This is a genomic window from Blautia sp. HCP3S3_H10_2, from assembly GCF_052122375.1.
GTDB lineage: Bacteria > Bacillota > Clostridia > Lachnospirales > Lachnospiraceae > Blautia_A.
Map to the genome: position 1 here is coordinate 1 of NZ_JBQKCL010000011.1, position 57671 is coordinate 57671.

A 57671-nucleotide genomic window follows, 5' to 3' on the forward strand; every position below is an offset into this window, starting at 1 on the left:
TACATTGATCGTATACAATACAACGGATGCCTGGCCTGCTTCTACAACTACTGTCTCTGTCTTGGCAGCTGTTCCAGCCGGGGTTACATAGCCTGCCGGGGCTTCTGTTTCTACAAAGTAATAGCTTCCCGGTTCTACGTCATCAACTGTTATCTTTCCATCCTTGCCAGTCACATAAGAGCCACGCTTTTCATCCGGATTTCCAACCTTATACAGGTCGAATTTTGCTCCCTCAAGGGCTGCTCCTTCTGCTCCTGTCTTCAGCAGTTCCAGTTTTCCTTTACTTTCTTCCGTATTGCTCATTTCGAAAGTATAAGTCTTTACTTCTGTCTGGCCTGCTGCAACTTCCTTAACCCCTGTCTTTGCTGCATCTCCGCTTGGAGTTACATAACCTGCCGGCGCTTTTGTTTCTTTGAAATAATAGCTTCCCGGTTCTACGCCGTCAACTGTGATCTTTCCATCCTCTCCGGTTGTATAGGTTCCAATCAGGGTTTCCGGATTTCCTGTTTTATACAGTTCGAATTCTGCTCCTGCAAGCGCCATTTCACCGACGCCTTTTTTAATAAGAATCAGAATTCCTTTTTCTGGATAAGTATTTGTAATTTCCACAGAATGTCCATCACTAGCTGACGCTAACTTAAATTTAGCATTAGCAACATCCTTGCCATCTAACTTATACGATGTTTGATATACCACATTTGCACCATTCATTTCCTCTACCGTATAAGTTCCTGCTGGTAAATCTTTAATAGATACTGTACTATTGCCAGCAATAGAAAATTCTATTGTACTACCACTTATAGAAACACTATTTTCAACTACATTTGAAACAATCGCATTCTCAAGATTAATTCTCTCTGTATTTGTAACCTTTATTTTAAAGGATTCAGCATACTCTGAAGCATCTCCTCCTGTTACTATTTTACTAATAGTTAAATTTACCTTACGGTCTGTGACTGTTTTGGTAATGCCGCCTTTCGTGATCATTATCTCTGAAATATCTTCATTTGCTGCAACTATTTCACTTACTAACGCGGTTGCTGTATTTTTTGAAATGGTTGTATCATCATAACGTATAAAATAATGTTTTGATGGATCAGATATTTCATATCCTGCTGGCGGATTTGTCTCTACCCAATAGTAAATAACTCCAGCCTTTATATCAGTTACTTTTGCCTGTCCATTCTGATCAGTTATCACTTCACAATGCAAAGTCGGATCGCCAGTAATTTTCTTAGTGTCTTTATCATATGTCACACTATAAACTTTAAATGTAGCTCCTGAAAGTTTTTCAGAAAGATCACTGTTTGATTTTTCAAACATAAATTCATCGTTACTGCCACTGATAGTTGCACCATGAGAATTAACAGTAACATTCTTCTTATCTTCCGTTGACTTAGTTACTTTTCCTGACAAGGTAACTCTATTTATTAGTTCCTGATCTCCAAGTTCAGATACTCTTACTCTGTATTTTATTACAACATGCTTTTCATCAGGAATAGTAATTGTTAATTTTCTCCCTACAAGTTCATAAGATATATTTACAGGCTGGTTTTCTCCATCTGCTGCAAATATTGTTTTTCCTTCAATTCCATTAGGCATAAGCTCGACGCCTTCTGGTAATTCATCTATAAGTGTAAGTGTAGCCTCATCAGATAGCTTTAACCCTTCCTCATTTACCGTAATTGTATAGTCTAATTTATCATTCGCTTTTATGCCATCTGAACTCTTTGCAATATAAGTATGATTAATGGTGATAGAATCTTCAGTGCCAGTCAGTTCTTTCTCTCCCTCATCATATACTTTTACACAGTTTGTATATGTATGAGAATCATTTAAAAATTTAGAATCAACTACAGTTGTATAGGTAACTATATATTTGTTTCCGCTTAATCCACCTAACCTTGCACTAATAGTGTTATTCTCCACCGTAGGTACTATTGCAGTTTCTGCTCCATCATTGACTTTAACGTTAAAGCTACCTTCCTTGTAGGACATTCCATCTGGAATCGTATCTTTGAATGTAACATTTTTATCAGGTGTATATGTTTTAGCCAGGTCATTGATAACGACAGACCAAGTTACCTCACGTGTTTTTTTGTTATAATTTCCATGTGATTTCGTGACATCGTATGTAGATAAATATCTAGCTTTAGCGCTATCCTCTCCAATGTAAGTCCAATTATCTACATAAAGAGTACCTTTATTATAAAACCATTTTCCAGCACCAGTAATTGTAGCAAACCCTGCCTCATAAATAAATGGTATTTTTATAATAATATTATCAGATAAACTTCCAAATATAAAGCTACGGCTACTTGCATCATAAGTATAAGCTTCTACTGAAGAACCATCCTTTTCTTTTACAACTGTTACTTTTGATGCATCAATAGCATATCCATCTGTACTTTTAGGCCCCCCATCTTTATCACTATAGCCCATATCGTTTTCTTGTACTCTGACATTATTTAACGTTGTTCCTGTTGGAACTTTTACTGTAATAGTCCACCAGACATAGCTTCCATCGTTTGTGGGATCAAACTTTTCAAACTTTTTCTCTATTTCTGCCTTAGATTTACTTCCATAATCAACTGATTCATATGTTGAGTCTTTATTTCCATCATTTTCTCCTGGTGGCAATGTTTCAATATCATTTTTTACATTATGCCAACCCGATAGATCTGTTCCCTCCGTTGTTGTTTTATACGTAATCGTATATTTACTTGTTGTTGATTTACTAAACGTATAATTCAAAAAAGTATGCTGCTGATTATCATCACTTGAAAAATCAGTTGGCGGTATGGGTGTCAAACCAGGTAATTCAGGTGTCACACTAAATGACCCTTCTACATATTTCTGATTTTTTGACATTTTATCTATAAGTCTGTAACCATTTAAATCTGTTACACCATCGCCAACTGTAATTGTATACGTAAATACAGTATCTTTTGTCCCATCCTCTTTGGTTGTTTCAGATTTCGTTACTGTTTTTTGAGTCACATCTCTTTTTACAGTAATTTTTGTTTCATCTTCTGGAGTATTTTTTGTGCCCTCCCAGTTCCAAGAAGCTTTATTGGTAATCTCACTGTTCCAACCAGTGTTCTCTACTGTAGTCTGATAAGTAACTTTATAATAATCTCCAGCTTTTATTTCTTTTCCTAAAGCTGCTTTCACATCTACTGTAAAGACTCCATTTTTTACAGTTACTGGCACCTCAATATTATCATTAATTTTAATCTTGCCGCCAACAATTTCTTGTCCTGCTCCTAAAGTATCTGTAAGTACAAGCTTGTCAAGATCGGCATTTGCTTTAAATGTTATTTCATAATTAAGTTTTCCATCAGCAGACCATACAACTCTTCCATCATCAGCTTGTTGTCCTTGTACCTTCTTAGAAGTTTCTGTTTTTACTTCTTCAAATTTGACAACTGTTTTATCGGTTATACCCGGAAATTCTATTTCTTTTTCTGAATCAGTCTTAATTACAGAAGAATCGAAACTGCAATTAAGCAAAAATGTTCCTTTGACATCAGAGGTGTGATTTTGTATATAGCTTGAATCTATGTATAAATATACTTTTCCATTCTTAACTTTATAAGTTCCTGCATTTGTGTTTCCGTCATAAATTATGCCTACACTATCCTCAACAATAGAACTAAACACTCCACCTTCAGCAGAGCTTAAGAGGCTGCTTATATCGTAAACCCATGTAGGATTATTTTTTGCAGTATCCAGCTTATCATCATCAATTACATATGAGAAAGCAAACTCTAATGTACCTTTTCGATTCACGTTTTCAACACTTGATGTTGCTGATACTGTAAGACCTCCAGCTTTCACCAAATCTGTCAACTTAGCTTCTTTACCCGAATTATTTTCTTCTCCTGTTGATGGAGCCCCATAAGTCGTCACACCACCCACAATCGAAAAACTATCCTGAGTAAATCCCATAGAAGTGATCTCGCCGTCTGCGTTTGTGTTTATGTACTCGGTTACGACTTCTGCCTGACCTTCGTTGTCGAGATGGACAACGTCTTTATTTACGACGTCACCATCAACAGTGCTTTCCTGAATCTGTTTGAAGCTCATATCTACTTTTACGTTTCCGCTTTCTGGCTCAATCCGTTTTCCGTCGGCGGTCAGGAAATATACATCATAGAGTACATACTCTGCTGTAGTGTTTTTAGCGTTCAGTCCTAACTGGCTGCTCAGCTGGCTGTTGAATGCGGCTACAGCTGCATTGTAACGGTCGGTGCCAGGTGCAATGTAGTCAGCTTTGATTTCTGCATTCTGTGGAAGGTTTGCATCTTCCGGAGCAATTGCTGTGATCACTACACGACTGTCTTCGTATCTGAAAGAAGTCTTCGGTGCTTCTGTGGGAGTAGGTGTCGGTGTCTCGCTTGGCACTGCGCTTACTTCCGGAACAGGAGTTGCAGTTGCCTCTGCAGCCGGTGTATCGGTTACTTCCGGTGCTGCGGGAGCTTCGGTTACTTCTGTTGCTGGTGCCTCTGTCGGCTCTGCTGCAGGTGCTTCTGTAGGCTGCTCAGCTGGAGCTTCTGTAGGCTGCTCAGCTGGAGCTTCTGTCGGCTCCTGGGCAGGCTCTTCTGCAGGAGTTTCCGGTTCTTCCTGAGGTTCTTCTGGTTCCTCAGCAACCGGCTCTTCGGCTTCCGGTTCTGCTTCCTCCTCTGTATATTCTTCTGCTTCGCTTTCAGACGGGGTTGGTGTTGCAGTCACGTCCTCAGCGTAGGTATCGTCGGTTGCCAGAACAGTCAGACTGGACTGCTGGAATACCATAGATATCGCCAGAAGTATGGCAAAAAATGATTTCAGCCTCGATTTCTTTTTCATGGTTACGTCCTCCTTTTTAATGATCGAGTTTTCCTTTTTCATTAAGCTTTGAGTGTGGCTTTACAGGCAGAAGTGCCCAAAAACCCGTTTTCATCATCATATCACACAGTTTTTAAAGGGGCAATATTTGAGGTTGCTTAAAAAAATCCCTGTTTTCTGCTGTTTTACTAAGGAATCGGGCACTAACCGTCCCTTATTTTCGTGTTTTTATAGTGTGTATTTTAGTGTACTTGCTATTTTTTCGATTTTTTATTGAAAAAAGCACACATTTTCTCATTTTTTCTCCTTTCACCATACAAAAAACCACATTTTTACTTCATTTCTCTCCATCCAATTTTCAGCGTTTTGCACAATTTCAGTTCCTATTTTCTAAACTATATTCGCTCTGTTTTTCGTATTTTCTCATGGTGTATCTTGATGTACGGTTTTTCTCGTGGTATAATGAGTGCCAGAAAACCAATGTGCTTATGCAATTGACAAACAAAGAATAAGCAGCATCTTCATTTTCAAATGATAAAACCATACAGGAGGACACCCTATGTTTCTGAAAAAGACTCCTAAGGCAAAGGGAACTTACCTTGCCATCACCGAATCCTACTATGACAAAGAGAAGAAAGCCACCCGTCAGAAGACTATTATGGGGCTGGGGTATCTGGAAGATTTGAAGAAAGATTATCCGGATCCTATCAGCCATTTTGAGAAGGTGGTCTCGGATATGAACCAGGAGCGTGAAGATAAGAAGAACTCTGTGGTATATGTTGACCTTACTGCTACTCTCTCACCAGGAGAGCACTCTCTAAAAAATGTGGGTTATGGTGTTCTGAAGTATCTTTACAAGGAACTGCAGCTGGATATTTTCTGGCGTACCAAGACCTGGAATCTTTCTCTTACCTATAATATAGAAGAGATTTTTCGATATATTGTTATTTCCCGTATTCTTTACCCAAGCTGTACCTGGAATGAAGCGATTGAAAAAGGGCTCTATTTCGAAGAGCCAGGTAGCATCTCAGAAGAAGACCTGGATTCTGCTTTGAATATTATGGTAAGATTTCAAAAAGATCTGCAGAAGTGGATTTATGAGCATTCCAGCAGCATCCTTTCCAGAGATGCCGCTTCTACCTTTTTGGACCACACAGACTATAATTTTTCCATTCCAGGAAGCATGCCTTCTGATTCACAGCCTAATGCCAGACGTACAGATTCCACCCTTCACCTGGATCTTCTCACGGACAGGAACGGAATCCCCATTGCGTATGACTTGTCTACCAGTGGTATTATGTTGAACCAATCTGTTTTCAATGCTGTGAAGCGACTAAAGAGGGATAATCCTAAGACTCATTTTTACAATACTGCGCCTGCACGTCCGGAGGAGGAACCTTTCATTTGTAATGGGATTCCAGCAGATGGATATATTTATGGTCTGCCTGTACACACTTCCAATGCAGAATTCAAGGATTGGGTTCTGAAGGATGGGTATCAGGAAATGAAGGTTTTGAACGAAAAATATCAGACCATCCCACTTCTTTATAAAGAGAGGATTTTTGAAGAAAGGGAAAAACAATTCGTTTACTATCATGAGCTTCAGGCCAGACAGCAGCGCCTTGCCAGGGAGTCTTCCGGACGACGTACCGGGTTGAAGCTGGACGGATATACCGCTATCGCTACGAATAACCTGGAGGCGGATAATCTTACTCCTTACCGCCTTTTCAGCGGACTTCGCCACATGGAGAGGATTTTCCGGGATTCCAAAAGCCAGTACGACTCTACTGCTACTTTCACCTGGACGCCCGATAAGATCAACGCCCATTTCGTGATCGGGTTTGTTTCCTTTACCTTAATGCGAATGCTGCAGGCGAAGCTTGATTTCCAGTTTTCCATGGAGCAGATCAGTACTTCTTTGCAGAGGTATAATTGCGTGCAGATTGCAGGAAATATTTATCAGTTTACTTATTATGATGAGATCCTGGATGCCTGTGAAAAGGCTCTGAAACTGGAACTGCATAATAAATACCGCAGCCAGCTCCAGATCCGGAGACTGCTGCGGTATTAAGAAATCTACAATATAAAATTCTAATTTATGTCAGGCTTATTTTAAGCCTGGCATTTTTATGATACCGTCTAATTTAAATCAGGTATCATTTTAACGGTCTGCACCCAGGCTTCCCTCTCCTGGAAAATGCAATTCGTACATTTCCCGGGCGGCGCGGGTGACGATTCCAAGCTCTTCTTCCAGCTTCAGTGTCTGTGGAAGCTCTACTGCGGTGTGGTAAATGTCGGCTTTCAGCTTATCCTTCGCCTGCTCGCTGCTCATCTTCAGGATGCCAAACAGGGTACTGTTATAAGCCTTATCGGACTCGCTAAGCTCCATATAGGTCTTCACCATATGGCAGCACTCCCGGTAAAGAAGATCCTCGTAATCCTTGCCTTTGGCCCTGATTTCCTGGAATTTCATCTTATCCAGCTGTTTCAGGATTTCCTTACGGCCGCCACGGACACCCAGGAAACGCTTGCCGCTGTCTCTGTTAAACTCCATCAGCATCCAAAGTGCGATAAATCCGTCTGCCCGGGTATCCCCGCCCAGCTCTGACGGATCCTGGTAACGGATGTCCCAAAGCTCCTTACGGATCTGGTTCAGTTCTGGCTCCTCTCCTGCCTCGATGGACATGTTCAAAAGCGCCAGACGCTTGGCCGGGTCCGCTTCTCTGTAGTATTGTGTAATCGTTGGGGTATCCATATTTTTTCTCCTTTATGCCTCTTCGTAGGTCAGCTCTGTCTCAGCCATGTTAAGAGCTTCCTCAATAACTTTATCCATATCCATGTAGCGGTACATGCCAAGACGTCCGCCAAAAAGAACGTTCTTCTCCTCTAATGCGCGGCGCTCATATTTGTCGAAGAGCTCGTCATTCTTCGGATCATTGATCGGGTAATAAGGCTCTTTGCCCTTCTCCCATGCAGCCGGATATTCTCTTGTGATAACCGTCTTCGGCTGAGTGCCGAATTCAAAGTGCTTATGCTCGATAATACGGGTATATGGCACTTCATAATCTGTATAGTTCACAACCGCATTTCCCTGATAATTGCCCATATCCAGCACCTCTGTCTCGAAGCGCAGGGAACGGTATTCCAACTCTCCGTAGCAGTAATCATAGAATTCGTCGATCATACCGGTAAACAGGATCTTATCTGCCTGAGAAGTCAGCTCCTCTCTGTTGGCAAAGAAATCCGTCTTCAGGCAGACCTGTACGCCCTCCAGAAGCTTCTTGATAATGCGGGTGTAACCGCCCTTCGGGATACCCTGATATGGATCCTTGAAATAGTTATTATCATAGGTATAACGAAGTGGAAGTCTCTTAATGATAAAGGACGGAAGATCCTTACACTCTCTTCCCCACTGCTTCCTGGTGTAACCCTCTACCAGCTTCTCATATACATCCTGTCCCACCAGCGCCAGAGCCTGCTCCTCCAGGTTCTTCGGATGGGTGATGTGCATACGGCTGATCTGCTCCTGAATCTTCGCCTTGGCCTGTGCCGGTGTCTTAACTCCCCAGAGCTGATGGAAGGTATTCATATTAAATGGAAGGTTATACAGTTCGTCCTTGTACACAGCGATGGGTGAATTCACGAAATGGTTAAATTCTGTAAACTGGTTCACGTAATCCCAGATTTCTTTCTTCGATGTATGGAAAATATGTGCACCATACTTGTGTACCTGGATGCCTTCTATTTCCTCTGTGTAAATGTTACCGCCGATGTGGTCACGCTTATCGATTACCAGGCAGGTCTTGCCCTTCTTGGTGGCCTCATGGGCAAATACAGCTCCAAAAAGCCCGGCTCCTACGATCAAATAATCATATTTCTTCATCTTGTGTTGCCCCTTTCTGTTTCGGGAATTGCAGATTCACGTCCTATTCTGCCAGACACTTATGGGAAAGCGTCTTCTATTCCCAGCTAAAGATGGTATTATTATAACAAATTTTCAGAAAAAAAGGTAGCCCTTTCCACAGAAGGACTACCTTTTTTATAAAACTTTTATATTTGTAGAGCTCACTTTTACAAGATTTACTTCGTAGCTACTTTGTCGAACTCATCTGTGATTTCTTTAGATGGTTTCTTAGTCAGAAGGCTGACGATTACGATCATCACCAGGCTGAGCAGGAAGCCGACTGCCAGAGAATAAAGTCCTGTATAGGTTCCAAGTGTCTGTCCGCCCACTAACGGGATGTAGTCCCAGATGATTACGGTAAGTCCGCCAGTCACCATGCCGGCAATAGCACCAGGCAGATTGGTTCTTCTCCAGAACAGGGACATTACCACAATAGGACCAAATGCAGAGCCAAGTCCTGCCCATGCATTGGAAACCAGTCCCATAATACTGCTGTCCGGATTCCATGCGATAATAAATGCGATCACAGCGATCACAATAACGGTGATACGGCTTACTTTCAGGATTTCCTTGGAATCTGCATCCTTCTTGATAAAGCTGTGATACAGGTCCTCAGATACTGCGGAAGCTGTAACCAGAAGCTGGGAATCTGCCGTGGACATAATCGCTGCCAGGATTCCGCAAAGGAACAGTCCGCCGATAAATGGCAGAGCCAGTTCTGAAGTAAATACTTTACGGATCATTTCGATAAATACGCTCTCAGAAGAAGCAGCTCCGTTCTCTCCCAGAATGGTAGGAAGCAGATATGCTCTTCCAATCACGGCAATGGCAAATGCAGCTGTCAGGGAAAGAAGATCCCACACGATTGCGATTGCCCAGGATTTCTTCAGTTCCTTCTCATTTTTTACTGCCATGAATCTTACCAGCACGTGAGGCATTCCACAATATCCAAAGCCCCATGCCAGCTGGGAAAAGATTTCCACAAAGGTATACGGTCTGTCTCCATTCATAAATGGATTCAGATAAGCACTTGCCCCGCCTGTAACACCACTCTGTGTGATCAGGTCGCTTAAATTGCCCGGAAGCAGGAAATATGCTACCAGCGGCACTACAAGAAGTCCTACCAGCATCAACGTTCCCTGTACGAAGTCGGTTACACAGACTGCCATAAATCCACCCATAAAGGTGTAGCAGAGAATAACAGCTGCTCCGATAGCCAGAGCCACATGATAGTCAAGTCCAAATACCGTATTAAACAGCTTACCGCCCGCTGCCAGTGCAGACGCGGTGTAAACCAGGAAAAAGATTACGATCACTACAGATGAAATCAGAAGCAGGATCTTTTTCTTATCACGGTAACGGTTCTCAAAGAATGCCGGGATCGTCATGGAATTATTGGCTACTATGGTATATTTACGGAGTCTTCCGGAAATACAGACCCAGTTCAGAACTGTACCGATAAACAATCCCACAGCGATCCAGATCTGTCCGGATCCAAAGGAATAAATAGCTCCGGGGAGTCCCATCAGAAGCCATCCGCTCATATCAGAAGCCTGTGCGGAAAGTGCTGCCACCCATCCGTTCAGTCCTCTTCCTCCAAGGAAGTAATCCTCTGAGCTGGAGGTCTTTTTCATGTAAACCGCGCCAATGACGATCATCATGGCGAGATAGAACACAAAAGCAATCAGAATTATTACAGTTGTACCACTCAATTTTCTCTCCTCCTCTGTTGCAATAACATTATTGCCTTCACTGCCTGTGGCCGTTTCTTACAGGCAATAGCATATTTAATACTTTACCACAGAAGAGTATGAAAGCGCAAGTCTTATTCTATTTTTTGTATCACTTATTTTTATGTTCCTATTTTTTTATGCTACTTATTTTTGTACTCCCTATTTTATACTACTTATTTTTTTACTACTCATTTTGCACTCTTATTTTTATGGTACTTATTTTGTTCCACTATTTTCCCTTTTTCAGGTAAACATTCTTAATATACCACAAAGCCTTCTCTTCTCCCTTGTCATTCAGGATACGCAGCAGTCCTTCCAGCTCCTTCTTGGTCTGGGGATGGACAAACCACAGCTTGGGCTTGCTTTTCAGGAAATATTCCAGGGGTTGGTGATGGTCATAAGCGTCCCCCAGATACGTCCGGGAAGCACTGATCCGGTCCATTACCATCTCTGCCACATACTTGCGAGGCATTTTCGCCCCCATGATCACATGCTCCGGATCATTGATGGCATAATCCACCCAGTGTTCATAATGATGCTTATTGCGGCCCTTATGATGCAGCCAGGCAGTAGATACCCCGATATCCTCACGCTCTGCATTATTCGGACTTCTGTTTCCCTGATAATATTTACACCCCACCAGGAATTCGGAAGGGGAATATTTGGAAAGGTCATGGAGCAGTCCCTGCTTATAAAGTCCGATCCGGAAGCAGTATCTCATGACCATAAGCTTGTGTTTGGTAATGGTCTTAAAGTGAAGCCATGGATGCATCATCAGTCTGCCTCCTTTTCTTTATACTCTGTTTTTGCCGATTCTATTTCCACCAGTTCTGTTTCTACTGGCTCTGTTTTTTCCAGTTCTGCTTCTATCAGTTCCGCTTCTGCCGCCTCTGATGCTCTTTTTTCACCAGATTCATTTTTTTCCAGCCCGGCCACATTCTTCTTTTCCAAACTTTCTCCCCCAGTATTTTCCTGTCCGGGTATTGTCTTCCCCTTATTATGCTTCTTAGGCATTGGCCTCTTCACGCCCTGGAGCACCACCACAGTACGCGGTCCCACTTCCACAGTTCTTTCATAAACAAGGCCTTCCTCGCCATAAAATCCATCACAGGTAAGATCACCGGTATCCATCACTTTCTTCCACTCCATTTCCCCTGGAAGAGTAGGAAGTGCCATGCCACGGATTTCCCAATGGAAATTAAAGCCAATATAAAGGAAATCGTCTTCTTTTTCATCTGGTTTTTGTTCATATTCCCCACACAGCATCATACCGATCATACGGCTGGTATTTTCTGTATTACAGAACCAAGCCCGTTCCCCGTGGAAAGACAGATCCGGAAAGCCTTTTCCCAGATGATCCGACTCTTTCACGCTCTCATTCATGTGCAACACCGGATGTTTCTTTCTAAGTGCGATCGCTTTTTTCACAAAGGTGAAAAGGCTGGCATTTTTCTTAAGCCCACGCCAGTCGGTCCATCCAATGGGATTGTCCTGACAGTAAGCATTGTTATTGCCCTCCTGGGAATTTCCGATCTCATCACCGCCGTAGATCATGGGCACTCCCTGGGAAAACAGCATCATGGCAAAAGCTGCCCGCATCTGCCGTTCCCGCATCTGACGGATCCACTGCTTCCGGCTTGGTCCTTCTATGCCACAGTTCCAGGAATAATTATAGCTGCAGCCATCGTTATTCCCCTCCCCGTTTGCCTCATTATGCTTATAATTATAGGAAACAAGATCGTTCAGGGTGAATCCGTCCTGGCAGGTAATATAATTGATCACGCCATGGTCATCTGGGTTATGACGGAGACGGTACTGCACCGCTGGCACCATATCTTCGTCACTTTTTAAGAATCTGCGCATATCCTGCAAAAAGCCCAGATTGTACTCTGCAAAATTGCGTTTTCCCTGCTTATGATCCTTATACAAAGCTGCCGTATCCATTCCTTCTGCCAGGATCTTCGTCCCAGCCAGCAGGCCATCCTTCAGAATCAGGTCAAGAGGAGCTCCGGCGCCTACCACATGGAATCCATCCACATGATAGTTCTGCTTCCAGAATTGCAGCGCACGAAGCGCCATCAACGGGTTCACCTCTGCCGGGAAATACATTTCCATAATACAGCCAATCCCTGCTCTATGGAACGCCTTGACCATATCGCAGAACTCCCTGTGCGGATCTCTGGTGGCGCAATAAGAACTCTTTGGGGCAAAATAATATCCATTTCCGTAGCCCCAGTAGTTTATCTCGTCTTTTTTGCCCTTCTGGGACACCATGCCATCCGGCTCCTTTGGTCGGCTGACTTCCATAAATTCATATGCCGGCATAAGCTCCACAGTATTGATTCCAAGCTCTTTCCAATAAGGAAGCATCCTGGTCAGGCCCTGGAAGGTTCCACGCATGCCAGCCGGTAATTTCATCTGTCTGGTATAGCCGCGCACATGAAGCTTGTAAAGAAGCATATCTCCGAAACTGGTTTCCGGTGCTTTTTCATCTTCCCAATCATAATTTTCCCCGGACCAGAAACCACAACGCACTTTATGGGGATCGGTATCCCAGGAAGCCCCGAAACTCTCTCTGCCACTGATTCTGCTGGCGCAGGGATCCAGGTAGGTTTCCCCGTTGATCCGGAAATTATATTCCAGGTTGGTCACATTTAATCTCTTCAAAAAGACAGAGAAAATCCGTCCTGTCCGGTATTTTTCATCCAGGAGAAGCTCGTAAAACGGCTCCTTTCCCTTTTTCCTGTAAAGAAGCAGAAAAACCTCTGCGTCTTCCTGTACTTCCACTGCAAAATTATATCCGTCTGCCATCTGGTTCGCCCCAAGTAAAAGGGGATAGCCAGGCAGCACGGTCACGCTCTTATTTCCCGGTATTGCCACGTTTATGCCCTCCTGTCTTTATCTGAATGTCATCATAGCACTTTCTTTCCCTGCAGCTGCAGAATCTAAAATTTCAGGTAACTGTTCAGAGCCGGTTACAATTTCAGATCCAATTCTACCGGGCAATGGTCCGAGCCCATGATATCACTATGAATTTTCGCATCCTCCAGCTTCTCTTTCAAAGATGGGGACGTAAGGAAATAATCAATTCTCCATCCTGCATTCTTCTCTCTTGCCTTAAACCGGTAGGACCACCAGGAATAGGCACCCTCAAGATCCGGGTAAAAATAACGGAACGTATCAATAAATCCTGCCTCCAGCACCTTGGTAAAGCAAGCACGCTCCTCATCCGTAAAGCCTGCATTCATGCGATTGGTCTTAGGATTCTTAAGGTCGATTTCCTGATGGGCCACATTCATATCCCCACAGCAGATCACAGGCTTCTTCTCCTGTAATTTCAGAAGATAAGCCAGGAAATCCTTTTCCCATTCCATACGGTATTCCAGTCTGCGAAGCTCTGACTGGGAATTGGGTGTATATACGGTAACCAGGTAAAAATCATCCATCTCAGCAGTGATCACACGGCCTTCTTTGTCATGTTCTTCTATTCCAAGTCCATAAGATACGGATATCGGTTCTTTCTTTGTAAACACAGCTGTGCCGGAATAGCCCTTACGATTGGCGTAATTCCAATACTGATAATAGCCTGGCAGCTCCAGCTTCACCTGGTTCTCCTGGCATTTCGTCTCCTGCAGACAGAAAATATCCGCATCTAACTTCGCAAAGCTTTCTTCAAAGCCTTTGGTGATACATGCGCGGATTCCATTTACATTCCATGATACAAGCTTCATGTTCTTCTCCAATCTGTATATGATCTTATCGCTGTTCACATTATTTACCTGTTATTTTCAGTGAACAAAACTTATATTCTAACACTTTCTCCATTATAACACAGATTTTCCTATTCACAAAACCTTATTTTTCTGGTACAATCAAACTATTATTCAGAATACAAAATTAACTAAAGTGAGGTACTTACAATGAGTGATTTCGATATGAACAATTCCTGTAGCAGCTGTGGAAGCAGCTCATCCTGCGGTGGTTCTGACTGCTCCACATGTGGCGGATGCAGCACAGACGCTTCCCAGCACAGCACCATCACCCTTACCATGGAGGATGATACCGAGGTAGAATGTGCCATCCTTACCATTTTCCCGGTAGATGCCAAGGAGTATATCGCTCTTCTTCCACTTGATGAAGAGGGCCAGAACCATGACGGTGAGGTTTATCTGTATGCTTTCGCCCGTACCCCCGAGGGTGCGCCGATGCTTTCTAACATCGAGAGTGACGAGGAATACAATAAAGCTGCTATCGCATTTGATACCGTTCTTCAGAACGCCCGCGAGGCTGAAGAAGCTGGCGAACCGTTAGAATAACGGAAATAACTAAAATTTTTCTATTCTCAAAACTATACTATATTTCAATTTATTCTAAGTTATGATATAATTTAAAAGCTACCACCCCTAGACAGGTACAGAAAGGGGGTGCAGTGCTTATGAATTCAATTTCATCATTTATGCTTTCTGTCTCGGCAAGTATAGTTGCCTACTATATTTGCAAATGGCTGGACGGAAAATAGCAGCTGGTAGTCAGCCTAGGGCATAATCCACCCTGCCAAAACGGACAAAAAGCCCCGGAGGTGCGAACTCCGGGGCTTTTGCTGCATTGCTTATGAATACATTTCATCATTTTGCCTATTGGCATTATAGCATATGCAAATTCTGAAATCAATATACTACCTTACTTTTTTAAGTTCGTTTTAAATATACAATTTATCAAGTAAGGTTTCTGCTTACTTCGTGGTGCTTCCAAAACCACCATTTCTTACATCTGTCACGTCATCATCCACTGTGATTCCATATTCTACGAAAATTCCCTGCATAAAGCCGGTATCTGCCTTTAATTCCACTACTTTATTCTCATTGGTGTCATTGGTGAGCTTGGCAAAAATATGTCCTTCATTGTCAGAATAGAAATAGTCGCTGTCGATGATTCCAACGGTATTATTCAGCTGCAGACGGAATTTGAAGCCAAGACCACTTCTGGGATAGCATTTCAATACCCACTCCTGATCCATTTCTACGCGGATACCGGTAGGAATCTTAAGAGTCTGGCCAGGCTGTATGGTAAAATCTGCCGGGGAAAAGAAATCATACCCTGCGCTTCCCGCTGTGGCTCTTCTTGGAAGGCGGATGCTTTCATATATTTCTTCTGTTTCTTCAGCAGTTACACCCTCAAATGTATCCATCCAGTCTGCTACAAAACGTTCTTTACTTACTTTGTGAAATTTTGCTATTCTTTTCATTGTTTTTTATCCTCAATTTTAACACTGTTTTAATTCATGTTCTTCCCACACATATTGCAATAATATATTTATACATTATCTTGCTATTCAACTATTTCGCAATAAGATGCAAAGAATGCCGGGCATTTCTGTCCGGCACTCTGAAATTCTTATGAAACTAGAGCGTGTTTAAAACACGTTCTAAAACTGCTTTTCTATCTATCCAAAGCCAGGCTGCCTTGGAATCTGCCCTGCAGTCTGGAGATTTATGCCTCAGCTGGAACATCCTTGATGCTGAAGCTCATTCTGCCCATCTTGTCTTTTCCAAGACAGATAACGGTTACTTTATCACCAAGTGTAAGAACGTCCTCTACGCGGTTGATTCTCTCCTTGCAAATCTTGGAAATGTGAACCATTCCCTCTTTGCCAGGTGCGAATTCAACGAATGCGCCGAACTCCTTAATGCTTACAACCTGTCCGGTCAGAATCTGTCCCTGCTCGAAATCAGAAGCGATGATCTCAACCATACGCTTTGCTTCCTGCATATTCTTGTCATCTACACCGCAAATAGATACAGCACCTTCATCTGTGATGTCGATCTTAACACCTGTACGCTCAATAATGGTATTGATGGTCTTACCTCTCTGACCTACTACATCACCGATCTTCTGAGGATCGATCTGAATCTGGATGATCTTCGGAGCATATTTTCCAACAGTTGTACGTGGTGCAGGGATACATTTCTCAATAACCTCATTCAGAATGTACTCTCTGGCTTCCTTGGTACGTCTGATTGCTTCCTCTACGATCTGTCTTGTAAGACCGTGGATCTTGATATCCATCTGGATTGCTGTGATACCGTCATGGGTTCCGGCAACCTTGAAGTCCATATCGCCGAAGAAGTCCTCAAGTCCCTGGATATCGGTAAGAACGATATAATCGTCATCTGTGTCGCCTGTAACCAGACCACAGGAAATACCTGCAACCGGTTTCTTGATCGGTACACCAGCAGCCTCAAGGGACATGGTGGATGCACAGATACTAGCCTGGGAAGTAGATCCGTTGGACTCAAAAGTCTCGGATACAGTACGGATTGCATATGGGAACTCTTCTACACTTGGAAGTACCGGTACAAGAGCTCTCTCAGCAAGCGCTCCATGACCGATCTCACGACGTCCCGGTCCTCTGGATGGCTTTGTCTCACCTACAGAGTAGGACGGGAAGTTGTAGTGGTGCATATATCGCTTGCTTGTCTCAAACTCGTCAAGTCCATCGATTCTCTGAGCCTCTGCAAGAGGTGCCAGAGTAGTGATGGTACAGATCTGTGTCTGTCCACGGGTAAACATAGCGGAGCCATGTACTCTCGGGATGATGTCAACCTCTGCTGCCAGTGGACGGATCTGTGTGATCGCACGGCCATCTGGACGCTTGTGGTCTTTCAGGATCATCTTACGGACAGTCTTCTTCTGATACTGGTAAACAGCCTCACCAAGAACTGCCAACCACTCTTCTTTGTCTGCGAAAGCCTCTTTCAGCTTATCTGTGATCTGGGCAATGTTATTCTCTCTTGTCTGCTTGTCATCAGAGAATACTGCGACCTCCATCTCTTCCAGAGGAACGATCTCCTTGATGGCATCAAACAGCTCCTGCGGAACTGCACAGGATTCATAGCTGTGTTTCTCTTTGCCGCACTCTGCAATGATCTGGTCAAAGAATTTGATGATCTCCTGGTTTACTTCATGTGCCTTGTAGATAGCTTCGATCATCTGATCTTCTGGAACCTCGTTGGCACCAGCCTCGATCATGATAACTTTGTCTCTTGTGGAAGCGACTGTCAGCTGAAGGTCGGAAACATCCTTCTGAGCCAGTGTAGGATTCACAATAAACTCTCCATCAATCAGACCGATCTGTGTGGTTGCACATGGGCCATCAAACGGAATATCAGAAATGCAGGTAGCAAGGGAAGAACCAAGCATAGCCGGGATCTCCGGATTGCACTCTGGGTCAACTGACATAACCATATCTACCAATGTCACGTCATTTCTGTAATCCTTCGGGAACAGAGGACGCATCGGTCTGTCGATAACACGGGAAGTAAGGATCGCATGCTCGCTTGCCTTTCCTTCTCTCTTATTGAAACCGCCTGGGATCTTGCCTACGGCGTACATTTTCTCTTCATATTCAACACTTAACGGGAAAAAGTCGATTCCCTCTCTTGGCTCTTTGGATGCAGTTGCTGTAGCAAGTACAGTAGTGTCACCATAATGCATAAGTGCTGCGCCGTTTGCCTGTTTCGCAACACGTCCGATATCTACGGTAAGTGTTCTTCCAGCTAATTCCATGGAATAACTTTTGTACATGTTTTTTCTCCTTTTTAATATGAAATCTTGTTTCTGGAGGCTGCTTTCCAGATGGCATACACCAGATCTGCAGCACTCTTTTGGTTTCGCCAGAACAGAAGTCCGAAACGACTGAAAAAAGCACTTGAATATTACATCCAGTTTCCAAACACTTTACACCAGTCCTCAAATGTCCTTTTCAGAAGTCTCGGAAATCCTCGCCCACAGCTGTAGCACAGCCTGGACAATAGTGCCTCTGTTATGGCTTTTGCATCTTAAAATGGGGGCGGATGGATATCCGCCCCCTTCCGCATACTAATTATTTTCTTAATCCTAATTTCTCAATCAGTACACGGTATCTTTCGATGTCTGTTTTCTTTAAGTAAGCTAACAGTCCACGTCTCTGACCTACCATTTTCAGCAGACCACGTCTGGAATGATGATCCTTGTGGTTGTTCTGTAAATGTGCTGTAAGCTCCTGGATTCTTGCAGTAAGAACAGCTACCTGTACCTCTGGTGAACCAGTATCTCCCTCACATCTTGCATACTCTTTCATGATTGCTGCTTTCTTTTCTTTTGAAATCATCTTGATTTCCTCCTTAAATTTTAATGGTCTCCCATGCAGGTAATCCTGTGGGGACATAATCGCCGCATATTAAGAGACGGTCGGAGTTTCCAACCTCTGAATATGGGCTGTTCTCTTATATGGAAAACAGGATAAACCTGTTCACACCTTGCCTAGTATAGCATACCCGCCAGATTCTGTAAACTGTTTTTTCAGTTTCCTTCAAAATATTTTTTTCCATCTTCGGCATCAGCCAGCAGTCTGTTCTTCAAAGCCTCAAGTGATGGGAACTTTTTCTCCGGGCGCAGGAACTTCTTGAAATCCACCCTGCAATTTTCCCCGTAAAGGTCTTCCTCACAGTCAAAAAGGTAAGTTTCCACTCCCACAAAGCTCTCCCCGACAGTCGGCTTATACCCGATATTGGTAATTCCATGGTAAACCTTGTCGCCAAAATAAGAGCTGGTCACATATACCCCGTTTGGCGGCAGAATTTTCGTCTTCGGCGGCACAATGTTCGTGGTAGGCAGAAGCACTTTGTGTCCCATTCCCCTGCCATGAACCACCTGGCCTTCTACAAAATAGTCACGGCCCATAAGAGAAGTAACTTTTTCCATGTTGCCTTTTTTTAATTCTTCCCGGATATAAGTACTGCTGATCTTCCTGCGTCCATCCATTTCCTTCGAAAGAATTTCCACATCAAAGCCATATTTTTCTCCAAATTCCCCTAAAAGCTGGGGCGTTCCTTTCCGCTCATAGCCGAAACGGTTGTCCTCGCCTACTACCACATAGGATGCCCCAAGATCTCCCATCAGGATTTCTTTTATAAAATTCTCAGCCTTCATATGCCGGATTCTGTCATTTAACTGGCACTCCACCAGCGCATCCACGCCAAGCCTTTCCAGAAGGGAAGCCCGCTCCTGGCTGGTAAGGATCATATTGCTGGAAGCATCAATAGCAAAAAGAACTGCCTGCTCCCCCAGTGCCTTACGCTCCTTGATCTTTTCTACCAGCTTCTGGTGACCGCGATGAATCCCGTCAAATTTTCCCATTGTCACTGCACAGTTGGCAAGCTTTGGAAACTCACCATCTATCTTCAGGTATTCCATATTTTCTCCTGTCAAATCCATTACTGTTCGATTATTAAAACATTTTTATCGGATAGTATTTCTTTTTCCCCTTGTCCCATTGAAAAATACCTGTAAAAGTTCCGTCGCTGGCATACATCCGCACCCAGCCCTCTTTGTGCTGGGGACTTACCAGATTGTCAGACAACGGATTTCCATTCTGTAAAAGCCTGTCCCCGTAGGAATCTGCATAAAGGGCAGGGTAATCGGCAAGAACCTGTTCTACCGGATAGATCATGCTGGAAATGGTCCCATCTGCCACAGCAGCCTCCACTTCACTTAAGGTATGGCTTTCCGAAAGGGAATACCGTCCCACCTTCGAACGAAGCAGCTCCTCCATGCATCCCCCACAGCCAAGCTTCTGTCCAATATCGTGACATAAAGTACGGATATAGGTTCCCTTGCTGCAGGTAACTCTTATTTTCACCAGAGGTAGCTTCATTTCCAGCGGCTCGATCTCATAGAAGCAGACCGGGCGGGCTTTGCGCTCTACCGTCTTGCCTTCTCTGGCCAGCTCATAGAGTTTTTTCCCATTCACCTTCAGCGCGGAATACATAGGCGGAACCTGAAGCTGCTCACCCACAAAGCTGGCAAGTGCTTCTCTTACCTCATCCTCTGTTATATCCACTGTTTTTTCTTCCAGAATGGTTCCTGACATATCCTGGGTGTCTGTGGTAATCCCCAGATGCAGAACCGCTTCATAGGTTTTCTCCTTATCTGTAAGAAGATCTACCAGCTTGGTTCCTTTGCCAAGTGCTACAGGAAGGACCCCTGTGGCATCCGGGTCAAGTGTACCCGTATGCCCGATTTTCTTCATGTGAAGGATTCCCCGGAGCTTGGCAACCACATCATGGGATGTGAACCCTTTTTCTTTATGAATTACAATAATTCCCTGATATTCTGCCATTACTGTTCCTGTCCTAAAAGCTGTTTTTCTATCTGTTCTGAAATATTGTTGATCACATCATACATGGAACCGGCCAGATCACACCCTGCTGCTTTTACATGTCCACCGCCGCCGAAATAGGAAGCGATTTTGCTTACATCCACAGCGCCATTGGAACGCAGGGATACCTTGAACACCTGGCTTTCATGCTCATAGATGAACATTGCCACTTCCACACCCTTTGTCAGACGGAGCTGGCTTACGATGCCATCCAGGTCAGTTGGTTTTACACCATAGAAATCCATGTCTCTCATTTTCATATAGCCTACAATACATTTGCCATCAAGAAGCATAATGCTCTCTGCCAGCACACGGCCCATAACCTGGTTCTGGATATAACTCTTCTGATAAAAAGACTGGTCTATGATATTTGAAAAATCAACTCCTTTTTCCATCAGGTCTCCGGCAATACGCATGGTGTCCGGGGATGTGGAGGAATACTGGAACACACCTGTATCGTGGATCATTCCGGTATAAATAGCAGTTGCTATGTCCAGATTGATCTTCTCTTTGTCAAGAAGCTTGTACAAAACTTCACTGGCAGAGCTGATCTCACCGCACACGTGATTGATATCCGCAAATCCCGGATTGCTGATATGATGATCGATGCACACTGTCTTTTTCGCATTTTTGAAATGCTCACCAGCTACAGCCAGACGGTCTGGCGCACTTACATCACAGGTTACAAAAAGATCATATTCTTTTGTTTCCCCTGCTTCATAATGCACTTCGTCCATGCAGGCAATATGACCGAATACCGGTTTCGGATTCTCCAGATATATGTCTGTTTTAATTTGGGGATACCATGTTTTCATATACAGATAAAGTGCCATACAGGAACCTACACAATCTCCGTCAGGACGTACATGTCCTCCGATTCCCATGGTTTTCACACCATCCAGAATTTCCTCGATTCTCTCCATTCCCTTTTCACCTCATTATTCTTAAGAACTGTCCTATTGTTCATCGTCAGTTGCTTCAATTTCCTGACCGTTTACGTCTTCGCTTTCAGCCTCTTTGGAGTGATCATGTTCGATCACGTCATCGATCAGCTTGGACATATTCACACCGTATTCAATGGATTCGTCCAGAATAAAACGAATCTCTGGTGTGTTGCGAAGATTCAGGTTCCTGGCAAGCTGGCGGCGGATATAGCCCTCCGCACTTTTCAGACCCTTAATGGTGGACTGCTTGGATTCCTCACTGCCAAGCACACTGATAAATGCCTTGCAGGTCTTAAGGTCCGGAGCAACCTCTACAGCCATCACCGATGTCATTGGATGGATGCGCGGGTCTTTGATCTCGCCACGGATGATATTGCTCAGTTCCTTCTGGACTTCTGCATTGATCCTTGTATTTTTAATGCTGTTTTTTCTCATTTTTGAGTCTCTCCTATATAGATACAGAAAATTGGGAGCAACTGATTTTGCCCCCAACCAATGTCTGCGACCCAGAGCTGGTTCAGGAATCCTTCCTGCAAAATGCACACTACATTTGCAGGAATTCTTTCCCGGCCATACTCTAGCGAGGCACTTCTACCATAATATATGCTTCTACTTTGTCTTCTTCTTTGACATCATTGAAATCCTGGAATACAAGACCACACTCGTAGCCTGCACGAACCTCTTTGACATCATCCTTAAATCTCTTAAGGGAAGCCAGCTCGCCTTCATAAATCTGGTCCTCACCTCTGGAAATACGTACCTTGCAGCCTCTCTGGAAGGTACCGTCAAGCACATAGCTTCCTGCGATGGTTCCAACACCAGAAGCCTTGAACAGCTGACGAACCTCTGCATGACCGATAACCTTCTCCTCGAATACCGGATCCAGCATACCCTTCATAGCAGCTTCCACGTCCTCGATTGCCTGGTAGATAACCCTGTACAGACGAAGATCTACGCCTTCCTGCTCTGCCAGCTGTTTCGCTGTGGTATCCGGACGAACGTTAAATCCGATGATAATCGCATTTGATGTAGCAGCAAGGCTGACATCAGACTCATTGATGGCACCAACACCACCATGGATCACTCTTACCACAACTTCCTCATTGGAGAGTTTTACAAGACTCTGCTTAACTGCCTCTACAGAACCCTGTACATCAGCTTTGACGATGATCGGAAGCTCTTTCAGATCGCTTGCCTGAATCTGGTCAAACAGATTATCCAGGGAAAGCTTGCCCTTTGTTTCCTCAAGAAGACGGTTCTTATTCTCGGAAACAAATGCTGCTGCAAAATTCTTAGCTTCTTTATCGTTCTCGAAGGACATAAGGACTTCACCTGCATTCGGCACATCGCCAAGACCAAGGATCTCTACAGGAGTAGATGGTCCGGCCTGTTTTACACGGTGTCCCTTATCATCCATCATGGCACGTACTTTACCATTGCATGCTCCGGCTGCGATGAAATCTCCCACATGAAGGGTACCCTTCTGTACAAGGATGGTAGCAACCGGTCCTTTTCCTTTATCCAGCTGTGCCTCAATAACAAGACCTCTTGCGGAACGGTTCGGGTTTGCCTTCAGCTCGGAAACTTCTGCTGTTAACAGGATCATCTCAAGAAGGTCATCAATACCCTCGCCTGTCTTTGCAGATACCGGTACGAACGGAGTTGTTCCGCCCCAGTCTTCCGGGATCAGCTCATACTCGGAAAGCTCCTGTTTTACACGCTCGATATTTGCACTTGGCTTATCGATCTTGTTGATGGCAACAATGATCTCTACGCCGGCTGCTTTTGCATGGCTGATAGCCTCTACAGTCTGCGGCATTACACCATCATCAGCTGCAACTACAAGGACAGCGATATCTGTGGAGTTCGCTCCACGCATACGCATGGCTGTAAACGCCTCATGTCCAGGGGTATCAAGGAAGGTGATCTTCTGGCCATTGATATCTACCACGTAAGCACCAATGTGCTGTGTGATTCCGCCAGCCTCGCCTCTTGTTACATTTGTCTTACGGATTGCATCCAGAAGGGAAGTTTTACCATGGTCAACGTGTCCCATAACGCAGACTACAGGTGGTCTTGGCACCATTGTGGACTCGTCTTCCTCTTCCTCTTTCAGAAGTTCCTCAATTACATCTACTTTTTCTTCTTTTTCTGCAATAATATCAAATCCAAGAGCGATCTCTTCTGCCTGTTCGAAATCGATCTCGTGGTTTACGGTTACCATCTGGCCTTCCATAAACAGCTTCTTAACGATTGCAGATGGCTGCATCTTCATAGCCTCAGCAAGCTCGCGGATTGTAAGCTTCTCTGGAATTGTGATCTCCTTGATCTCCGGCTTCTTCTCTTCTGGTTTCTGCTGTGGAGCTGGTTTCTGAAGAGCTTTCGGGATTCTGGACATCTGGTTTCTGCCGCCCTGGTTTGGTCTGTGTCCGCCACCTGATGTCTTGTCAAAATCTTTCTTCTTATTCTTATTCTCTCTGTCACGCTCACGCTTGCTGTCCTTGGAGGTCTTGGTCAGCTCTGGTGTGAACATAGCGTCTGATCCACTGCTTCTTCTTGCTCCTCCGGAACGCTGTCCCTGGGACTTCTGTCCTCCGAAACGGCCTTCATTACGGTTGTCGCCGTCTTTATTGCCACCGAAACGGCCCTGGCCGCCCTGTGGTCTTCCCTGGCCGAATCTGCTTCCATTTCCGTTTCCATTTCTATTGTCACGACCCTCGCCCTGACGGAAGCCGCGTCCGTTACCATCACCCTGGCGCGGTCCTCTGTTCTGGGAATCTCCCTGTCTTGCAGGTCTGTTCTGTCCATCACCATTTCTGTTTCCACGGAATCCACCCTGGCTGCCATTTCCCCCCTGTGGTCTTCCCTGGCCGAATCTTGGGCCATTTCCGTTTCCATTGCGGTTGTCACGATTATTATCGCAGCCTTCACCTTGGCGGAAATTACGGCCGCCCTGATTATTTCTGTCGCCATTCTGGAAATTACCCTGGCGCTGCTGGCCTTCATTTCTGTTCTGCTGTGCAGCTGGTCTTGCAGGTGCGTCAGCTTTTGGTGCTTCTGCTTTCGGTGCAGACTGCGCCGGCTGTGCTTTCGCAGGCTCTGCCTTAGGTGCTGCTGGTGCTGCCTTTACAGGAGCCTCCGCTTTTGGTGCTTCTGTTTTTGGAGCCTGTGCTTTCGGTGCGCTCTGTGTTTTCGCAGCTGTTTCAGCCTTTGGCGCCTCAGTCTTTGGTGCTTCTGCTTTTACAGGAGCTTCTGTTTTTGCAGCTGCCGGCTGTGCTGCCGGACGTGTTCCCTGTGGACGAGGTTTTCTCTCTCCTGCGGGTTTCTTTCTGCTTTTACCGCCATCGCTTGCATTCTGCGCATGATATACGCGGATAATATTCTTTTTCTTCTTCGGTGCCTCTGCACCGTCGCCTTCTTTCTTTACTGACACTTTCTGCTCTTCTGTCTTAGGAGTCTCCAATGTTATTCCTTTCTCCTTTCCCGTATCTATCACTTTTTTCACTTTATTATTCTTATTCTCTCTGTTTAACTTCACTTTATCTTTGGCAGGGTCATGTGACTGTATCATATGCCATTCTCCCTTCGCCAAACTTGAACATCCATGCTTTTAGCACTCTTTTCCGTCTTCCTGCAGTACCTTCATGATTGCTTCTGCAAAATTATAATCCTGCACTGCAAGACTGGCACGGAATTCTTTGCCCATTGCATGGCCTAATGTCTCTTTATCGGAAAGGACATACAATGGCACCTCATAAAACTCACACATATTCCGGAATTTCTTCTTCGTATTCTCGGAAGAATCCCCTGCTACGATAGCCAGATATCCTTTGCCTGTCTTAATAGATTTCTCAGTGGAAAATTCCCCACTGACTGTCTTACCGGCCTTTGTTGCCAGTCCGATCAGGGATAATGCTTTATTGTTCTTCAATCCTATCAAACTCCTTCTCAAGGCTCTCATAAACCTCATCCGGGATAGCTGCCTTCAAAGAACGCTCCAGCCCGTGATTCTTCCTTGCCTTTTCCAGGCACTCACGGTTAAAGCAGATATAAGCCCCGCGTCCGTTCTTCTTGCCTGTAGCATCCAGAACGATCTCATCCTCTGCGGTTTTTAGCACCCTGATCATTTCTTTTTTATTCTTCATTTCTCTGCAGCCAGTACACTGGCGCATGGGAATCTTATTCTTCGTCTTCATTCTCTACCGCATCCTCAGTCTCTTCAGACTCTTCACCGGCAGCTGCCTCATCACCTTCGGATGCTTCTTCTGCCTCAGAATCAGCATTTTCTTCGGAAGCAGCATCTTCAGAGGATTCCTCATACTCGTCGTCCTCGTAGTATTCCTCATCCTCATCATAATCATAGAAGTCACCGGACTCTCTTGCCTGGGTCTCGCTCTTGATATCGATCTTAAATCCGGTCAGACGTGCTGCAAGACGTGCATTCTGTCCCTCTTTACCGATTGCAAGGGAAAGCTGGTAATCCGGAACTACAACAAGTGCTGTCTTCTCATCCGGATCTGCCATAACTGCGATAACCTTCGCCGGGCTTAAAGCATTCTCAATAAGGATCGCAGGGTTCTCATCCCAGTTGATGATATCGATTTTCTCGCCGCGAAGCTCGTTTACGATTGCGCTGACACGTGCTCCATTTACACCTACACATGCTCCAACCGGATCTACATCAGGATCATTGCTCCATACAGCAAGCTTGGTACGGGAGCCAGCCTCACGGGCAATGCTCTTGATCTCAACGGTTCCGTCTTTAACCTCGGCTACCTCAGATTCAAAAAGACGTTTTACAAGGCCTGGATGTGTTCTGGAAACCAGGATACGTGGTCCTTTCGGGGTATCCTTAACTTCAAGAATGTATACTTTGATTCGCTCTGTAGGCTGGAAGGTCTCCCCTTTCACCTGCTCATTCTCACCAAGGATGGCATCTGCTTTTCCAAGATTTACGCTTACATTATGGCCTACAACACGCTGTACGATACCGGTAACAACCTCTTTCTCATTGCCATGATACTGGTCGAACAGAACCTTACGCTCTTCCTCGCGGATTTTCTGAAGGATGACGTTCTTCGCATTCTGTGTGGCGATACGGCCAAATTTATCAGAGTGAACCGGCACCTTCACGATATCACCGATTTCAGCGTTGGTATTCTGCTTCTGCGCTTCTACCAGGGAAATCTCCTCTGCAGGATCTTCCACAAATTCTACAACCTTACGGTCTGCATATACGCTGAAATCACCAGTTTCTCTGTTGATGGTAACGTGTACATTGTCAGCTTTTCCAAAATGGTTCTTGTATGCCTGGATCAGGGACTGCTCAATAGCATCCAGCAGAGTTTCTTTGCTGATATTTTTCTCGCGTTCCAGTTCATCCAGAGCACCCATTAACTCCTTGTTCATTTTTCTTATTTCCTCCTTTTGCTTCCCAGTTTAATCGCTCATTCCTGTTAAAAATCAATTGCCAGACGTACCAGTGCGATATCCTTCTTGTCGAATGTACGGGATGTACCCTTTTCGTCTATTGTCACACTGTTATTATCATATGCTGTCAATTCACCACAAAATTCTTTCTGTTTCTCGATTGGCCGGTAGGTTCTGATCTCTACCAGTTTCCCAATGCTTCTGGCAAAATCCTTTTCCTTCTTCAGCGGTCTGTCAAGTCCTGGAGAGCTGATCTCCATAATGTAGCTGTCTTCGATGAAATCATCCTCATCCAGCTTATCGCTGAAAGCACGGCTTACTGCCTCACAGTCATTTACTGTGATTCCGCCTGGTTTATCAATGTAGCCACGAAGGTACCAGGTTCCTGCTTCCTTCACATATTCTACATCTACCAGTTCAAATCCATAGCCCTCTACGATCGGAGCCAGCATTGCTTCTGCTTTCTGTTCATACTCTTCTTTTCTGCTCATTTTCCCACCTGCCTTTCTTATCCATCATTATCAGCAAAAAGAGTGGGCTCACGCCCACTCCTTTGTCAACAAGTTCTGATTTCTTACATTCTAACACCTTTATCTCTAAATTGCAAGGGCTTTTTCTTATAAAATGCCCATTTTACGGGCTTTTAACCAAATCTGGTGTTCTTCGCCCACAGTTTATGCACTCTTTTAACCTTGTTCTTTATTTGATCAGACCCTTGGCTTTGTTCCTTTCGTATCACGTTTCGCAAGCTTTACTTTATTCAACGCATATGGCTTGTCATGATACTGGATGGTATATTCCTGCCGCGGCTCGATCAGATAAGCATGCTCCAGCACATCCCCGGCTCCAAGCTTCATTCCTCTTACTCCCACAGAGGTTTTCTTCATTGTGGAAACATCGGTTTTCAGAATCCGGAGGAAATAACCGCCCTGACTCTGGAAAACAACCTGTTCCATCTCATCAGCAGGACCTACGAAGATCAGCTGGTCATCCTCCCCAAGCTTGGTAGAGGCAATGGTTCTCTTTGCAACATCAAACTCTGCTCCTGCGACCAGTTTACACATAGAAGTCTTCGTAACAAACAGAAGGGTAGACAGTTTCACCTGTCCCACTGGTGCCACATAAAGAATCTGCTCCTGGCTGCTGTCGTAATTGCTCAGATTATCAGCCGGTGTTCCTTTATCACGGAAACGTACCAGCGGAATATCTGCTACTTTAACAGAATGCATACGTCCTATATCGGTAAAAATACAGATTTTGTCTGTATTCATGCAGGTAAATATAAATTTATTCTCTGCATGGGCAGCTTCTTTATTACGCTCATAAGCATTCTTATCGATCAGACGCATATAACCGAACCGGTCCATAAGGAAGCAGACTTCTGTTTCTTCCATCTTCTTCTCTTCATATACTGCTTCTTCTGCATTTTCGATCACAGTTTTTCTCTTTGTGCTGTATTCTTTCTTGATTCCGTCTAATTCCTCGATGATTACTTCACACATGGAATCATAGTTATTCAGAATATCTTCATAAGAAGCAATGTTTTTCATCGTCTGGTCATACTCTGCCTGAAGTGCCTCAATCTCCAGTCCGATAAGACGGTACAGGCGCATCTCCAGAATGGCAGTTGCCTGATTTTCTGTGAATTTCAGATTTTTAGCGGCTTTCTCGCTGGCTTTGGACTTAAATTTAATCCCCTCTGTCACACCCTCAACCAGACATTTCTTAACCTGGTCGCGGCTTTTGCTTCCCCGGAGGATTTCAATGATCAGGTCAATAACATCACAGGCTTTTATCAGACCTTCCTGGATTTCTTTTTTCTCCAGCTCTTTGCCAAGAAGTGTTTTATATTTACGTGTGGTTATTTCAAATACAAAATCCACATGATGCTCAATGATCTGCTTCAGGCTTAAGGTCTCAGGGCGTCCGTCTGCAACGGCCAGCATATTCACTCCGAAGGTATCCTCCAGCCTGGTCTTCTTATAAAGCATATTGGTAAGATTCTCTACATCTGCATCCCGCTTCAGCTCCAGCACAATGCGGATTCCCTCTTTAGAAGACTGGTTGGAAATATCCACGATATCTGTGGTCTTCTTCGTTTCCACAAGAGAGGCCACATCATTCAGGAATTTACCGATGTTGGCACCGATCATGGTATAAGGAATTTCCGTGATCACCAGCTGCTGGCGGCCACCTTTCAGTTTCTCTACTTCCACCTTGCCCCGGAGACGAAGCTTGCCAGATCCGGTCTCGTAAATGTTCAGAAGGTCATCTTTATTTACCACCAGACCCCCTGTAGGGAAATCCGGGCCTTTCAGATAACGCATAAGGCCTTTCACACTGATGTCATTGTTCTTAATATAGGCTTTTACCGCGTCCACGACCTCACCAAGATTGTGGGGTGGAATGCTGGTAGCCATACCTACTGCAATGCCGTCTGCACCATTTACAAGAAGATTGGGAATTTTCACAGGAAGCACCTGTGGCTCCTTTTCTGTCTCATCAAAGTTTGGCATAAAGTCTACTACATTTTTGTCAAGGTCTGCCAGAAAAACCTCCTGGGTCAGCTTCTCCAGTCTGGCCTCTGTATATCGCATGGCAGCGGCACCATCACCCTCGATGGAGCCGAAATTACCGTGTCCGTCTACCAGAATCTTGCCTTTCTTAAAATCCTGTGCCATCACCACCAGAGCTTCGTAAATGGAGCTGTCGCCATGGGGATGATATTTACCCATGGTATCACCAACAATACGGGCACACTTACGGTAAGGACGGTCGTAACGGATTCCAAGCTCATACATATCATACAGGGTTCTTCTCTGTACCGGCTTCAGACCGTCACGTACATCTGGAAGTGCCCTGGAGATGATAACGCTCATGGCATAATCAATATAGGATTTCTGCATCACGTCCGCATAATCCGTGGCAATTACATTCTCCTGTTTTGTTTCCATATTTTTTATCCTTTCTAAACCGGACTGTCATACCATAGGCAAAGCTATGTATTTTTCATAAGTCCGGGTACCTCGGTCAAACACTCTAAATATCCGCTAATTTATTTAAATATCCAGCTCCGCGTCTGTAGCATGCTCATAAATAAATGCCTTTCTCGGCGGCACGTCACTTCCCATCAGAATTTCTGTCACACTGGACGCCATACGGGCATCCTCGATCTCCACCCGCTTCATCCTTCTGGTTTCCGGATTTAACGTGGTCTCCCACAGCTGCTGGGCATCCATTTCTCCAAGACCTTTGTATCTCTGGAGGGTAAAGCTGCCCGGCTTATGGCTGCGGCGGTATTTCTCCAGTGCTTTATCGTCGTACAGATACTCTTCTGCACCTTTCTTAGGCATAACCTTATAAAGAGGCGGCATGGCAATGTAAACATGTCCCTCATAAATCAGTTCCGGCATAAAACGATAGAATAAAGTAAGCAAAAGAGTGGAAATATGAGCACCATCCACATCCGCATCTGCCATGATTACGATCTTGTCATAACGAAGCTTCGTGATATCAAAGTCATTACCGTAGCCTTCGGAAAATCCACATCCGAATGCATTGATCATAGTCTTGATCTCAGCATTTGCCAGAACTTTATCAATCGTAGCTTTCTCTACGTTCAGAATCTTACCGCGGATTGGCAGGATGGCCTGATAATTACGATCCCGGGCTGTCTTCGCGGATCCTCCGGCAGAATCTCCCTCTACGATAAAGATCTCACAAAGGGACGGATCCTTTTTCTCACAGTTGGCAAGCTTTCCATTGGAATCAAAGGAATATTTCTGTTTCGTGAGAAGGTTGGTCTTGGCACGTTCCTCTGTTTTACGGATTTTCGCCGCCTTCTCTGCGCAGGATAAGACCGTCTTCAAGGTCTCCAGATTACGGTCAAAATACAGCACAAGCTGTTCAGACATCACTTTACCTGTAGCACGGGCAGCATCCTGGTTGTCCAGCTTGGTCTTGGTCTGTCCCTCGAAGCGTGGTTCCGGATGCTTGATGGAAACCACTGCTGTCATTCCGTTACGGATATCTGCGCCAGTGAAATTGGCGTCTTTTTCTTTCAGAACACCGATCTCACGAGCATAAGTATTCATTACGGTAGTAAACGTAGTCTTAAATCCGGTAAGGTGTGTACCGCCTTCTGCATTATAAATATTATTACAGAAGCCAAGTACATTCTCACGGAACTCATTGGTGTACTGGAATGCCACTTCCACCTGTATTCCATCTGCCTCGCCTTTCAGGTATACCGGCTCATGGAGGACTTCGGAATTATGATTCAGATCCTTGATATAGCCCACGATTCCATCTGGCTCATGGTAAGTGATATCCTCCGGGGTATCACCACGAAGATCCATGAAATGGATGGTCAGGTTCGGATTCAGATAAGCGGTCTCATGAAGACGGCTCTTCACTTCCGTAGAGGAAAATCTGGTTTTCTCAAAAATCTCCGGATCCGGAAGGAAATTTACGCTGGTTCCAGTCTGTCTGGTTCTGCCAAGTTTTGGAAGAAGGCCTTCTTCCAGCTCTATGGTCGGCACACCGCGCTCGTAATGGTCGTGGTGTACGAATCCGTCACGGCTGATCTTGATATCCAGATAGGTGGACAGGGCATTTACAACAGAGGAACCTACGCCATGAAGTCCACCGCTTGTCTTATAGGCAGAATTGTCAAATTTACCACCCGCATGAAGTGTGGTAAATACAAGACGCTCTGCGGACACGCCTTTCGCATGCATGTCTACCGGGATTCCACGTCCATTATCAGTTACGGTACAGGAACCATCTTTCTCCAGCGTTACTTCAATATTGGTACAGTATCCAGCCAGGTGCTCGTCTACTGCATTGTCCACAATTTCATATATAAGGTGGTTCAGACCTTTTCTGGATACACTTCCGATGTACATTCCAGGACGTTTCCGGACAGCTTCCAGTCCTTCCAGGACAGAAATACTACCCGCGTCGTAAGTGTCTTTCTTTGCCATGGTGTTAATTCCTTTCTTGCTATTCTTGTTCTTACACTCTTATTGATTCCTTAAGTTCCGTATTACAATTCATTCTTATTGACTCTCTGAGATTCATATTGTAATTTACATTTAAAATTTGCTTATACAGAGTTATGCATTGTTTTCTTGCAATACATTACTTTCAAATAGAGTTCTTTGTTCATTTATACGTTCTATATGTTTTCCATGCTATGCAGTTTCTATTTTTGTGGTTATGAAAAGCGGACCTCATTGTCCGCTTTTCAAATCCCCATGTTCAAACATTCGTTCTATATCATACCCCAGTTTATGGTATTTTTGCAAGTAAAATTTGCCATTTCAATTTTGTTAAAAATTTTTTCATCCCTGCAAACCCGCATATTTCCTGGATTTTTTCAAAGTTTTTCAATTTTTTGCAAAAAAAATAAAAAAAGTGCTTGCATTCTCATAAAAAGTAGGATATACTATGCAAGTCGGTTGACAAGGCCAGTTGGTCAAGGGGTTAAGACGTCGCCCTCTCACGGCGAAAACACGAGTTCGATTCTCGTACTGGCTGCTTTATTTTCCGACAATTGAATATATATGTTAAGCGAACCGCTTACATGGCCAGTTGGTCAAGGGGTTAAGACGTCGCCCTCTCACGGCGAAAACACGAGTTCGATTCTCGTACTGGCTGCTCTTTTTTCTGCAAATTGAATATATATGTTAAGCATACCGCTTACATGGCCAGTTGGTCAAGGGGTTAAGACGTCGCCCTCTCACGGCGAAAACACGAGTTCGATTCTCGTACTGGCTGCTAGGAACTTCCGAAGTGATTCGGAAGTTTTTTTGTATTTAAATCCACCAAAAATCATTTATGTACAATTACTTTTTTAAAAAACAGCTCCGAAAATCTGAAACATCCATTTTATCTATTTCCTATTCTTTGGTGTTATCAGAATTTTCGAAGCTGTTTACTTTTAAACGTTTGCCTTTAAACTTTTACTTTTAATCGATTCCAAATAAATTATTCAGATGGATCATTTTTTCCACAACGTCAATCCAGAAGCCTTTAATATAAAATGATGTTGTATCTGGAACTCTATTCTTCTTGCACTTTCTTTATTTTTTCACTGTCACTACACAGGTTCTGGTTACATTTCCAGCCTTCACCGTGATCGTTGCGGTTCCGGCTTTCTTGGCAGTTACTTTCCCCTTGGAGCTTACCGCTACTACGCTCTTATTGGAGCTGATGTAGGAAATCTTGCCTTCTGCTCCGGACGGGGTAAGCTTCGCCTTGATGGTGAAGGATTTGCCCTTCTTTAATGTCTTGGTGGCTGGTACGCCGGTCATGCCGGTTGGGGCTTTCTTGGCTACTTTTACCTTGACATTCTTGGTTTTCTTGCCAGATTTTACCTTGATGGTAGCTGTTCCGGATTTCTTGGCTGTGATCACGCCATTTTTTGTGACTGTGGCAACCTTTTTATTGGTTGAAGTGTAGCTTACCTTGTTTAAGCTGGTGACTGGGCTTACTACTGGTGTCAGTTTCAGCTTCTCTCCTGTTGTCAGGTTTACAGTAGATGGAACAGTGATAGAAGAGGTTGCAACTGCTTTCTTCTGAACCACTACCGTCACCTGTGCGGATGCACCGCTGGCAAGCTTCACAGTGATCACGGTAGTACCAGCTTTCTTAGCTACTACATTTCCGCCGCTGATTACTGCGATAGATGGCTTGCTGCTGGTGCAGGCTGCTGCATTAATGGAATCACCTGTTGTGAATCCGGTTACCAGTTTGCCAAGGGCCACTTTCTTCTTCAGCTGAAGCGGCACTTTCGCAGATACCACTTTTATGGTTCCATTCAGTTTCGCTACCACTGCTGTCTCTGTCTTACCACAAACCTTACAGGTTCTGGTCTTCACACCTGCTGCCAGAACGGTCGGAGCCTTGGTTACGGTGTACTCGCCAAAGCTGTGCTTTCCAGTTGCCGGGATTGCAGTCGCTGCGTCTTTCTTACCGCAAACACTGCATTCTTTATGCTGGCTTCCTGCTGCTCCGCAGGTTGCTGCTTTGTCAATCTTGGTTACCATGTTGTGTTTTCCAGTTGCTGGAATTGTTTCTTCCTTGGTCTGTCCGCATCCAGTACAGGTGTAGACCTTTGTACCTGCTTTTGCACAGGTAGCTGCGGTCTTCACGGTACCTGCATTCCATACATGTTTGTGGACATCTTCTTTTACAAAACTTGCTTCCATCAGGAAGGACTTTGTGCTGTAAGAGTCATTACGGCCACATTTCAGATAGTAGGTTTTTCCTTTTTCCAGACTATACTGCACATTAAAGGATCTGTAATAATAGCCATCTACATTACTGCTGGTCAGTTCATTCATCTGGGCATCATACAGGCTTGCATAGGTTGACATGCTGCTCATAGCCTGGAACTGCCAGATACCGGAACGATCTGGTACAAATTTATAATATTTGTACATACCTGCTAATTGAGTGGAAACTCTCGTTCTTTTTCCTGCTGTAAGTGTAATAGCTGTCTCTGGCTCTGCAGCAGTCTTTTCTTTTAATTCCTGTGGACCTACCACAATTTCAATTGTTGAGACACTTCCATAATCATCTGCAACATCACAGCAATATCTTCGAAGCTCATTAATAGCGTCTGTGGTATAAGAAGCCTTGTCACCATTTGCCAATTCTGTCCACATTGAATCTCCATTTGGTGTAAACTGATACCACTTATAAGTCATCTTCTTACAATTTGCCCCTGCTACTGCATTTGCAGACAGAGTTGCAGCTGTGCCTTTTGGTACCCATACATTTTTAATGCTGCTAAAACTAATATCCGGTTGTCCATATACATCGAACCATACATAAGCAGAATTATATCCATCCGATACTTTGCACCTATAAGATACAGACTGCTTTTCTACGCGTTTCACTGTATAAATACTTCCATTTGCGTCCGTAATCCTAGTCCATACATCCTCATCGTTATTATTCCTAAAATACCATTCATAGCTTAAGTCGTAATTAGACTTTGCGGATACTTTCAGCTGAACATTCTCAGTACCAGTTTTTACGACAATAGGCTGGATCTCATCTGTATCTATAACGAAACCGCTCTCTGGATTAATATAAAAATATTGTTGCCTCCAGTCCTTTCCATTAGATACTTCACAATAATAACTCGTCTCTTTTGTTACATTTTCGACCTTATAAGATGCAGTATTTGCGCCATTTACAGATACATATTCATTTTCATCTTCATCAACAACGCGGAACCATTGATATGTAAGTTCTTCGCCTTGTGCGCCAGTAATGTCAGTCGTTAAATTAACGTTTTCTCCTAATTTCACAGTCATCGTCTTCGTTTGTCCTCCAGAAAGGCTAGAAGACCTTCTTACTGTGAACTGCTGTTCCGCTGTCGCTCCATTGGAACCGGTTACCTTACACCGATAGGTTTTTTCAGAATTCTGTACCTCAACTTCACAAGTTGGAGAAGCAGCACCTTGAATAGGCTCAAGTTCAAAATACTCATTCTCAAACTCATCATATTTCCAGGTTTCCACATACCACTGATAGGTCAGATTTACTCCGATTTCCGAAACAGCTTCCGCATCAAGCACTACCTTGCTGCCAACTTTGCCTTCTTTATAAGTTTCTGTCTCCTTAAATACAATACAGGAATCAATTTCCACATGGAACCATACTTCTTCAGTACTTTTGCTGTCTTTAATGCGACAATAATAGTTTGCATCGCCCCACAAACTACCCGTTGCCAGTTTTTCAGCATTTTCACCTTCCAGCGGTTTGTAGGATCCTTCTTCATTTGCTTTATACCACTGATAACTAAGTGCTTCACCTGTTACAGATGTAGCGGAAACTGACAGTTCCAATGCCTCACCTGGATCAATTGTTAGTCTTCTTCCTGTAGCACCTACAAGAATACGGCGTACATGAATTTCAAACTCAGGACTGTGACCATTGCCATAACCGTCTGTTACTCTACAGATATAGCTCTGATTCTCCTCTATTTTATCAACTGTATAAGTGTTCTGCGTAGCACCTGAAATAATTTCTTCCTCCCAATCTTCATCAAGTGCATACCACTGATACTTCAGTTCAACTCCCGGTTTCGCCGTAGCTACAACTTTCATTGTAACTGATCCGCCATAATCTACATCAAGTTCTGTCCGGGTAGCACTATAATCAATCTTTAACCCAGAATCTATCTTGAGATTAAAATTGACATATTGCTCTTCGTTTCCATCAGAGACACGGCAATAATATCTGGTATTTTTCGTTACATTTTCAACCTTCAGGCTGGTTTTATCTTTGTTCGCTTCGATTTTCTCCCCATAGCCTTCCTCATTTCTGCGGAACCACTGATAAGTCAGTTTATCTGTCAATTTTGAAGAAGCGGAAACCCTTAATTCCACAGTAGCATTTAAATCAACTTTTATATCCTGCTCACCCTCTCCCTCAACTTGCAGACTTCTCACATCTATATGGAAATATTCCTCCAAACCATTTCCATATGGATCTTCTACGATACATTTATAGCGAGCACTCCTATTTAATGCGCCTGTTGTAAATTCTGCTCCTGTTGCCCCAGAAATTTCAACCCATTCCTCATTCTCGCCATTTGATTCTATTTTATACCACTGATAAGTAAGTGCCACTCCTTCATCGGCAATTATAGTAGTTTTCAAGGTTTTACTCTCGCCAGCCTCTATCTCACCCCAATAGCCAGTATCATCCTCGTCTTCATACCTAAGCCCGGAATCTACACTTATGGAAAAACACTCACCACATTCATAACCGTTATCAGAAGTCAAGCAGCAATAAGTTTCCCTCTCAGTAACATCATCCAAGACAAACGTAGACTGGTCAGCACCCTCAATCTCTTCATAGTCATCTTTTTCTTCATTCCACTTTTTCCACTGATACTTAAAATCTTTTCCAAGCAGTGAATATGCCGCAGAGTTCAGGACTGCCTGTCCATGTGCCTTAACAGATACGTCTTCATAACGATAGTCCTCATCTTCACTGTTTTCCAGGGCAATCGTTTTTACTCTAACGCCATAATTCTCATATTGTGAGAACCCATCTGTATCAGTTGTAACACAATAATAATTCCTAGACTGCACAGCACTTTCGATTACAAGTACAGAACTGGTTGCTCCTTCTATGGGAACCATGTCCTCACTTCCCGTGTTCCAGTCACTTTCATACCACTGATAAGTCAATGCAGAGCCATCTGTAGTATAAGCTTCTGATGTAAGTTCTACACGATCATAAAGATTTACCTTTGGCCAATGGTCTGTAGTATAATTAGTTTCGATGCTCTCCGGTGAAACCAGGTCCTCAGTTTCCTGCTGTTCTTCCATCGCCTGGAAATCTGCCTCTGCTGCAGCACCATCAGCAGATGTAAATCCATCTTCTGCATCTGCACTTTCGAAGGCATCTTCCCCAGCTTCACCTGTGTCCGGTGCAGCATCTTCTACTGCAAATCCGTCAGCTGCGTCCCCGCTGCTTTCCACTTCCGCGCTGATCTCATCTCCAGCTATAAATCCGTCTATTTCTTCCGCAGCACTGACCATCAGGCTGTTTGCCGGAAGAGAAGTCACGGTCATAGCCAGCGCCATAAACAGTGCTATTCGTTTTCTCTTCATGTGTATTACCCCCGTTTATTTTTTCGATCTACTGCTGTGCAGCAATCAATTATAAACTAATTTTAACGGATTTTATCTATATTTTCAATTAAATTCTGTGCACTTTTCATCCAATTTTGAAGTCTTAAATTTGTACACTTTGCCTAACAAACTCCACACATTACACCGAACAGGCTCTAGAGCGTGCCTGCAAAAAAAGCTGTCGTTTTACCAGCACTTCGCACCAGGCGCGGCCTGTAAAACAACAGCTTTCCTACTATTTCTTAATTCAGTTCAAGTCTTTATTCTTCCGTATCCTCCGCCGGTTCTGCGGGAATGAAAACACGGGAGTTTTCGTGTTTTTCTTTTTGTTTCAAAGCATTGGCCCTCTCAGTGGCTTCCTTGCAGAATTCCATCTGGGAATTGATGAGAAGCTTGCCTCTCTTATCCTGCTTCTCGTAGGTTCCATCTGGCTGGAGAAGGTGGGCTTTCACATTGTCACGGAATTCCAGGTCCAGTACATGCTTGATCTCATTCTTGATCTGCTCGTCCTCAACCGGGAAAACGATCTCTACACGGCGGTCCAGGTTACGGGGCATCCAGTCCGCACTTCCCATATAAATTTCATCACTGCCGCCATTTTTGAAATAAAAAATACGGCTGTGCTCCAGGAAGTTTCCTACGATAGAACGCACATGGATATTCTCACTTACTCCCGGAATCCCTACTTTCAGACAGCAGATACCGCGAATCAGCAGATAAATCTGCACTCCACAGGAAGAAGCATGATAAAGGGCCGCCATAATCTTCGGGTCACAAAGAGAATTCATCTTCGCCACGATCATGGCCGGCATGCCTTTTTTCCCATGTTCTGCTTCTCTTTCGATCATCTTCAAGAACCGTTCCTTCATCCAGATAGGTGCTACGATCAGACGGTTCCAGCTCTTCGGCTCAGAATAACCGGAAAGCATATTAAACACTGCAGTTGCATCCTCCCCAAACCGCTCGTCGCAGGTAAAGATACCGCAGTCTGTATACAACTTGGCAGTGGAATCGTTATAGTTACCAGTTGCCAGGTGGACATAACGGCGGATTCCCGTATCCTCACGGCGTACCACCAGAGTGATCTTACTGTGGGTTTTCAATCCCACCAGACCATAGATAACATGGCAGCCTGCTTTTTCCAGCATTTTCGCCCATACGATATTGTGCTCCTCATCAAAACGGGCCTTCAGCTCCACCAGAACGGAAACCTGTTTGCCATTCTCTGCTGCCTGTGCAAGAGCTGCAATGATGGGAGAATTGCCGCTGACACGATACAGAGTCTGCTTGATTGCCAGAACATCCGGATCCTTGGCAGCCTGACGGACGAAATTTACAACTGGGTCAAAGCTCATATATGGATGATGAAGGAATACATCTCCCTCACGGATCACCTGGAAAATATCCTTGCTGGTATCTGCAAATGCAGGTACTACGGCAGGTGTATATTTCGGCTCTTTATACTCATCAAAACCATCCTGTCCATAAACCTTCATCAGCATGGTAAGATCCAGAGATCCATTAATATAGAAAATATCCTCTTCCTTGATATCAAATTCCTTTTTCAGGATTGCCAGAAGCTTCGGATCTGTTTTGTCCTCCACCTCAAGACGGATCACTTCGCCCCACTGGCGCTTCTTCAACTGTTTCTGGATCTCTACAAGAAGATCCTCTGCACCATCCTCATCAATGGAAAGATCCGCATTTCGCATAATACGATAAGGATGCGCACAAACCACATCATAGCCAAGGAAAAGCTTATCAATATTTCGCTCGATGATCTCCTCCAGAAGAATCACGGTGGTATCCTCATTCTTTTCGGACGGGATAACGATCACGCGGGGAAGGACAGACGGCACCTGGACAGTGGCAAATACCAGCATATCCTTGCCTTTTTTCTTATCCTTTTTGGAAATCAGGGCTCCGATGTTCAGAGTCTTGTTTCGGATCAGTGGAAATGGTCTGGAAGAATCCATTGCCATCGGGGTAAGGACCGGATATACATTGTCCTCAAAATAACGGTCTACATATTCTTTCTGCTCTTCATTCAGCTTCTCATGCTCCATTACCAGATGAAGTCCCACTTTTTCAAGAGCAGGAAGAAGGGAACGGTTCAACGTGCTGTACTGGGAACGGACAAGCTCATGGGTCTGGGCACTGATTTCTTTCAGCTGCGCCTTCGGGCTCATTCCTGCAATATCCGTTTTCTCATATCCGGCGTGAACCTGATCCTTCAGGGAAGCCACACGAACCATGTAAAATTCATCCAGGTTCGAAGATACGATACTTGTAAATTTCAGTCTCTCAAATAATGGCAGGCTTTTATCTCTTGCTTCTGAGAGAACACGGTCATCAAACTTCAGCCAGCTTAACTCCCTGTTCACGAAATACTCCGGTTTTTCAAAATTTTTCAGATCCATTGTGCCCCTCCTCACATTTTTCTCTTACGCCTGAGTACCAGACGGATACCAAATACCTCTTCAAAAAATTCAACCTTATCCTTCAGAAGGCCAAGCTCAAGGGAAATATCCTGGTCAGAGTCCACTGTCAAAAACAGGGTCTGATCTTTCAAAAGAGCCTTCATATTCTTTACCTTCTGATAATGGCTGCGGTCCATGGCGTTGGCAATACGAAGAATAGCCGTCAGCTTCGCAATAAGAAGATATACCGAACGGTCCATTCCGATTTCCCCGGCAATTTCCTGATAATAAACAAATTCCGTGGTATTATAACGTACAGCATTTGCTATGATCTGACGCTCTTCTGTGGAAAGTCCGATAATCTCCGTAGCCATAATGATCTGGTAAGAACATTCTGCCACATCTCCCATGCTGATATATTTTCCACAGTCATGAAGCTGTACGGCAATCTGCAGAAGCAGACGCTCTCTGTCACCCATTCCGTGCACCTTCTTCATACTGTCAAAAATTGACAATGCCAGATCTGTGGTTCCCTTGATATGTTCTTTTCCAGTGGAAAACCTCTTTGCAATATTATGTGATGCCACCAGAATATCATTTTCAAAATTGTGTGCACTCTTGATGAAATTATTCTTTTCGCCAAAATCATAGGCAATTCCATCCAATAAAGAAACGCCAGGCATCCACAAAGCCTCTGCATTGAAAAGATCCATAAAGTCCTTACAGATAACCATGGTCGGCACGATCAGGGTGGCGTATTCCGGATCGATATCCATTTCCTCTGCCAGTGCCTCTTCGGTCTTATAAACAGTCTTTTCGTAACGCTTTACAAACTCTGCCTTTGTGATGATATTGTCCTGTCTCTCCTCACGGAAAATAGTTTCTGTAAGGAAATCTCCCATCAGGATCACATTTTTGATATCCCGGTCTTTCAGATACAGACGCTTAAAGCCAGTCAGGTCGTTACGGATAAATTCCTCTACCAGCTGTGCGTAGTTAGTGTTTGTTTTCTCCAGTTCCTTCAGCCTCTGACGAATACGCACGCTTCCCATTTTCATGCTCTGTGTAGTAACAAGGGCATCTTTATCAAACAGGGAAATCTGCAGGTTTCCTCCACCTACATCCAGGATGGCAGTTCCCTTCTGGATCATTTTCTTGAAGCCATTCTCGATAGCTGCAATCGATTTGTATCCCAGGAAATGCTGCTCTGCATTGCTAAGTACTTCTACATGGATTCCGGTTCTTCTATAAATCTGCTCAATGATAATGATCGGATTCTTCATCTCCCGGAAAACACTGGTGGTGCAGGCACGGTATTCCTTCACTCCGTATTCCGCCATGATCCGCTTGAAATCATTCAGCACATCACAGATCGTATCAACCTTGTCCACTTCCATTGTTCCGCCAGAGTATACCCCCACTCCAAGATTCAGGCGGTACCGGATATCATCCACTGTCCGAAATCCGCTCTTTTTGGAAAATTCAAAAATTTTCATGCTGATCTCGTAGGAACTGATATCAATTGCCGCAAATGTTGTTACTGCCATACCTTTCTCCTTCCTGTCAGTTTTTGGCTGCCACGGACACTTATATCTGACTGCAGCAGCTTATCTTCTGTTTATATCACTTCTCTTCACTCGTACCCAATATATGGTCAATAAACTGCTGTGCAGTTCTTCCTGTCAGGCCGCCATGAGAAAGCTCCCAGGCATTTGCCTGCATAAGAAGTTCCTCTGTTGGCATGGTAACGCCATAGCGTTCTGCCAGAGTGGTAACAATATTCTGAAATTCCTTCTTGTTCGGCGCACCAAAATAGATACGGACACCGAAACGGTAAACCAGGGAAAGCTTCTCCTGTACGGTATCGGAGGAATGCAGATCTTCGTCATCTGCCACCTCCAGCTTATCTCCGGATTTCTCGCGTACAAGATGGCGTCTGTTGCTGGTGGCATAGATCAGGATATTATCCGGCTTTTTCTCCAGACCACCCTCGATCACTGCTTTCAGATATTTATATTCGATCTCAAATTCCTCAAAGGAAAGATCGTCCATATAAAGAATAAATTTGTAGTTACGGTTCTTGATCTGTGCGATCACATCATTCAGATCCTGGAACTGATGCTTGTACACCTCGATGATACGAAGTCCCTCATCATAATACCGGTTCAGGATTCCCTTGATACTGGAAGATTTACCTGTTCCTGCGTCACCAAAAAGGAGACAGTTATTGGCTTTTCTTCCTCTTACAAAGGCTTCTGTATTCTCGATCAGCTTCTGCTTGGGAATCTCGTATCCAACCAGATCATCCAGATTTACATGTGCGATTCTGGTGATAGGCGCGATCACCGGCTTGCCATCCTTGCCATGTTCGATACGGAATGCCTTGTTAAGGCCCAGCTTTCCTACGCCAAAATCCTTGTAAAACTGCACCATATCTGCCATAAATTCTTCCACTGTGGAAGCCTCTGCCAGTCTTTTGCTCATGTCGCAGATCCGGTCACAGATCCGCTGATTATACACTTTGCTGTTACAGCCTGTATTTACATAATTGCAGATAAAATCTGTACAGTCTGTTCCAAAAACCTTGTCAAAAACAGCAAGATCATAATCATAGAGTTCTTTAAAAATCCCGAAATCATGCAGTGCCAGGTGATTGATACTGCCCTCTACTGCTCCTCTGATCTCGGAAGCAGTGCTGAATGCGTTCTCGTGATTTACCAGAAGCTGTGTCAGATAATTGTGCCACAGATTTCCGGAAAATCCATACATTCCTGCCATTTCCACCAGGCTTCCTGCCATATGGAAAAACTCTTCCTTACGATTACTTAAACCTTCTTCACCAGCCTCATAGCTGTTCATCAGCGATGTCATTGTTTCCAGTATCTCACCGTTTTCAAAATCACGGTAAAGGATACATTCTTCTGTTCTTGCCATTTTTGTTTCCTCTCAATTCTATGTAGCATTTATCAATCTGTATCTACTGATCACAGAATATTTTCTCTTGCGATACACAAGGGAATAGAATTAAAAGGCATTCTGTCTTTGTATTATGATCATCATGCTTGACATCAGCCTTTTTATAATATCTTTTTCAAGTAAAATACAGATAAAATTCATTTTAATTTTTTGTATTTTTTCTTTCTGTGAAATGTGTTTTTAAACACACTCTAGTAATTCCCCAGAATCCGCAGATAACTTGTCTCCGCTTCCATTCCACGGAGGGCATTTTTCACAGCGCTGTCACGTAAATTTCCCTCGAAATCCACGAAGAACCGATACTCCCAGGTTTTTCCCACGATTGGGCGGGATTCAATCTTAGTCATGTTCAGCCCATTGTAGATCATATGCGAAAGAACATTGTACAAGGTTCCGCTTTCATGGCGCGCCTCAAAGCAAACGCTGATCTTGGAGCTGTTATTTTCATAAACAGGCTTCTTCGCCAGGATGATAAATCTGGTTACATTGCGGTCATTTCTGCAGATATTTTCTGCCAGTACCTTCAGATTATAAAACTCCCCGGCGTCCCTGCTGGCAATGGCTGCATGGGACTTATCCTGCTCCTCGCTGACTTTCTTTGCAGCAGCTGCAGTGTTACCTACCGCAATGCTCTTCCACTGGCTATGCTCTTCCAGATAAGCCTTGCACTGCGCAAGTCCCTGTGGGTGGGAATAGACACAGGAAATGTCGGAAAGCTCCGCTTCCAGCAGTCCCAGAAGCACATGCTCTACTTTCAATACCTGTTCTCCTACAATATATAACTTATATTCTGTCAGCAGATCGTAAATATCTGCCACAATACCTGCTGTAGAATTTTCAATAGGAAGAACTGCATAATCCGCTTTCCCTGCTGCCACCTCTTCCATAGCGTCCCGGAATGTTTTCACATGGTAGCTTTTAATTTCATTCTCAAAATACGCCCGCATAGCTCCATAGCTGTAAGCACCTTCCACTCCCTGAAAAACAACTGTCACATTATTTCTGGGAAGCCGCTCTACCATCTGGAAGTCTTCCTCTTCCTTGGGACCGTGCTCTGTGAGAAGCTGATACTGCCTCTTCCTGCTGATTGCCATGATCTGCTGGAAAAGCTCCTGAGCACCAAGTTCATTGAATTCCCCATGTGCTTTTTTACGGATTTCTTCTAATTTGGCATGTTCCCTTTCCGGGTCCAGAACCTTCTTGCCTGTGCGGATCTTATACTCTGCAACCTCCTCACAGACCTTCATCCGTTTCTCAAAAAGCTCCACCATCTGGTTATCTATTTCATCTATTTTTCGTCTGCATTCCTGCAAATCTGTCATATTATTTCCTCACAAATTCGTATATTTTGATTTATCTCTTTTGTTCCGCGCGCTTTCAACCTCACTTGTCAGTGCACCAATAAAGGAAAGGGAACCAAATGCCAGGATCGCGCTGTTCTCATCAGAACCTGCATAAGCAAAAGCTTTCTCTACCGCATCCTGAATGCTGCTTGTACTCTGAGCGCTTGCATTATATTTCCTTGCTGCTTTTGCCAGTTCTTCTGCCGGCAGTGCCCGCGGATTATCCGGAGTCTCTATGGTAAAGATTTTCTCTGCAAAATGCGCTGTTTTTTCAAGGACTATTTCGTATTCTTTGTCCGCAAAAACACCCATAATATAGATCAGCCTTTTCCCTTTAAAATAATGCCGGATAGACTCTGCCATTTTGTCTGCAGCACCGGCATTGTGAGCTCCATCCACGATGAAAAGCGGCTTCTTACAAATAACAGTAAAGCGGCCATTCCAGATTGTATGTGCCAGTCCTTCCCTGCGCTGTTTCAACGTGGTATGCCATCCCAGCTTATCCAGTTCTTCCAGCGCATTCAGCGCCAGAACTGCATTTTCTTTCTGGTAGACTCCTGCAAGAGAAAGTTCAAACGTTTCTCCCTTATAGGAAAATTTCTGTCCGAATACACTTTCCTCTTCCAGAACTGCCTCATCCGGGTCTGCTACCCGGCAGGGCACACCTGTTTTTTCGCACACCTCTGCGATCACCTGGAAAGCTTCCGGTTTCTGCCTGGTGGTCACCACATGACAGCCAGGCTTGATGATACCAGCTTTCTTCTGTGCAATCTCTCCAAGCGTGTTTCCAAGAAACGACATATGATCCATACTGATAGAAACCAGTACAGCCAATTTCGTATTCTTAATAATATTGGTGGCGTCCAGATTTCCGCCCATTCCTGTTTCCAGAAGGACCAGATCACATTTTTCTTCCTTAAAGTATAAAAATGCTGCCGCAGTCTCAATCTCGAAAGGTGTGGGATGAGCAAGACCTGCCTGGGTCATTTCCCCGATTATCTGTGCAATCCTGGTAACATGTCTGGCAAACTTTTCCCTGGAGATTCTCTCTCCGGCAATCTCCAGACGTTCTCTGTAGGAATACAGCGTGGGAGAGATATATCTGCCAACACGGTACCCCGCCTCTGTAAGAGTGGTATATAAATATGCGATCACAGAGCCTTTTCCATTGGTTCCCGCTACATGTACACAGGACAGTTCATCCTGCGGATTGCCCAGTCTCCCAAGCATTTCACGCATATTATCAAGTCCAAGTACAGAACCGTATTTCGCCGAATCCTCAATATAGGCCCGGCACTCCTCATAATTCATAATAAAACTCCTCGTTTGTATGATTTCATTTACTACGCCTTGCATATTTCTTCCATTATACGCTTGCGGCATATATTTAGCAAGAACGGGAATGCTAATTTTAACTTTTCGGCAAATGATGTTATCTTTGAACAGCAGGCAAATAATTACTATCATCTGCTAATAAATTTTTCCACAAGGAGGCCACGTATATGAAAAAACACCCTTTTCTTTTTTGCGGTTTTACCGGATGGTGCCTGGAAATTCTCTGGACCGGGCTCCATTCCCTGCTTCAGGGAGATATCGCCATGAAAGGAACTACCTCCCTTCTTATGTTTCCTATTTATGGCTGCGCAGCCCTGATCCTGCCTGCATATAAAAAGTTAAAAAAACTCCCCATGCTCCTGCGGGGCTTCCTTTATACCGCCGGCTTTTATCTGGGCGAATTTACCAGCGGTTCTGTTTTACAGGCATTTCACATGTGCCCCTGGGATTATTCTGCTGCCCCGCACCAGTACAAAGGCATTATCCGTCTTGACTACCTGCCAGTCTGGTTTTTCACCGGTTTATTTTTCGAAAAAATACTTACAAAATCTTCTTGAAAAATCATCACAAGTAGTATATGATAGGTCGAAGAGATTTTGAACTATAAAACCACACTCAAAAATGGAGGTATATCATGAGACACTTGATGAGTCCGCTGGACCTTAGTGTTCCGGAGCTTGAAAAGATTCTGGATCTTGCCAGCGATATTGAGAAAAACCCCAAAAAATATGCACATACCTGCGACGACAAACGTCTTGCCACTCTTTTCTATGAGCCAAGTACCCGTACCCGTCTCAGTTTTGAAGCTGCTATGATGAACCTTGGCGGCAAGGTTCTTGGTTTCTCATCCGCAGATTCCAGTTCCGCAGCCAAAGGCGAAACTGTTGCCGATACCATTCGTGTTGTTTCCTGTTATGCAGATATCTGTGCTATGCGTCATCCGAAAGAGGGTGCTCCGCTGGTAGCTTCTATGGTTTCTAATATTCCCGTTATCAACGCCGGAGACGGCGGTCATCAGCATCCCACCCAGACTCTTACAGACTTACTTACCATCCGTTCTTTGAAAGGTCGTCTTGACAACCTTACTATCGGTCTGTGCGGAGATCTGAAATTTGGCCGTACGGTACATTCCCTGATCGAGGCGCTGGTACGTTACCAGAATGTAAAATTCGTACTGATTTCTCCGGAAGAGCTTCGTATTCCAAGCTATATCCGCGAGGATGTGCTGAAAAAGAACAACATTGAGTTCGTAGAGGTTGAGCGTCTGGAAGATGCAATTCCGGATCTCGACATCCTTTACATGACTCGTGTTCAAAAGGAGCGTTTCTTCAACGAAGAGGATTACGTCCGTATGAAAGATTTCTACATACTGGACAATCAGAAGCTTTCCCTTGCAAAGGACGACATGTACATCCTGCATCCGCTTCCTCGTGTAAACGAAATTGCGGTTGAAGTTGACAAAGACCCGAGAGCTGCCTATTTCAAACAGGTACAGTACGGTGTATATGTCCGTATGGCCCTGATTCTTACATTATTGGAGGTGGAACTGCCATGTTAAATGTTGGAGCACTTCGTGAAGGTTACGTATTAGACCATATTAAAGCCGGCAAGGCCATGACCATTTATCACGACCTGAAGCTGGATCAGCTGGACTGCACCGTTGCGATCATCAAGAACGCAAAGAGCAATAAAATGGGAAAGAAAGACATCATCAAAGTAGAATGCCCTATTGAAGACCTGGATCTTGATATCCTCGGCTTCATCGATCACAACATCACTGTAAATATCATCAAGGACGAGCAGATCGTTGAGAAAAAAGAGCTTCGTCTTCCAAAGCAGGTGGTAAACGTGATCAAGTGTAAGAATCCACGTTGCATCACTTCCATCGAGCAGGGACTGGATCAGATTTTTGTTCTTGCAGATGAGGAGAATGAAGTTTACAGATGTAAATACTGTGAAGAGAAATATAGAGGTCACAGAAATAAATAATCATTAGAATATAGCGGCCGTAGACATAAATATTCCTTAGAAAACAAAGGTCGCAGAAGCAACCAATTTTATAACAATAATGATATTTTGTCCTATAGAAGTTTGTTTTACCCTGCTTCTATAGGACTTTTTCTATCAAAATTCCTATTACATAAAAAAAGGAACTGCTCAGTCAGACCAAACAATTCCGTTCTTCTATTCACTTTATTGCACAAGCAGACCGATAAGCCGGGTTATGTCGTTGAGTGATCATCTGTCTAGACCTTCCGTTACCAGAAGGCTCAAGCGACCCACCTGAAAGCACGACGGGCAGCCGTATCGCTTTCTTCTCGGTCTTGCTTCGAATGGAGTTTACATGTGCCCGGCCTGTTACCAGGACGGCGGTAGTCTCTTACACTGCCTTTCCACCCTTACCATGGAAACCATGGCGGTTTATTTCTGTTGCACTGGTCTGGGAGTCACCTCCACCGGACGTTATCCGGCATCCTGCCCTATGAAGCCCGGACTTTCCTCGTCTGAACCCTTTCGTCTGTCCAGCCGCGATCACCTGGCCTGCTTGCGCAAGTGCTATTTTAACATTATTGCTTTCAGATGTAAAGCTTTAAATTTTAGGAATTCAGGTATTAAAGCAGCTTCCCCCGATAAATTCCCGAAGCAACGAATTATTCGGCACTTCCTCGCTTGGCACCGGAACAAAATAATCAAAGAATTTCAGCAGCCGGTTTGCCTCCAGATACTCCGGATCTTCCTTGGAAATCCCGAAAAGCAACGGTTCTGCATATACCTTCAGGCATGCCAGCTCATAGATCAAGGCTGAATTAAACATTACATCTGCCTCTTCCTGATATGGAAAGATATTTTTCTCTTCCCCTCGTCTTACAGAAGGCCATCTGGCAATGGTCTCCTTGGCAGAGGTACCTCTTGTCCTTGCATCACGGACAATCCTGCGGATCAGTCTGCCGTCTGTAGTAGGGATTCGATTATGCTCATCAATATTCAGCTGGGTTAAAGCGCTGATATAAATTTTAAACTTACTCTCCCTTGGAAGTGCATAGCTTAATTTATCATTCAGCCCATGAATACCCTCTATAACCAGAATATCTTCTTTTCCAAGCTGAAGAAAATCACCCTTATATTCTCTCTGCCCTGTTTTAAAATTAAACACTGGCAGTTCTACACGCTCCCCCTTTAACAGAGCAAGCATATCCTTATTGAACTGCTCCACATCAATGGCTTCCAGGCATTCGTAATCCTTTTCCCCAAATTCATCCAGCGGGGTGTGTTCCCTGTTCACAAAATAATTGTCCACTGCAATGGGGTGTGGCTTCATTCCATGTGCTGCCAGCTGGATCGACAATCTATGGGAAAACGTAGTCTTACCAGATGAGGACGGGCCCGCGATCATGACAAATTTCTTATTCCCTGATTCCGCGATCTGCTCTGCTATTCTGGCAATCCGTGACTCCTGCATCGCCTCCTGCATAAGAAGGATTTTCTGGATTCCCTGGGAAGTGATCTGGTCGTTCAGCTCCCCAACTGTGGAAATATCCAGTTTCTTTCCCCATTCTTCCGAATCCTTCTGCACCTGGAATATTTTGTCCTGAGGTTTAAATTCCGGAATCACATCTGGAGCCTTCGCATCTGGAAGCATGAGAACAAAGCCTTCGTCATAAAGCTTCAGGTCAAAATATGGCACATAGCTGGTGTCATAAGCCATCGCCCCATAGAAATAATCCTCAAAATTCTCTATGCTGTAAATATTCACCTTGGAAACTCTGCGGTAACGGAACAGCTTCTCCTTGTCATACATTTTGTGATGATGGAAAATAGCAATGGCTTCATCCGTTCCCACACTACGCTTCTTCACAGGAATTTTCTGCTCTACCAGCTCAGTCATCCTCTTTTTCACCTGGTCAAGGAACGCCTGATCGGTTTTCTGTTCCCCTTCTATCGTAAAATAGAAGCCACTTCCAACCGAATAGTGAAGTACTACCTTCTCTACTTTTTCCTTACCTGCAAGATCATAGATTGCTTTTAAAAGTACCAGGCATGCAGTCCGTTTATAGGTTTTATTTCCAATACTGTCTCTGGTTGTCACCAGCTGCACTTCCCCGTCCTTCTCTGCTTTCTTATGAAGTTCACGGATCTTGCCACCTGCGATCACAAGAATGATGGGAGCCGGACTGGTTTTTTCATAATCTTTTACAACTTCTTTGTAGGTAATTCCCATGGGAAATTCTTTGCTTTCCCCATTAATTGTAAGTTTCACTGTATGATCCATAAAACCTCTCTTTCCGGTCACAAAGACCACCTAGGTTAACCATAAATCACATTCTGAAATTATTATGATGCCAGGGTCAAAAGGTCAGAAAGCTGTTCGTGCTTGCACGATAAAGCTTTTGACCCTGACATCATTAATTATAATAAGGTATACGGAGACCTCACCTTCGCACAACTGAATGTAAGCTCCGGGAATGCCTTCTCAAGCCTTTTTTTCATATCTTCCATAAAAATATATTCCGTACCATAATGTCCCGCATCAATAATTGCAAGCCCCTGTGCAACCGTATCAATTCCTGTATGATGATCAATATCACCTGTCACATACACATCAGCCCCTGCTGCCAGCACATCCTGGATCATGCTTTTACCGGAGCCGGTACACACAGCTGCTGTTTTCACCATCTGACCCAGCTCACCGTATACCTTCACATCGGAAAGCTTCAGATTCTTTTTCACCAGAAGGGCATACTCCTTTAATGTCATCTCACAAGGCAGATTTCCCACACGTCCGAATCCGATAGGTTCTCCTTCTTTTTCTCCTGTAACACTCAGCACCTTCGTATCCGTCAATTCCAGATATCTGGCACTTAAATCTGCCATTCCAAGAATGTCGTAATTGGTATGCATAGCATAATAAGAAATTCCATGGCGCACAAGGCTTATGATCTTCCGTCCGGTAAAGCTGTGGTTATTGATTTTCTTAATTCCTGAAAAAATCATGGGATGATGGGTGACGATCATATCCGCACCCGCTTCTATGGCTTCTTCCAACACCTCTTCTGTCAGGTCAAGGGCGAGAAAAACATGGTTCACCTGGTTTTCATCATCCCCGGTAAGAAGTCCTACATTGTCCCAGTCTTCTGCAACTTTAGCCGGAAACTGTGCTTCCAGCCAGCTGGTCAGTTCATTTACTCTCATATTCTGCCAAAGCAGCTGTGATCAGCTGCGCCTCCTCCCTTACCTGTGAAACACGTGCAGCTAACGCAGCAGCACGGCTTTCTCCGGAATTTTCTTTCTTTTCCCTGTCTGTTTTTTCTGCTGCTTCCAGCTGTTTCAGAATTTCTGTACGGATACGTGCTTCCCGCAAAAGATAGCGGTACAGCACAGGATTCTTTTCCTGAAGAAGATATTTGCCAAAGGCTTCCTGAAGCGTGTAGGGAGTATCCTGCATTTCGGATCGCGTCTGTTTGCTTCCATTCCTTTTACCTGACACGAATTCTCCTGATTCTTCTTTTTGCCTGTCGCCAAAATCCAAGCTTTCCTCTGCATTCCCTCTTACCACACGCATCATAGGATAAAATTTCCCATCCTCTTCCACCATTTTCTCTTCCACGATCCCCCAGCCCTGGGACTGGATATATCTGCGGAAATGAGGAATATCAGACTGCGGCTGTAAAATCAGTTCAGAAAAAGAATCTCTCACAGACTGTCCATCTGTGAGAATCCTTTCCATAAGGGGACCGCCCATACCTGCAATTACAAGCGTGTCACCCTCCCCGGCTTCCAGGCTTACAAGTCCGTCTGAAAGCCGGGTCTGTATGTATTCCTCCAGTCCATACTGCCGGATATGCTCCTGTGCCCTGGAAAGAGGACCTTTTCGTACATCCATTGCAATGGCGGATGGAATTTTTTTCTGCTGTATCAGGTAGACCGGCAAATATCCATGATCACATCCCACATCTACCAGCCGGTTTCCTTCTGTCACCATATCTGCGATCGCAGATAATCGTAAGGATAACTGCATAGCCCTCTCCTTAATCCAGATAATCCTTCAGCTTGCGGCTGCGGCTTGGATGACGGAGTTTTCTAAGAGCCTTGGCCTCGATCTGACGGATACGCTCTCTGGTAACGTTAAATTCTTTACCAACCTCCTCAAGAGTTCTGGCACGTCCATCATCAAGTCCGAAACGAAGACGGAGAACCTTCTGCTCTCTCTCAGTCAGGGTTCCAAGAACCTCCACAAGCTGCTCCTTCAAAAGGGTAAATGCGGCTGAATCAGCCGGCACCGGAACATTGTCATCCTGGATGAAATCGCCAAGATGGCTGTCCTCTTCCTCACCGATAGGAGTTTCCAGGGAAACCGGCTCCTGGGAAATCTTCAGGATCTCACGGACACGGTCAACCGGCATATCCATCTCCTCTGCGATTTCTTCCGGAGTAGGTTCACGTCCAAGCTCCTGCAGTAACTGTCTGGAAACGCGGATCAGCTTGTTGATGGTCTCAACCATATGAACCGGGATACGGATGGTACGTGCCTGGTCTGCAATGGCTCTTGTGATAGCCTGACGAATCCACCAGGTTGCATAAGTACTGAACTTATAACCCTTGCGGTAATCAAATTTCTCAACGGCTTTGATAAGACCCAGATTTCCTTCCTGGATCAGATCAAGGAAAAGCATTCCACGTCCCACATAACGCTTTGCAATGCTGACAACCAGACGAAGGTTGGCCTCTGCCAGGCGCTTCTTGGCATTCTCGTCTCCCTGTTCCATTCTTTTGGCAAGTTCGATTTCTTCTTCAGCAGAAAGAAGCGGCACTTTTCCAATCTCTTTCAGATACATGCGGACCGGATCTTCAATGCTGACGCCTTCTGGAACTGAAAGATCGATCTTGTCCAGTTCTACCTCTTCCTCTTCGTCCAGACCATCAATATCCACATCATCATCCAGCATCAGGTCATCTGTATTATTATCTGTGATACGGAGTACATCTACACCACTGGTCTCAAGAAAATCAAAGATCTTGTCCATCTGCTCTGCATCCAGCGGCTGGTCTTTGAAAAAGTCACTGATTTCCTGATATTCCAGTACATTTTTCTTCTTTTTTGCAAGTTCCAGAAGCTCCACCAGTTTCTCACTGAATTTGCCCATATTCATTTCCATAGGTACTCTAACCTCCATATAGTGTTAATATTTGGGTAACTGTTCATAGCCAGTTACATATTTTATCCTTATTCAAAAGAAATATGCAATTGCTGCCTTTTTCTCCCAAGCTCCTCCAGATCCTTCTTCGCTTTTACAAGCTCCTGCAAAGCACCCATATCTGTAGGATCCCAGTTTCTATTTTTTTCCTCCAGGCTCTCCTGCTTGATCCGGATCAGGGCATCGGAAAACGCTCTTTGCTGTTCTTCCTTTGTCTCAAGGTGAATGGTCGCATTGAACAAGGAAGCCACTTCCTTTTGTTCCTCGCTGTCCATAAAAGCATTCAGAAGTCTGGCCGGATTCACATCTCCTTCTTCCTGCTGCTTCCACAGCATCTGGGCAACCTCTTTATAAAGAGGAACCACAAAATCAGAAGGAGAAAGATACTTCTCCACAGTGTCAAAAATCCCAGGATAGGTTACCAGCCAGGTAAGCATCAGCTTCTGGGATTTCTCTCCTGCACTCTCCCTCTTTTTCATTGCAGGATTCCCAGACTTCGGCTGGATCCGCTTCTCTGCCGGGGTTCCCTTCATAGCCAGGGTATTTACCCGCTTCCTAAGGTCTTCCACACTGATACCGTATCGTTTATATTCTTTCACGATTGCTTCTATATATAGATTCCGTTCCAGCTCGTCCGATAATTCCAACAGATACTGGGCACAGCGTTCAAAGAAGCGATTCTGTCCCTGTGGCTCATCCATGGAAAACTCCCTGGATGCAATGCTCACACGGAACATAAAGCTGTCCATCGCACCTTCCAGTCTTTCTTCAAAGGCCTGTGCCCCTTCTGCCTTGATAAATTCATCCGGATCCTTGTGGGGCTGCAGATTTACCACTCTGGAATTCACCCCTGCCTCCCGGAGAATCGGAATTGCCCTAAGAGCTGCCTTCACACCAGCTTCATCACTGTCGTAAAGAAGGAGCACCTCCTGTGTATAGCGCTTTACCAGACTGGCATGTCCTGATGTAAGCGCCGTTCCCAGGGAAGCTACCGCATTGGTAAACCCAGCCTGGTGCATGGAGATCACATCCATATAGCCTTCACAGAGAATCAGATAATTCTTCCTGGTAGTTCTTGCAATATTCAGTCCGTATAAGTTACGACCCTTATCAAAGATCTGGGTTTCCGGTGAGTTCAGATACTTGGGTTTGCCATCTCCCATCACTCGTCCGCCAAATCCGATCACCCGGTTATTCACATCCATGATTGGAAAAATAACACGGTTCCAGAACTTGTCATACATGCCCTGCCGCTCATCCACATTAAATAATCCGGATTCCCGCAGCAGCTCATCACTATAATCCTGGGACTTCAGATATTTATACAGGTCGTCACTGTATTTATCCGAATATCCCAGACCGAATTTCTTGATTGTCTCCTCACTGAGTCCTCTGCCTGTCAGATAGTCGTGAGCTGTTTTCCCATTGTCACGGCGCAGCTGATAGTAAAAATACTGGGCCGCTTTTTTATTGATTTCAAGCAAGGTCGCACGCTTCTCCGCTTTCGCCCTTGCCTCCCTGGAATATTCAATCTTAGGAAGTTCTACACCGGCGCGTTCTGCCAGATGTGATAATGCTTCCCCAAAAGAATAGTTCTCATACTGCATTACAAAATTGTATACATTTCCTCCTGCCCCGCAGCCGAAACAGTAATACATCTGCTTAGACGGCGTTACGGAAAAAGAAGGAGTTTTCTCATTATGAAAAGGACACAGACCAAAATAGGAGCTTCCTCTTCTGGTCAGTCTTACATACTGGGATATCACATCTACAATATCATTTTTCATTCGCACTTCTTCAATGATATCGTCAGAATATCGCATGCTTATCCTCCTTTTGTTTCTATATCATTGCTGCTGGTATCTCAATATACCTCCCAGGCTCTCGGTATGAAAATCTCCTTAAATTTCTTCATGGAATACTGGTCTGTCATTCCCGACAGCCAGTCACATACCGCCCGGTCTTTTGGAACGCCCCGTTCTTCTATCAGAGCTCTGTACTCTTTCGACATCGCTTCCGGGTGCTCTATGTAATACGCATATAATTCTGTCAGCATTTTAACAGCCTTGGATTCTTCTTTTTTCGCGATGGGATTCAGATATACTTTCTGGAACATCTCCGCCCGAAGATCCATAAGTGCCTGTTCTACAGGAGTGGACATCTGAATTGAAGGCTTATCCAGGCTGTTTTCTATAATATCATGTACAAACAGATTCAGCCTCTCCCTTGTGGTCTGCCCGAGAAAATCCCGCAGGCTGGCTGAAATATCATTCTCTGTGATAATTCCTGCACGCTGGGCATCGTCCATATCATGATGTACATAAGCAATCTTATCTGAAAAACGAACTACCTGCCCCTCAAGGGTAGACGGACTTCCGCTGGTACGGTGGTTCAGTATGCCATCTCTTGTCTCCCAGGTAAGATTCAAGCCATCGCCATTCTTCTCCAGGACTTCTACCACTCGTACGCTCTGCTGATAGTGGGCGAAGCCTCCAGGATGTACTTTATCAAGTGCAGACTCCCCGGAATGTCCGAAAGGTGTATGGCCCAGATCATGTCCAAGGGCAATGGCTTCCACCAGATCTTCATTCAGCTGCAGGGCTTTCGCTATAGTTCTGGCAATCTGGGATACCTCCAGGGTATGGGTCAGCCGGTTCCGGTAATGATCTCCCTCTGGTGCCAGAAATACCTGCGTCTTATCCTTCATTCGGCGGAATGCCTTGCTGTGCAGGATCCTGTCACGATCCCGCTGATAGACAGTCCGGACATCACATTCTTCTTCCTCACGGTCTCTTCCACGGGAACGTCCGCTGTATGCTGCATAGGGACTTAGCAGCTGCAGTTCTCTTTCTTCCATGCTCTCTCTGATATTCATAAATCTATTATCCTCCAAAGACTGACAGGTGCGCTGATAATCTTCCTCCTATTAATTATATTCTACACAAAATTTCAAATTCCTCTTTTTTTCAAAAAAAACTTGAAAATTTTTAATTTTTTTCAAAAAATCTGTTGACAATCCCATACCCCTTTGTTATACTAATATCCGTCGCAGCGAGAGAGTAACATTTCTCCATGAAACGCGATATGCGGAAGTGTCGGAACTGGCAGACGAGCAAGACTAAGGATCTTGTGAGCATTGCGCTCGTGTGGGTTCAAGTCCCATCTTCCGCATGACTATCTAATAGTCACAATTTCATATTTTATCGCGAAGAGATTTCATCTCTGTGAAATGCGGTATGCGGAAGTGTCGGAACTGGCAGACGAGCAAGACTAAGGATCTTGTAAGCATTGCGCTTGTGTGGGTTCAAGTCCCATCTTCCGCATGTACTACTTACATGTAGTTACAATTTAATATCTGATCGCGAAGAGATTTTATCTCTGTGAAATGCGATATGCGGAAGTGTCGGAACTGGCAGACGAGCAAGACTAAGGATCTTGTGAGCATTGCGCTCGTGTGGGTTCAAGTCCCATCTTCCGCATTTTTTATTTATCTCTATTTTCTTTTTTCACATATTTTCCCTTGCTCTTTAAATAATACAATATATTTACCCATGGAACTGTTGGGGTGTTATGTCAGCCGCCGGACACTTTTCGTGAAAGGAGGCTGGTGCTGATGGTTACATACAGTGATTTATTTACTTTTGTAATTATGCTTTGTGCAGTCATAACTCTTGTTATTGCTTTTTTGCATAAAAAATAGCGCCCCTGCTCTGATACAGTAAGGCGCTATTTTTAAGTATTTACTTTATCCGGCGGTCAGGTGTGCACTGACCAACGGTTCTCTTGTTAAATACATTATATGTCACTCTGGAATATTTGTCAATTTTCTTTTTTCTGTCGATTGTATTCTATCGGTTGTATTCCACATACATGGTGGCGTGTTACGGCTCTCTCCACAACCTGCAGCATGCATCATTTCGGCAATTCAGTCACCGTCTCCAGCTTAAAGCCTTCCCACATATCTGCTGAAATATTCCACTCTCTTAAATCAGTGACGATCTTATGATAGAATGCCTGTCCTCCACGGACAATATCATAAGTACGGGCATCGCCTCTGGCCTCCAGATGACGTCCAAAACTACAGTTGGTCACATCCTCCGGGCCGTAATCATCCACATCCCCACCTGGCCAGAAAATATAAAGTCTTGGAATGTCATCGATCTGCCGCAGATCAATCCCAGCAAGCTTCAGGAACTTCTTTCCCACACTCTCATGGGCTGTGAACACATGGGCATACCGCCATACAGTTCTTGTAAAATCCGATACGCGGAACTGTCCAAGCCATTCTTCATCCATCATTCCATCCGAAGTCTCCCTTGAAACGATTACTACAACCGGGAATAACCTGCCGCTGTCTTTCAGCGCAGCCAGCAGATTTCCAAACATATCTTCCCGCAAAATCCTTCTTCTGTTGGAGCATTCGATTCCATTTACAATTCCGATATTATCAACGATCGTCTTATAATAACCGGGATAACTGAAGAAAGTAACTCCAGGATCCTGGATCGTGTGTTCCCTCTCTGGCTGGGCATATCCGTTGCAGACCTTCAGGATCACTTCCTCCTGACGGGAGACCTCCAGTCCGGCCTCGGAATACCAGATCCGCCCGCCAACCTCCATATCCATATGCCTTACATGCATATTCAGGCGCCGGTTATCCGGATCATAATTTACAGCCACGTGATATGCCAGGATATCGCCATG

General features: G+C 44.4%; 39 protein-coding genes, 6 tRNA genes and 1 other RNA gene (1 of these 46 running past the window's edge). 11 read left to right on the forward strand and 35 right to left on the reverse strand.

The window, feature by feature from the left end:
• The coding region (locus ACTQWB_RS12565) for a SpaA isopeptide-forming pilin-related protein (protein WP_441502024.1) at nt 1–4848 on the reverse strand (4848 nt) is incomplete at its 3' end.
• Between the two features lie 538 nt (nt 4849–5386).
• On the opposite strand from ACTQWB_RS12565, the gene ACTQWB_RS12570 reads away from it, so the two are divergent.
• A complete protein-coding gene (locus ACTQWB_RS12570; protein ID WP_441502023.1) occupies nt 5387–6898 on the forward strand; it encodes a hypothetical protein in 1512 nt (503 codons plus the stop codon).
• 90 nt (nt 6899–6988) lie between these two features.
• Here the strand turns inward: ACTQWB_RS12570 and ACTQWB_RS12575 are convergent, their stop codons facing one another.
• From ACTQWB_RS12575 to ACTQWB_RS12600, 6 genes are all read right to left on the reverse strand, one after another.
• Nucleotides 6989–7582: a DUF6553 family protein gene (locus ACTQWB_RS12575; RefSeq protein ID WP_441502022.1), complete on the reverse strand. Its 594-nt coding sequence runs from the start codon at nt 7580–7582 to the stop codon at nt 6989–6991.
• Between the two features lie 12 nt (nt 7583–7594).
• Entirely contained in the window at nt 7595–8710 is a 1116-nt protein-coding gene (glf, locus tag ACTQWB_RS12580) for a UDP-galactopyranose mutase (protein ID WP_441502021.1), read from the reverse strand.
• Between the two features lie 197 nt (nt 8711–8907).
• Nucleotides 8908–10443 (reverse strand): sodium/proline symporter PutP, encoded by a 1536-nt coding sequence (gene putP, locus ACTQWB_RS12585; RefSeq protein WP_441502020.1) that lies wholly within the window; start codon nt 10441–10443, stop codon nt 8908–8910.
• A gap of 250 nt (nt 10444–10693) precedes the next feature.
• Nucleotides 10694–11236 carry a DUF5662 family protein gene (locus ACTQWB_RS12590; protein ID WP_441502030.1) on the reverse strand — a complete coding sequence of 181 codons (543 nt, stop codon included), beginning with the start codon at nt 11234–11236 and terminating at the stop codon, nt 10694–10696.
• Between the two features lie 2 nt (nt 11237–11238).
• Nucleotides 11239–13344, reverse strand: a complete 2106-nt coding sequence (locus tag ACTQWB_RS12595) for a Type II secretory pathway, pullulanase PulA and related glycosidase (RefSeq protein WP_441502019.1) — start codon at nt 13342–13344, stop codon at nt 11239–11241.
• Between the two features lie 95 nt (nt 13345–13439).
• Nucleotides 13440–14195, reverse strand: coding sequence for an exodeoxyribonuclease III (locus tag ACTQWB_RS12600; protein WP_441502018.1), 756 nt, complete (start codon nt 14193–14195; stop codon nt 13440–13442).
• Between the two features lie 189 nt (nt 14196–14384).
• On the opposite strand from ACTQWB_RS12600, the gene ACTQWB_RS12605 reads away from it, so the two are divergent.
• On the forward strand, nt 14385–14780 hold the full coding sequence (locus ACTQWB_RS12605) for a DUF1292 domain-containing protein (protein ID WP_441502017.1): 396 nt from the start codon (nt 14385–14387) through the stop codon (nt 14778–14780).
• Between the two features lie 416 nt (nt 14781–15196).
• Here the strand turns inward: ACTQWB_RS12605 and ACTQWB_RS12610 are convergent, their stop codons facing one another.
• The 14 genes from ACTQWB_RS12610 to ACTQWB_RS12675 form a co-directional block, all read right to left on the reverse strand.
• Nucleotides 15197–15709 carry a deoxyuridine 5'-triphosphate nucleotidohydrolase gene (locus tag ACTQWB_RS12610; protein WP_441502016.1) on the reverse strand — a complete coding sequence of 171 codons (513 nt, stop codon included), beginning with the start codon at nt 15707–15709 and terminating at the stop codon, nt 15197–15199.
• 245 nt (nt 15710–15954) lie between these two features.
• On the reverse strand, nt 15955–18048 hold the full coding sequence (locus ACTQWB_RS12615) for a polyribonucleotide nucleotidyltransferase (RefSeq protein WP_441502015.1): 2094 nt from the start codon (nt 18046–18048) through the stop codon (nt 15955–15957).
• A gap of 298 nt (nt 18049–18346) precedes the next feature.
• The gene (rpsO, locus tag ACTQWB_RS12620; protein ID WP_441502014.1) at nt 18347–18613 is read right to left on the reverse strand and encodes a 30S ribosomal protein S15; all 267 of its coding nucleotides are present in this window, start codon (nt 18611–18613) and stop codon (nt 18347–18349) included.
• A gap of 191 nt (nt 18614–18804) precedes the next feature.
• A complete protein-coding gene (locus ACTQWB_RS12625) occupies nt 18805–19698 on the reverse strand; it encodes a bifunctional riboflavin kinase/FAD synthetase (protein WP_441502013.1) in 894 nt (297 codons plus the stop codon).
• A 34-nt stretch (nt 19699–19732) separates the two neighbouring features.
• The gene (truB, locus tag ACTQWB_RS12630; RefSeq protein WP_441502012.1) at nt 19733–20623 is read right to left on the reverse strand and encodes a tRNA pseudouridine(55) synthase TruB; all 891 of its coding nucleotides are present in this window, start codon (nt 20621–20623) and stop codon (nt 19733–19735) included.
• On the reverse strand, nt 20623–21585 hold the full coding sequence (locus ACTQWB_RS12635) for a DHH family phosphoesterase (protein ID WP_441502011.1): 963 nt from the start codon (nt 21583–21585) through the stop codon (nt 20623–20625). The genes truB and ACTQWB_RS12635 overlap by 1 nt, the downstream gene beginning before the upstream one ends.
• Nucleotides 21586–21618: 33 nt before the next feature.
• Nucleotides 21619–22041: a 30S ribosome-binding factor RbfA gene (rbfA, locus tag ACTQWB_RS12640; protein ID WP_441502010.1), complete on the reverse strand. Its 423-nt coding sequence runs from the start codon at nt 22039–22041 to the stop codon at nt 21619–21621.
• Nucleotides 22042–22183: 142 nt separating this feature from the next.
• Entirely contained in the window at nt 22184–25177 is a 2994-nt protein-coding gene (infB, locus tag ACTQWB_RS12645) for a translation initiation factor IF-2 (RefSeq protein ID WP_441502009.1), read from the reverse strand.
• Between the two features lie 39 nt (nt 25178–25216).
• Nucleotides 25217–25537 (reverse strand): L7Ae/L30e/S12e/Gadd45 family ribosomal protein, encoded by a 321-nt coding sequence (locus ACTQWB_RS12650; RefSeq protein ID WP_441502008.1) that lies wholly within the window; start codon nt 25535–25537, stop codon nt 25217–25219.
• Nucleotides 25524–25802: an RNase P modulator RnpM gene (rnpM, locus tag ACTQWB_RS12655; protein WP_441502007.1), complete on the reverse strand. Its 279-nt coding sequence runs from the start codon at nt 25800–25802 to the stop codon at nt 25524–25526. The genes ACTQWB_RS12650 and rnpM overlap by 14 nt, the downstream gene beginning before the upstream one ends.
• On the reverse strand, nt 25786–27015 hold the full coding sequence (nusA, locus tag ACTQWB_RS12660; protein ID WP_441502006.1) for a transcription termination factor NusA: 1230 nt from the start codon (nt 27013–27015) through the stop codon (nt 25786–25788). Before nusA ends, rnpM begins: the two co-directional genes overlap by 17 nt.
• A gap of 47 nt (nt 27016–27062) precedes the next feature.
• Nucleotides 27063–27527, reverse strand: coding sequence for a ribosome maturation factor RimP (gene rimP, locus ACTQWB_RS12665; protein WP_441502005.1), 465 nt, complete (start codon nt 27525–27527; stop codon nt 27063–27065).
• Nucleotides 27528–27743: 216 nt separating this feature from the next.
• On the reverse strand, nt 27744–29990 hold the full coding sequence (locus ACTQWB_RS12670) for a DNA gyrase/topoisomerase IV subunit A (protein ID WP_441502004.1): 2247 nt from the start codon (nt 29988–29990) through the stop codon (nt 27744–27746).
• Nucleotides 29991–30095: 105 nt separating this feature from the next.
• On the reverse strand, nt 30096–32021 hold the full coding sequence (locus tag ACTQWB_RS12675; protein ID WP_441502003.1) for a DNA gyrase/topoisomerase IV subunit B: 1926 nt from the start codon (nt 32019–32021) through the stop codon (nt 30096–30098).
• A 484-nt stretch (nt 32022–32505) separates the two neighbouring features.
• Here ACTQWB_RS12675 and ACTQWB_RS12680 point away from each other — a divergent pair.
• From ACTQWB_RS12680 to ACTQWB_RS12690, 3 genes are all read left to right on the forward strand, one after another.
• A tRNA-Glu gene (locus ACTQWB_RS12680) sits at nt 32506–32577 on the forward strand.
• A gap of 48 nt (nt 32578–32625) precedes the next feature.
• Nucleotides 32626–32697: transfer RNA gene (locus ACTQWB_RS12685), tRNA-Glu, on the forward strand.
• A gap of 48 nt (nt 32698–32745) precedes the next feature.
• Nucleotides 32746–32817 (forward strand) — tRNA-Glu (locus ACTQWB_RS12690).
• 305 nt (nt 32818–33122) lie between these two features.
• Here ACTQWB_RS12690 and ACTQWB_RS12695 read toward each other — a convergent pair.
• The 6 genes from ACTQWB_RS12695 to ACTQWB_RS12720 form a co-directional block, all read right to left on the reverse strand.
• A complete protein-coding gene (locus tag ACTQWB_RS12695) occupies nt 33123–37679 on the reverse strand; it encodes an Ig-like domain-containing protein (protein ID WP_441502002.1) in 4557 nt (1518 codons plus the stop codon).
• Between the two features lie 281 nt (nt 37680–37960).
• A complete protein-coding gene (locus tag ACTQWB_RS12700) occupies nt 37961–40120 on the reverse strand; it encodes an RNA degradosome polyphosphate kinase (protein WP_441502001.1) in 2160 nt (719 codons plus the stop codon).
• 11 nt (nt 40121–40131) lie between these two features.
• A complete protein-coding gene (locus ACTQWB_RS12705) occupies nt 40132–41667 on the reverse strand; it encodes a Ppx/GppA phosphatase family protein (protein WP_441502000.1) in 1536 nt (511 codons plus the stop codon).
• A 76-nt stretch (nt 41668–41743) separates the two neighbouring features.
• Nucleotides 41744–43054 carry an ATP-binding protein gene (locus ACTQWB_RS12710; RefSeq protein WP_441501999.1) on the reverse strand — a complete coding sequence of 437 codons (1311 nt, stop codon included), beginning with the start codon at nt 43052–43054 and terminating at the stop codon, nt 41744–41746.
• A gap of 233 nt (nt 43055–43287) precedes the next feature.
• A complete protein-coding gene (pheA, locus tag ACTQWB_RS12715; protein WP_441501998.1) occupies nt 43288–44418 on the reverse strand; it encodes a prephenate dehydratase in 1131 nt (376 codons plus the stop codon).
• Nucleotides 44419–44427: 9 nt separating this feature from the next.
• Nucleotides 44428–45750 (reverse strand): bifunctional folylpolyglutamate synthase/dihydrofolate synthase, encoded by a 1323-nt coding sequence (locus ACTQWB_RS12720; protein ID WP_441501997.1) that lies wholly within the window; start codon nt 45748–45750, stop codon nt 44428–44430.
• Between the two features lie 191 nt (nt 45751–45941).
• On the opposite strand from ACTQWB_RS12720, the gene ACTQWB_RS12725 reads away from it, so the two are divergent.
• From ACTQWB_RS12725 to ACTQWB_RS12735, 3 genes are all read left to right on the forward strand, one after another.
• Nucleotides 45942–46331, forward strand: coding sequence for a putative ABC transporter permease (locus ACTQWB_RS12725; RefSeq protein WP_441501996.1), 390 nt, complete (start codon nt 45942–45944; stop codon nt 46329–46331).
• 77 nt (nt 46332–46408) lie between these two features.
• Nucleotides 46409–47332, forward strand: a complete 924-nt coding sequence (gene pyrB / locus ACTQWB_RS12730) for an aspartate carbamoyltransferase (RefSeq protein ID WP_441501995.1) — start codon at nt 46409–46411, stop codon at nt 47330–47332.
• Nucleotides 47326–47763 (forward strand): aspartate carbamoyltransferase regulatory subunit, encoded by a 438-nt coding sequence (locus ACTQWB_RS12735; RefSeq protein ID WP_441501994.1) that lies wholly within the window; start codon nt 47326–47328, stop codon nt 47761–47763. The genes pyrB and ACTQWB_RS12735 overlap by 7 nt, the downstream gene beginning before the upstream one ends.
• Nucleotides 47764–47971: 208 nt before the next feature.
• Here the strand turns inward: ACTQWB_RS12735 and rnpB are convergent.
• The 7 genes from rnpB to ACTQWB_RS12770 form a co-directional block, all read right to left on the reverse strand.
• Nucleotides 47972–48322: RNase P RNA component class A (gene rnpB / locus ACTQWB_RS12740), an RNA gene on the reverse strand.
• A gap of 57 nt (nt 48323–48379) precedes the next feature.
• Nucleotides 48380–50044: a nucleoside kinase gene (locus ACTQWB_RS12745; RefSeq protein WP_441501993.1), complete on the reverse strand. Its 1665-nt coding sequence runs from the start codon at nt 50042–50044 to the stop codon at nt 48380–48382.
• A gap of 137 nt (nt 50045–50181) precedes the next feature.
• On the reverse strand, nt 50182–50964 hold the full coding sequence (locus ACTQWB_RS12750; protein WP_441501992.1) for a Nif3-like dinuclear metal center hexameric protein: 783 nt from the start codon (nt 50962–50964) through the stop codon (nt 50182–50184).
• Nucleotides 50951–51790, reverse strand: a complete 840-nt coding sequence (locus tag ACTQWB_RS12755; protein WP_441501991.1) for a class I SAM-dependent methyltransferase — start codon at nt 51788–51790, stop codon at nt 50951–50953. The genes ACTQWB_RS12750 and ACTQWB_RS12755 overlap by 14 nt, the downstream gene beginning before the upstream one ends.
• A gap of 10 nt (nt 51791–51800) precedes the next feature.
• The gene (gene rpoD, locus ACTQWB_RS12760) at nt 51801–52928 is read right to left on the reverse strand and encodes an RNA polymerase sigma factor RpoD (protein WP_441501990.1); all 1128 of its coding nucleotides are present in this window, start codon (nt 52926–52928) and stop codon (nt 51801–51803) included.
• Between the two features lie 68 nt (nt 52929–52996).
• A complete protein-coding gene (gene dnaG / locus ACTQWB_RS12765; protein ID WP_441501989.1) occupies nt 52997–54790 on the reverse strand; it encodes a DNA primase in 1794 nt (597 codons plus the stop codon).
• A gap of 41 nt (nt 54791–54831) precedes the next feature.
• Nucleotides 54832–55842: a deoxyguanosinetriphosphate triphosphohydrolase gene (locus ACTQWB_RS12770; protein WP_441501988.1), complete on the reverse strand. Its 1011-nt coding sequence runs from the start codon at nt 55840–55842 to the stop codon at nt 54832–54834.
• 211 nt (nt 55843–56053) lie between these two features.
• On the opposite strand from ACTQWB_RS12770, the gene ACTQWB_RS12775 reads away from it, so the two are divergent.
• From ACTQWB_RS12775 to ACTQWB_RS12785, 3 genes are all read left to right on the forward strand, one after another.
• Nucleotides 56054–56138, forward strand: a tRNA-Leu gene (locus tag ACTQWB_RS12775).
• Nucleotides 56139–56205: 67 nt separating this feature from the next.
• Nucleotides 56206–56290, forward strand: a tRNA-Leu gene (locus ACTQWB_RS12780).
• Nucleotides 56291–56361: 71 nt separating this feature from the next.
• Nucleotides 56362–56446, forward strand: a tRNA-Leu gene (locus ACTQWB_RS12785).
• 433 nt (nt 56447–56879) lie between these two features.
• Here ACTQWB_RS12785 and ACTQWB_RS12790 read toward each other — a convergent pair.
• Nucleotides 56880–57671: the 3' portion of a hypothetical protein gene (locus ACTQWB_RS12790; protein ID WP_441501987.1), read on the reverse strand. It continues 1140 nt past the right edge of the window; the window shows 792 of its 1932 coding nt (coding positions 1141–1932); the start codon falls outside the window, past its right edge — the gene reads right to left on this strand; the stop codon is at nt 56880–56882.

Coding starts and splice junctions, on each gene's coding strand:
- ACTQWB_RS12570 (WP_441502023.1), top strand. CDS start 5,387: ATGTTTCTGAAAAAGACTCCTAAGGCAAAGGGAACTTACCTTGCCATC.
- ACTQWB_RS12575 (WP_441502022.1), bottom strand. CDS start 7,582: ATGGATACCCCAACGATTACACAATACTACAGAGAAGCGGACCCGGCC.
- glf (WP_441502021.1), bottom strand. CDS start 8,710: ATGAAGAAATATGATTATTTGATCGTAGGAGCCGGGCTTTTTGGAGCT.
- ACTQWB_RS12590 (WP_441502030.1), bottom strand. CDS start 11,236: ATGCATCCATGGCTTCACTTTAAGACCATTACCAAACACAAGCTTATG.
- ACTQWB_RS12600 (WP_441502018.1), bottom strand. CDS start 14,195: ATGAAGCTTGTATCATGGAATGTAAATGGAATCCGCGCATGTATCACC.
- ACTQWB_RS12605 (WP_441502017.1), top strand. CDS start 14,385: ATGAGTGATTTCGATATGAACAATTCCTGTAGCAGCTGTGGAAGCAGC.
- ACTQWB_RS12610 (WP_441502016.1), bottom strand. CDS start 15,709: ATGAAAAGAATAGCAAAATTTCACAAAGTAAGTAAAGAACGTTTTGTA.
- ACTQWB_RS12615 (WP_441502015.1), bottom strand. CDS start 18,048: ATGTACAAAAGTTATTCCATGGAATTAGCTGGAAGAACACTTACCGTA.
- rpsO (WP_441502014.1), bottom strand. CDS start 18,613: ATGATTTCAAAAGAAAAGAAAGCAGCAATCATGAAAGAGTATGCAAGA.
- ACTQWB_RS12625 (WP_441502013.1), bottom strand. CDS start 19,698: ATGGAATACCTGAAGATAGATGGTGAGTTTCCAAAGCTTGCCAACTGT.
- truB (WP_441502012.1), bottom strand. CDS start 20,623: ATGGCAGAATATCAGGGAATTATTGTAATTCATAAAGAAAAAGGGTTC.
- ACTQWB_RS12635 (WP_441502011.1), bottom strand. CDS start 21,585: ATGGAGAGAATCGAGGAAATTCTGGATGGTGTGAAAACCATGGGAATC.
- rbfA (WP_441502010.1), bottom strand. CDS start 22,041: ATGAGAAAAAACAGCATTAAAAATACAAGGATCAATGCAGAAGTCCAG.
- infB (WP_441502009.1), bottom strand. CDS start 25,177: ATGATACAGTCACATGACCCTGCCAAAGATAAAGTGAAGTTAAACAGA.
- rnpM (WP_441502007.1), bottom strand. CDS start 25,802: ATGAAGACGAAGAATAAGATTCCCATGCGCCAGTGTACTGGCTGCAGA.
- nusA (WP_441502006.1), bottom strand. CDS start 27,015: ATGAACAAGGAGTTAATGGGTGCTCTGGATGAACTGGAACGCGAGAAA.
- rimP (WP_441502005.1), bottom strand. CDS start 27,527: ATGAGCAGAAAAGAAGAGTATGAACAGAAAGCAGAAGCAATGCTGGCT.
- ACTQWB_RS12670 (WP_441502004.1), bottom strand. CDS start 29,990: ATGGAAACAAAACAGGAGAATGTAATTGCCACGGATTATGCGGACGTG.
- ACTQWB_RS12675 (WP_441502003.1), bottom strand. CDS start 32,021: ATGGCAAAGAAAGACACTTACGACGCGGGTAGTATTTCTGTCCTGGAA.
- ACTQWB_RS12695 (WP_441502002.1), bottom strand. CDS start 37,679: ATGAAGAGAAAACGAATAGCACTGTTTATGGCGCTGGCTATGACCGTG.
- ACTQWB_RS12700 (WP_441502001.1), bottom strand. CDS start 40,120: ATGGATCTGAAAAATTTTGAAAAACCGGAGTATTTCGTGAACAGGGAG.
- ACTQWB_RS12705 (WP_441502000.1), bottom strand. CDS start 41,667: ATGGCAGTAACAACATTTGCGGCAATTGATATCAGTTCCTACGAGATC.
- ACTQWB_RS12710 (WP_441501999.1), bottom strand. CDS start 43,054: ATGGCAAGAACAGAAGAATGTATCCTTTACCGTGATTTTGAAAACGGT.
- pheA (WP_441501998.1), bottom strand. CDS start 44,418: ATGACAGATTTGCAGGAATGCAGACGAAAAATAGATGAAATAGATAAC.
- ACTQWB_RS12720 (WP_441501997.1), bottom strand. CDS start 45,750: ATGAATTATGAGGAGTGCCGGGCCTATATTGAGGATTCGGCGAAATAC.
- ACTQWB_RS12725 (WP_441501996.1), top strand. CDS start 45,942: ATGAAAAAACACCCTTTTCTTTTTTGCGGTTTTACCGGATGGTGCCTG.
- pyrB (WP_441501995.1), top strand. CDS start 46,409: ATGAGACACTTGATGAGTCCGCTGGACCTTAGTGTTCCGGAGCTTGAA.
- ACTQWB_RS12735 (WP_441501994.1), top strand. CDS start 47,326: ATGTTAAATGTTGGAGCACTTCGTGAAGGTTACGTATTAGACCATATT.
- ACTQWB_RS12745 (WP_441501993.1), bottom strand. CDS start 50,044: ATGGATCATACAGTGAAACTTACAATTAATGGGGAAAGCAAAGAATTT.
- ACTQWB_RS12750 (WP_441501992.1), bottom strand. CDS start 50,964: ATGAGAGTAAATGAACTGACCAGCTGGCTGGAAGCACAGTTTCCGGCT.
- ACTQWB_RS12755 (WP_441501991.1), bottom strand. CDS start 51,790: ATGCAGTTATCCTTACGATTATCTGCGATCGCAGATATGGTGACAGAA.
- rpoD (WP_441501990.1), bottom strand. CDS start 52,928: ATGGAAATGAATATGGGCAAATTCAGTGAGAAACTGGTGGAGCTTCTG.
- dnaG (WP_441501989.1), bottom strand. CDS start 54,790: ATGCGATATTCTGACGATATCATTGAAGAAGTGCGAATGAAAAATGAT.
- ACTQWB_RS12770 (WP_441501988.1), bottom strand. CDS start 55,842: ATGAATATCAGAGAGAGCATGGAAGAAAGAGAACTGCAGCTGCTAAGT.